The organism is Pseudomonas sp. HD57-3, from assembly GCF_056113135.1.
Genome location: NZ_CM148568.1, coordinates 1,569,098 through 1,623,094, shown reverse-complemented (window position 1 = coordinate 1,623,094; position 53,997 = coordinate 1,569,098). Strand labels below are relative to the sequence as shown.

60 protein-coding genes and 2 tRNA genes (1 of these 62 running past the window's edge) are annotated in these 53,997 nt (G+C 61.1%); 17 read left to right on the top strand and 45 right to left on the bottom strand.

Translation table 11 applies throughout. The features are described from left to right. Positions 1-85: 85 nt before the first annotated feature. The 4 genes from AC0R79_RS07270 (at position 86) to AC0R79_RS07255 (ending at position 4,832) form a co-directional block, all read left to right on the top strand. A complete protein-coding gene (locus AC0R79_RS07270; protein WP_011332761.1) occupies positions 86-427 on the top strand; it encodes an MGMT family protein in 342 nt (113 codons plus the stop codon). A gap of 43 nt (positions 428-470) precedes the next feature. Continuing rightward, positions 471-2,030 (top strand): AmpG family muropeptide MFS transporter, encoded by a 1,560-nt coding sequence (locus AC0R79_RS07265; RefSeq protein WP_085605327.1) that lies wholly within the window; start codon positions 471-473, stop codon positions 2,028-2,030. 115 nt (positions 2,031-2,145) lie between these two features. Then, complete coding sequence (locus tag AC0R79_RS07260; protein ID WP_474733878.1) at positions 2,146-3,861, top strand: proline--tRNA ligase; 1,716 nt, start codon at positions 2,146-2,148, stop codon at positions 3,859-3,861. A gap of 17 nt (positions 3,862-3,878) precedes the next feature. Beyond that, positions 3,879-4,832: a hypothetical protein gene (locus tag AC0R79_RS07255; RefSeq protein WP_007954977.1), complete on the top strand. Its 954-nt coding sequence runs from the start codon at positions 3,879-3,881 to the stop codon at positions 4,830-4,832. Positions 4,833-4,880: 48 nt separating this feature from the next. Here AC0R79_RS07255 and dinB read toward each other — a convergent pair whose 3' ends face one another. Beyond that, on the bottom strand, positions 4,881-5,942 hold the full coding sequence (gene dinB / locus AC0R79_RS07250; protein WP_474733876.1) for a DNA polymerase IV: 1,062 nt from the start codon (positions 5,940-5,942) through the stop codon (positions 4,881-4,883). A 280-nt stretch (positions 5,943-6,222) separates the two neighbouring features. Between dinB and AC0R79_RS07245 the strand changes: the two genes are divergently transcribed. The 4 genes from AC0R79_RS07245 to AC0R79_RS07230 all read left to right on the top strand — a co-directional run bounded on the left by AC0R79_RS07245 (position 6,223) and on the right by AC0R79_RS07230 (position 10,795). Continuing rightward, positions 6,223-6,299: transfer RNA gene (locus AC0R79_RS07245), tRNA-Met, on the top strand. Between the two features lie 204 nt (positions 6,300-6,503). After that, positions 6,504-6,580 (top strand) — tRNA-Met (locus tag AC0R79_RS07240). Between the two features lie 280 nt (positions 6,581-6,860). Beyond that, on the top strand, positions 6,861-9,500 hold the full coding sequence (mprF, locus tag AC0R79_RS07235) for a bifunctional lysylphosphatidylglycerol flippase/synthetase MprF (RefSeq protein WP_007954970.1): 2,640 nt from the start codon (positions 6,861-6,863) through the stop codon (positions 9,498-9,500). Beyond that, positions 9,500-10,795 carry a virulence factor family protein gene (locus AC0R79_RS07230; RefSeq protein WP_064593891.1) on the top strand — a complete coding sequence of 432 codons (1,296 nt, stop codon included), beginning with the start codon at positions 9,500-9,502 and terminating at the stop codon, positions 10,793-10,795. Before mprF ends, AC0R79_RS07230 begins: the two co-directional genes overlap by 1 nt. Before the next feature lie 394 nt (positions 10,796-11,189). Here the strand turns inward: AC0R79_RS07230 and AC0R79_RS07225 are convergent, their stop codons facing one another. After that, on the bottom strand, positions 11,190-13,031 hold the full coding sequence (locus AC0R79_RS07225) for a potassium transporter Kup (protein ID WP_371915879.1): 1,842 nt from the start codon (positions 13,029-13,031) through the stop codon (positions 11,190-11,192). Positions 13,032-13,379: 348 nt separating this feature from the next. Here AC0R79_RS07225 and rimO point away from each other — a divergent pair, with 348 nt between their 5' ends. The 6 genes from rimO to tsaA all read left to right on the top strand — a co-directional run bounded on the left by rimO (position 13,380) and on the right by tsaA (position 18,293). Continuing rightward, positions 13,380-14,717 (top strand): 30S ribosomal protein S12 methylthiotransferase RimO, encoded by a 1,338-nt coding sequence (gene rimO, locus AC0R79_RS07220; RefSeq protein ID WP_007954955.1) that lies wholly within the window; start codon positions 13,380-13,382, stop codon positions 14,715-14,717. A 111-nt stretch (positions 14,718-14,828) separates the two neighbouring features. Next, positions 14,829-15,302: a GNAT family N-acetyltransferase gene (locus AC0R79_RS07215; protein WP_474735073.1), complete on the top strand. Its 474-nt coding sequence runs from the start codon at positions 14,829-14,831 to the stop codon at positions 15,300-15,302. Positions 15,303-15,385: 83 nt separating this feature from the next. Then, on the top strand, positions 15,386-16,096 hold the full coding sequence (locus AC0R79_RS07210) for an rRNA pseudouridine synthase (protein ID WP_085605313.1): 711 nt from the start codon (positions 15,386-15,388) through the stop codon (positions 16,094-16,096). A 73-nt stretch (positions 16,097-16,169) separates the two neighbouring features. Further along, a complete protein-coding gene (locus tag AC0R79_RS07205; RefSeq protein ID WP_007954948.1) occupies positions 16,170-16,637 on the top strand; it encodes a YehS family protein in 468 nt (155 codons plus the stop codon). A gap of 127 nt (positions 16,638-16,764) precedes the next feature. Continuing rightward, a complete protein-coding gene (locus tag AC0R79_RS07200) occupies positions 16,765-17,535 on the top strand; it encodes an SDR family oxidoreductase (RefSeq protein WP_474733872.1) in 771 nt (256 codons plus the stop codon). Between the two features lie 59 nt (positions 17,536-17,594). Further along, positions 17,595-18,293, top strand: a complete 699-nt coding sequence (tsaA, locus tag AC0R79_RS07195; RefSeq protein ID WP_273902422.1) for a tRNA (N6-threonylcarbamoyladenosine(37)-N6)-methyltransferase TrmO — start codon at positions 17,595-17,597, stop codon at positions 18,291-18,293. 125 nt (positions 18,294-18,418) lie between these two features. Here the strand turns inward: tsaA and fpr are convergent, their stop codons facing one another. Further along, complete coding sequence (gene fpr, locus AC0R79_RS07190) at positions 18,419-19,198, bottom strand: ferredoxin-NADP reductase (RefSeq protein ID WP_007908723.1); 780 nt, start codon at positions 19,196-19,198, stop codon at positions 18,419-18,421. Positions 19,199-19,342: 144 nt separating this feature from the next. Here fpr and AC0R79_RS07185 point away from each other — a divergent pair, with 144 nt between their 5' ends. After that, complete coding sequence (locus tag AC0R79_RS07185; RefSeq protein WP_007954941.1) at positions 19,343-20,269, top strand: LysR family transcriptional regulator; 927 nt, start codon at positions 19,343-19,345, stop codon at positions 20,267-20,269. On the opposite strand, the gene AC0R79_RS07180 is transcribed toward AC0R79_RS07185, so the two are convergent. From AC0R79_RS07180 to AC0R79_RS07170, 3 genes are all read right to left on the bottom strand, one after another. Continuing rightward, on the bottom strand, positions 20,266-20,628 hold the full coding sequence (locus tag AC0R79_RS07180; RefSeq protein WP_003222276.1) for a diacylglycerol kinase: 363 nt from the start codon (positions 20,626-20,628) through the stop codon (positions 20,266-20,268). The genes AC0R79_RS07185 and AC0R79_RS07180 overlap by 4 nt on opposite strands. Before the next feature lie 75 nt (positions 20,629-20,703). Further along, entirely contained in the window at positions 20,704-21,354 is a 651-nt protein-coding gene (gene erdR / locus AC0R79_RS07175) for a response regulator transcription factor ErdR (RefSeq protein WP_474733869.1), read from the bottom strand. Between the two features lie 224 nt (positions 21,355-21,578). After that, positions 21,579-22,322, bottom strand: a complete 744-nt coding sequence (locus AC0R79_RS07170) for a tRNA-uridine aminocarboxypropyltransferase (protein ID WP_474733867.1) — start codon at positions 22,320-22,322, stop codon at positions 21,579-21,581. A 189-nt stretch (positions 22,323-22,511) separates the two neighbouring features. Here AC0R79_RS07170 and AC0R79_RS07165 point away from each other — a divergent pair, with 189 nt between their 5' ends. Next, positions 22,512-22,937, top strand: a complete 426-nt coding sequence (locus AC0R79_RS07165; RefSeq protein WP_064593873.1) for a PA3611 family quorum-sensing-regulated virulence factor — start codon at positions 22,512-22,514, stop codon at positions 22,935-22,937. Here the strand turns inward: AC0R79_RS07165 and AC0R79_RS07160 are convergent, their stop codons facing one another. After that, positions 22,938-23,132 carry a hypothetical protein gene (locus tag AC0R79_RS07160; protein WP_007954932.1) on the bottom strand — a complete coding sequence of 65 codons (195 nt, stop codon included), beginning with the start codon at positions 23,130-23,132 and terminating at the stop codon, positions 22,938-22,940. 353 nt (positions 23,133-23,485) lie between these two features. Here AC0R79_RS07160 and AC0R79_RS07155 point away from each other — a divergent pair, with 353 nt between their 5' ends. After that, entirely contained in the window at positions 23,486-24,604 is a 1,119-nt protein-coding gene (locus AC0R79_RS07155; RefSeq protein WP_007954931.1) for an LOG family protein, read from the top strand. A 79-nt stretch (positions 24,605-24,683) separates the two neighbouring features. Here the strand turns inward: AC0R79_RS07155 and recX are convergent, their stop codons facing one another. The 38 genes from recX to AC0R79_RS06965 all read right to left on the bottom strand — a co-directional run. Then, positions 24,684-25,154 carry a recombination regulator RecX gene (gene recX / locus AC0R79_RS07150; RefSeq protein ID WP_039771298.1) on the bottom strand — a complete coding sequence of 157 codons (471 nt, stop codon included), beginning with the start codon at positions 25,152-25,154 and terminating at the stop codon, positions 24,684-24,686. An 8-nt stretch (positions 25,155-25,162) separates the two neighbouring features. After that, on the bottom strand, positions 25,163-26,221 hold the full coding sequence (recA, locus tag AC0R79_RS07145; RefSeq protein ID WP_003222269.1) for a recombinase RecA: 1,059 nt from the start codon (positions 26,219-26,221) through the stop codon (positions 25,163-25,165). Positions 26,222-26,304: 83 nt separating this feature from the next. Further along, on the bottom strand, positions 26,305-26,805 hold the full coding sequence (locus AC0R79_RS07140; protein ID WP_375745725.1) for a CinA family protein: 501 nt from the start codon (positions 26,803-26,805) through the stop codon (positions 26,305-26,307). Between the two features lie 68 nt (positions 26,806-26,873). Then, positions 26,874-27,404, bottom strand: coding sequence for a lysis system i-spanin subunit Rz (locus tag AC0R79_RS07135; protein ID WP_474733862.1), 531 nt, complete (start codon positions 27,402-27,404; stop codon positions 26,874-26,876). Further along, a complete protein-coding gene (locus tag AC0R79_RS07130; protein ID WP_115076767.1) occupies positions 27,386-27,949 on the bottom strand; it encodes a glycoside hydrolase family 19 protein in 564 nt (187 codons plus the stop codon). The genes AC0R79_RS07135 and AC0R79_RS07130 overlap by 19 nt, the downstream gene beginning before the upstream one ends. Before the next feature lie 33 nt (positions 27,950-27,982). Next, positions 27,983-28,237 (bottom strand): hypothetical protein, encoded by a 255-nt coding sequence (locus AC0R79_RS07125; protein WP_474733860.1) that lies wholly within the window; start codon positions 28,235-28,237, stop codon positions 27,983-27,985. Continuing rightward, complete coding sequence (locus tag AC0R79_RS07120) at positions 28,237-29,397, bottom strand: glycine-rich domain-containing protein (protein ID WP_474733859.1); 1,161 nt, start codon at positions 29,395-29,397, stop codon at positions 28,237-28,239. The genes AC0R79_RS07125 and AC0R79_RS07120 overlap by 1 nt, the downstream gene beginning before the upstream one ends. 29 nt (positions 29,398-29,426) lie before the next feature. Then, positions 29,427-29,858, bottom strand: coding sequence for a phage tail assembly chaperone (locus tag AC0R79_RS07115; protein WP_474733857.1), 432 nt, complete (start codon positions 29,856-29,858; stop codon positions 29,427-29,429). Between the two features lie 2 nt (positions 29,859-29,860). Beyond that, a complete protein-coding gene (locus AC0R79_RS07110; RefSeq protein ID WP_474733856.1) occupies positions 29,861-30,601 on the bottom strand; it encodes a gp53-like domain-containing protein in 741 nt (246 codons plus the stop codon). Between the two features lie 41 nt (positions 30,602-30,642). Further along, positions 30,643-31,110 (bottom strand): tail fiber assembly protein, encoded by a 468-nt coding sequence (locus AC0R79_RS07105; RefSeq protein WP_375745714.1) that lies wholly within the window; start codon positions 31,108-31,110, stop codon positions 30,643-30,645. Beyond that, entirely contained in the window at positions 31,110-32,036 is a 927-nt protein-coding gene (locus AC0R79_RS07100; protein ID WP_375745712.1) for a glycine-rich domain-containing protein, read from the bottom strand. The genes AC0R79_RS07105 and AC0R79_RS07100 overlap by 1 nt, the downstream gene beginning before the upstream one ends. Positions 32,037-32,058: 22 nt before the next feature. Continuing rightward, positions 32,059-32,625 carry a tail fiber assembly protein gene (locus AC0R79_RS07095; protein WP_474733854.1) on the bottom strand — a complete coding sequence of 189 codons (567 nt, stop codon included), beginning with the start codon at positions 32,623-32,625 and terminating at the stop codon, positions 32,059-32,061. A gap of 7 nt (positions 32,626-32,632) precedes the next feature. Further along, positions 32,633-33,727 (bottom strand): phage tail protein, encoded by a 1,095-nt coding sequence (locus AC0R79_RS07090; protein WP_375745708.1) that lies wholly within the window; start codon positions 33,725-33,727, stop codon positions 32,633-32,635. Positions 33,728-33,855: 128 nt separating this feature from the next. Beyond that, positions 33,856-34,371: a phage tail protein gene (locus AC0R79_RS07085; RefSeq protein ID WP_375745706.1), complete on the bottom strand. Its 516-nt coding sequence runs from the start codon at positions 34,369-34,371 to the stop codon at positions 33,856-33,858. Next, on the bottom strand, positions 34,368-35,519 hold the full coding sequence (locus AC0R79_RS07080; RefSeq protein WP_474733852.1) for a phage tail protein: 1,152 nt from the start codon (positions 35,517-35,519) through the stop codon (positions 34,368-34,370). The genes AC0R79_RS07085 and AC0R79_RS07080 overlap by 4 nt, the downstream gene beginning before the upstream one ends. Before the next feature lie 11 nt (positions 35,520-35,530). Then, a complete protein-coding gene (locus AC0R79_RS07075) occupies positions 35,531-36,130 on the bottom strand; it encodes a YmfQ family protein (RefSeq protein ID WP_011332730.1) in 600 nt (199 codons plus the stop codon). Beyond that, entirely contained in the window at positions 36,118-37,161 is a 1,044-nt protein-coding gene (locus AC0R79_RS07070) for a baseplate J/gp47 family protein (protein ID WP_474733850.1), read from the bottom strand. The genes AC0R79_RS07075 and AC0R79_RS07070 overlap by 13 nt, the downstream gene beginning before the upstream one ends. Next, on the bottom strand, positions 37,151-37,549 hold the full coding sequence (locus AC0R79_RS07065; RefSeq protein ID WP_007954906.1) for a phage GP46 family protein: 399 nt from the start codon (positions 37,547-37,549) through the stop codon (positions 37,151-37,153). The genes AC0R79_RS07070 and AC0R79_RS07065 overlap by 11 nt, the downstream gene beginning before the upstream one ends. Then, positions 37,549-38,058 (bottom strand): phage baseplate assembly protein V, encoded by a 510-nt coding sequence (locus AC0R79_RS07060; protein ID WP_011332728.1) that lies wholly within the window; start codon positions 38,056-38,058, stop codon positions 37,549-37,551. Before AC0R79_RS07060 ends, AC0R79_RS07065 begins: the two co-directional genes overlap by 1 nt. 27 nt (positions 38,059-38,085) lie before the next feature. After that, entirely contained in the window at positions 38,086-39,129 is a 1,044-nt protein-coding gene (locus AC0R79_RS07055) for a phage baseplate assembly protein (protein ID WP_127797090.1), read from the bottom strand. Positions 39,130-39,132: 3 nt separating this feature from the next. Continuing rightward, complete coding sequence (locus AC0R79_RS07050; protein WP_474733848.1) at positions 39,133-40,368, bottom strand: DNA circularization protein; 1,236 nt, start codon at positions 40,366-40,368, stop codon at positions 39,133-39,135. After that, complete coding sequence (locus tag AC0R79_RS07045) at positions 40,355-41,926, bottom strand: phage tail tape measure protein (RefSeq protein ID WP_474733846.1); 1,572 nt, start codon at positions 41,924-41,926, stop codon at positions 40,355-40,357. The genes AC0R79_RS07050 and AC0R79_RS07045 overlap by 14 nt, the downstream gene beginning before the upstream one ends. Positions 41,927-42,056: 130 nt before the next feature. Beyond that, the gene (locus tag AC0R79_RS07040) at positions 42,057-42,353 is read right to left on the bottom strand and encodes a phage tail assembly protein (RefSeq protein WP_474733844.1); all 297 of its coding nucleotides are present in this window, start codon (positions 42,351-42,353) and stop codon (positions 42,057-42,059) included. After that, positions 42,350-42,697 (bottom strand): phage tail tube protein, encoded by a 348-nt coding sequence (locus AC0R79_RS07035; RefSeq protein WP_007908779.1) that lies wholly within the window; start codon positions 42,695-42,697, stop codon positions 42,350-42,352. Before AC0R79_RS07035 ends, AC0R79_RS07040 begins: the two co-directional genes overlap by 4 nt. Before the next feature lie 67 nt (positions 42,698-42,764). Further along, on the bottom strand, positions 42,765-44,261 hold the full coding sequence (locus AC0R79_RS07030) for a phage tail sheath subtilisin-like domain-containing protein (protein WP_007954896.1): 1,497 nt from the start codon (positions 44,259-44,261) through the stop codon (positions 42,765-42,767). Continuing rightward, entirely contained in the window at positions 44,261-44,440 is a 180-nt protein-coding gene (locus AC0R79_RS07025; RefSeq protein WP_007954893.1) for a DUF2635 domain-containing protein, read from the bottom strand. Before AC0R79_RS07025 ends, AC0R79_RS07030 begins: the two co-directional genes overlap by 1 nt. Continuing rightward, complete coding sequence (locus tag AC0R79_RS07020; protein WP_474733841.1) at positions 44,437-45,021, bottom strand: phage tail terminator protein; 585 nt, start codon at positions 45,019-45,021, stop codon at positions 44,437-44,439. The genes AC0R79_RS07025 and AC0R79_RS07020 overlap by 4 nt, the downstream gene beginning before the upstream one ends. 62 nt (positions 45,022-45,083) lie before the next feature. After that, positions 45,084-46,112, bottom strand: coding sequence for a phage late control D family protein (locus tag AC0R79_RS07015; protein WP_474733840.1), 1,029 nt, complete (start codon positions 46,110-46,112; stop codon positions 45,084-45,086). 9 nt (positions 46,113-46,121) lie between these two features. After that, positions 46,122-46,334, bottom strand: coding sequence for a tail protein X (locus AC0R79_RS07010; protein WP_127797083.1), 213 nt, complete (start codon positions 46,332-46,334; stop codon positions 46,122-46,124). After that, entirely contained in the window at positions 46,327-46,710 is a 384-nt protein-coding gene (locus tag AC0R79_RS07005; protein WP_114881662.1) for a phage tail protein, read from the bottom strand. The genes AC0R79_RS07010 and AC0R79_RS07005 overlap by 8 nt, the downstream gene beginning before the upstream one ends. Beyond that, complete coding sequence (locus tag AC0R79_RS07000; protein ID WP_474733836.1) at positions 46,707-49,190, bottom strand: phage tail tape measure protein; 2,484 nt, start codon at positions 49,188-49,190, stop codon at positions 46,707-46,709. Before AC0R79_RS07000 ends, AC0R79_RS07005 begins: the two co-directional genes overlap by 4 nt. 128 nt (positions 49,191-49,318) lie before the next feature. Continuing rightward, positions 49,319-49,900, bottom strand: a complete 582-nt coding sequence (locus AC0R79_RS06995) for a phage tail assembly protein (RefSeq protein ID WP_375745688.1) — start codon at positions 49,898-49,900, stop codon at positions 49,319-49,321. Between the two features lie 98 nt (positions 49,901-49,998). After that, positions 49,999-50,505, bottom strand: a complete 507-nt coding sequence (locus AC0R79_RS06990) for a phage major tail tube protein (protein WP_127797079.1) — start codon at positions 50,503-50,505, stop codon at positions 49,999-50,001. After that, complete coding sequence (locus AC0R79_RS06985; protein WP_115076745.1) at positions 50,505-51,671, bottom strand: phage tail sheath protein; 1,167 nt, start codon at positions 51,669-51,671, stop codon at positions 50,505-50,507. Before AC0R79_RS06985 ends, AC0R79_RS06990 begins: the two co-directional genes overlap by 1 nt. A gap of 2 nt (positions 51,672-51,673) precedes the next feature. Beyond that, complete coding sequence (locus AC0R79_RS06980; protein WP_474733833.1) at positions 51,674-51,859, bottom strand: hypothetical protein; 186 nt, start codon at positions 51,857-51,859, stop codon at positions 51,674-51,676. 93 nt (positions 51,860-51,952) lie between these two features. After that, positions 51,953-52,375 (bottom strand): phage tail protein, encoded by a 423-nt coding sequence (locus AC0R79_RS06975; protein WP_474733831.1) that lies wholly within the window; start codon positions 52,373-52,375, stop codon positions 51,953-51,955. Between the two features lie 85 nt (positions 52,376-52,460). Next, positions 52,461-52,994 carry a DUF4376 domain-containing protein gene (locus tag AC0R79_RS06970; RefSeq protein WP_474733830.1) on the bottom strand — a complete coding sequence of 178 codons (534 nt, stop codon included), beginning with the start codon at positions 52,992-52,994 and terminating at the stop codon, positions 52,461-52,463. 12 nt (positions 52,995-53,006) lie between these two features. After that, positions 53,007-53,997, bottom strand: partial view of a phage tail-collar fiber domain-containing protein gene (locus AC0R79_RS06965; protein WP_474733827.1) — the end only. The gene runs 1,820 nt beyond the window's last position; 991 of the gene's 2,811 nt are visible here — the last part of the coding sequence; its start codon lies beyond the right edge, outside the window — the gene reads right to left on this strand; the stop codon is at positions 53,007-53,009.

The following is a 53,997-nucleotide window of genomic DNA, read 5'->3' as shown; positions in this document are numbered from 1 at the left end:
AGTTCATTTCTCAATTGCCCCTCCACCGATTACGCTTAAGGACATAACGCGATCAAGCTCAGGAACCGCGCACGTGACAGACCCGATGCATGCCTGCGAAAACGATCCGCAAATCCGACGCACGGCACTCTATTCCACCCTCGCCCAAGTGCCTGAGGGCAAAGTCGTCAGCTATGGTCAGTTGGCCGAACTGGCGGGGTTGGGGCGCGCCGCCCGCTGGGTCGGCCGGACCCTGAGCCAATTGCCCGGCGACACCAAGCTGCCTTGGCACCGCGTACTCGGTGCCGGCGGTCGGATCAGCCTGCCGGCGGGCAGCCCGTCCGGGGACGAACAGCGGGCACGATTGCGCATGGAAGGCATCACCGTCCTGAACAATCGTGTGGATATTCGGCGCCATGGCTGGCGTCCGGTAGAGCACAGCGGTTAGAGTGCGCGCTTTGTTTTCGCAATCTTGAGGCAGACTTCAGCCCATGCCCCGTAAAACCTGGCGCGCCGCGCTCGCCGCCTATGCCAGTCCTTCGACGCTCGTGCTGTTGTTGCTGGGTTTCGCCGCCGGCCTGCCGTACATGCTGGTGTTCTCGACACTTTCGGTCTGGCTGCGTGAAGCCGGTGTGGCCCGTGAGACGATCGGCTACGCCAGCCTGATCGGTCTGGCTTATGCCTTCAAATGGGTCTGGTCGCCCCTGCTCGACCAATGGCGCCTGCCGTTGTTGGGCAAGCTGGGGCGCCGCCGTTCGTGGCTGGTACTTTCACAGACGCTGGTGATCCTCGGTCTGATCGGCATGGGCTTTTGCGACCCGCAGAAACACCTGTCCTGGCTGATCGCTATCGCGGTGGTCGTGGCATTCGCCTCTGCCACCCAGGATATCGCCGTCGACGCCTATCGACTGGAAATCGCCGAAGACAACCGCCAGGCCGCACTGGCCGCCAGTTACATGTCCGGTTATCGGGTTGCTGCGCTGCTCGCGACGGCCGGTGCACTGTTCTTCGCCGAGGGCTTCGGCTCCACGGGCTTCAACTACCAGCACTCCGCCTGGACCGGCACCTACGTGCTGTTCGGCGCCCTGATGGTCCCTGCCCTGCTCACCACCCTGCTGATGCGCGAGCCGCCGGTGCCGCTACGCACCCAGTTGCAAGCCGGGCGCTACACCTTCATGCATCAGTTGATGTCGGTGTTCGTGCTGATCATTTTGCTGGTGTCTGTGCCTGCGATGTTCACCCAGCTCTACAACACCGATTTCGCCAGCGTACTGTTCGGCGACATGAGTCCGCTGGATCTGCTGCTGGAAGACCGGGCGTTCCTGCGCGCGATTCTCTACACCACCCTGACCTGCCTGTGCCTCTCGGCCATGGGCCGTCGCGGTCTGGCACCGGTGCTGACGCCGGTCAACGATTTCATCCTGCGCTACCGCTGGCAGGCGCTGCTGTTGCTCGGTCTGATCGCCACCTATCGGATGTCCGACACGGTAATGGGCGTGATGGCCAACGTGTTCTACATCGACCAGGGCTTCACCAAGGATCAGATCGCCAGCGTCAGCAAGATCTTCGGCCTGATCATGACCCTCGTCGGCGCCGGCATGGGCGGCCTGCTGATCGTGCGCTTCGGCATCCTGCCGATCCTGCTCATCGGCGGCGCCGCGTCGGCGGCCACCAACCTGCTGTTCCTGATGCTGGCCGACATGGGTCCGAACCTGCAGATGCTGGTGGTGACGATCTCCCTCGACAACTTCAGCTCGGGCCTGGCCACGTCGGCGTTCGTCGCCTACCTGTCGAGCCTGACCAACCTGAAGTTCTCCGCCACCCAGTACGCCCTGCTCAGCTCGATCATGCTCCTGCTGCCACGCCTGATCGGCGGCTACTCCGGGGTCATGGTGGAGAAATTCGGCTATCACAACTTCTTCCTGATCACCGCGCTGCTCGGTGTTCCGACCCTGGTGCTGATCGCCCTGCACTGGTTCCAGGAAAGCCGCCGCGAAGGCCCGACACCGACGCCGGAACCTGCACCGACCTCCGTCGCGGAAGAATCGTAAGACATCTCGCACCCGGCGAGAGGGTTCGCGCCGGGGTTGCACTTCTGTACGTCGGCGGATCTCGCCGTTACACTGCTCCGTCATTTCCAGTCATAGCAACCGACAACGGCCAACCATGCGCACCAGTCAATTTTTGCTCGCCACACAGAAAGAAACGCCTTCCGACGCGGTCGTGATCAGCCACCAGCTGATGCTGCGCGCCGGCATGATCCGCAAACTCGCCTCGGGCCTGTACACCTGGCTGCCGATGGGCTTGCGAGTGATGCGCAAGGTGGAAGCCATCGTTCGCGAAGAAATGAACGCCGCCGGCTCTCTGGAAGTGTTGATGCCGAGCACCCAACCGGCCGAGCTGTGGCAGGAATCGGGGCGCTGGGAAGAATACGGCCCTGAGCTGCTGCGCATCAAAGACCGCCACGGTCGTGATTTCTGCGCAGGCCCGACCCACGAAGAAGTGATCACCGATCTGATGCGCAACGAGTTGAGCAGCTACAAGCAGCTGCCGATCAACCTGTACCAGATCCAGACCAAATTCCGTGACGAAATCCGTCCACGCTTCGGCCTGATGCGCGGTCGCGAATTCATCATGAAAGACTCGTACTCCTTCCATGCGGATCAGGCGTCGCTGCAGATCACCTACGACCGCATGCACGAAGCGTACTGCAACATCTTCACCCGTCTGGGCCTGAAGTTCCGTCCGGTGGAAGCCGACAACGGTTCGATCGGTGGCGCTGGCTCCCACGAGTTCCACGTGCTGGCCGAGTCCGGCGAAGACGATATCGTCTTCAGCAACGGTTCCGATTACGCGGCGAACATCGAAAAAGCCGAAGCCGTGCCGCGTGAAACCTCGCGCGCCGCGCCAAGCGAAGAGCTGCGTCTGGTCGACACACCAGACACCAAGAACATCGCGGCCCTGGTGGAGAAATTCAATCTGCCGATTGAAAAGACCATCAAGACTCTGATCGTGCACGCCGAAGAAGAAGGCAAGCTGATTGCACTGATCATCCGTGGCGACCATGAGCTGAACGAAATCAAGGCTGCCAACCAGCCAGGCGTTGCCAGCCCGCTGGTCATGGCCTCCGATGCCGAACTGCGTGAAGCCATCGGCGCCGGCGCCGGTTCCCTCGGCCCGCTGAACCTGCCGCTGCCGATCATCATCGACCGCTCGGTCGAGCTGATGAGCGACTTCGGCATCGGTGCCAACATCGACGACAAGCACTACTTCGGTGTGAACTGGGAGCGTGATCTGCCGGTTCCGACCGTGGCCGACCTGCGTAACGTCGTGGCTGGTGACCCAAGCCCGGACGGCAAGGGCACCCTGGAAATCAAGCGCGGCATCGAAGTCGGGCACATCTTCCAGCTGGGCAACAAGTACAGCAAGGCGATGAAGTGCGAAGTTCTGGGCGAGAACGGCAAGCCGGTGACCCTGGAAATGGGTTGCTACGGCATCGGCGTTTCCCGCGTGGTGGCTGCCGCCATCGAGCAGAACAACGACGAGAACGGCATCATCTGGAGCGACACCTTGGCGCCATTCCAGATCGCCCTGGTGCCGCTGCGCTATGAAACCGAGCAGGTGCGCGAAGCCACCGACAAGCTGTACGCGGAACTGACCGCGGCCGGCTTCGAAGTGCTGCTGGACGACCGCGACAAGAAAACCAGCCCGGGCATCAAGTTCGCGGACATGGAGCTGATCGGCATTCCGCACCGGATCGTGGTCAGCGACCGCGGCCTCGCCGAAGGCAACCTGGAATACAAGAGCCGTACCGAAGGCCAGGCGCAAGCGCTGCCGGTTGCCGACGTGCTGTCCTTCCTTCAGGCCCGTATCCGCCGCTGAAACCAGATAGAGACGTCATGTTCAAGCGAAACACCTTAGGCCTCGGTGGTGCCGCCCTGTGCGGCACCCTGCTGGTCAGCGGCTGTGCCAATCACATGTCACAACGCAGCGAGCACGAGGAACGTGTCGAGCGCAAACTGCTCGATCACAGCCTGCAGATCGATGTCGGCGAGCCCAAGGTGCTTGAGCTGCCGCAACGGCGCGTGAAGATCAACGAACAGAAGACCTTCGAAGTCACCGAGTTCGAGGTCACGCGCCATTACGACCGTTACACGCCTTACCAGCCATGGCGTGAGATCTACGAGATTCCGCTGGGCGCGGTGGCGGTGGTCGGCGGTGTCGGCGCGAACGTGGTCAACGTGTTTGCCCTCGGCAATCTGCCCGACAGCGTGACACGGGACTGGCTCAGCTACGGTTTCGCCGGGCTCAACCCGTTCATGAACGTGCAATCCAACGGTCGCGCGCAACAAAACCTGGCCGGCATCGATGAAGTCCAGCGCGACAAGCGTACGGAATATTCGAGCCTGCCGTGGAGCGAGCGCCCGGTTCAGGTCAAGGCCGGCAAACAGACCTTCGACATGACTACCGATCGCAACGGCGTGCTGCGTCTGAACCTGCTCGACAGCCCGTTCGCCGAAAACGACCTCAATCATGTAGGCAAACTGCAGATCAGCGTCGAAGACAGCAAGGATGACGTGCATTCCGATTCGTCTCTGGCGATCAGCACTCACCTGCGCGGCAAGCTGCTGGAGGCTCACGGGCTGATCTACGACGATCTGGAAGACGACGAAGTGAGCCAGTGGGTGCACAGGGTCAAGCGTCTGTCGGAACTGGGTCTCGAAGAAGAAGCCAGTGAACTGGAACAAAGCCTGATCGAACTGACCCGCAACGATCCGGAGTTGCAGGCCGAATTCCTCAAGTCCCTGACCCGGGATGCGGGGCGTCTGGTGGCGGATCCGGGGCCGAACTGAACCCCCTGAAAAAATGCCCGAACCTGGTTCGGGCATTTTTTTGTCCGTCTATCGCTCGAACAACTCCATTTGTTCGAACCCGCCGCGTAAATCCTCCAGCCGCACGCCCACACCTAATAGCCGCACCGGTTTGCCACCGCGATTGAACGCCTGCGTCAGCATCAACTGGTAACTGCCCAGATCCCGCCCTGCCCCGGCCTGTTCCAACGTGGTCTGGGTGAAATCGTGAAACTTCACTTTGACGAACGGCTTGCCCGGCCGGTAGCTGCTGTCGATCCGCGCCATACGGGTTTTCAGGGTTTCCAGCAATTCCGGGAGCTTGTCGAGGCAACTGCGCAGATCCGGCAGATCGGCGTCGTAGGTGTTTTCGACACTGATCGACTGACGGCGACTGTCGTTGTGCACCAACCGCTCATCGATCCCACGGGCCAGACTCCACAAGCGCTCGCCGAAACTGCCGAATTCCCGCACCAGCGCCAGCTTGTCCCACTCGCGCAATTGCAGGCAGTCACTGATACCGAGCCTGCTCAACTTGTCGGCCGTGACCTTGCCCACCCCGTGCAATTTGCTCACCGGCAAGCCACTGACGAAGTCTTCAACCTGATCCGGGGTGATCACGAACAAGCCGTTGGGCTTTTTCCAGTCGCTGGCGATCTTGGCCAGAAACTTGTTCGGCGCCACGCCGGCGGAGACGGTGATGTGCAACTGATTGGAAACCCGGCGGCGAATATCCTGGGCGATCCGCGTGGCGCTACCGCCGAAATGCGCGCTGTCCGAGACGTCGAGGTACGCCTCGTCCAGCGAAAGCGGCTCGATGAGGTCGGTGTAATCGCTGAAGATCGTGTGAATTTCTTTCGACGCCTCGCGATAGGCGTCCATCCGCGGCTTGACGATGGTCAGGTCCGGGCACAGTTTCAGGGCGTGCCCGGAGGACATCGCCGAGCGAACGCCGTAAGCCCGCGCCTCATAGTTGCAGGTGGCGATCACCCCGCGCCTGTCCGCCGAGCCACCCACCGCCAACGGCTTGCCGGCGAGGCTCGGGTCATCCCGCATCTCGATGGCGGCGTAGAAACAGTCACAGTCGACGTGGATGATTTTTCGCTGAGTCATGACAGAAAAGGAAACATGGCGAGCCGGACCGGCAGTATCTCACTGACACCTGTATATAGCACCAGTGGTATGAATGTTCTTTTCAGTTTGTAGGAAACGGCCTTTGAATTTATTTTTTCAATCGAGAACCAACCTCCAATAGAGCTGAAACCCTTGCCCTGCCTGACCTGTAGCCCCTGAAAAAACCGTCCGTCAGCGCTAACCGATTGAAGCTGAAGAGGTTTTATCCAAATTGGAGGTTGACACCCCGGCGTTCCTCTGTAGAATGCCGCCACACAGACGCGGGATGGAGCAGTCTGGTAGCTCGTCGGGCTCATAACCCGAAGGTCGTCGGTTCAAATCCGGCTCCCGCAACCAAACATCAGAAAAGGCCAATCGAAAGATTGGCCTTTTTTGTGCGTGTCTGTTTTTCGGATCCAGTCGCGCCAAGCGGAAATCGTTCCGATTCCGAAACTTAGCGCCTCCCCTGCGACCGTTTGCCGCGATTGCACACTTATTTGACCCTTCTCGGGATTATCGGTTGACACCCCGCCGTTCGCCTGTAGAATGCCGCCACACAGACGCGGGATGGAGCAGTCTGGTAGCTCGTCGGGCTCATAACCCGAAGGTCGTCGGTTCAAATCCGGCTCCCGCAACCAAACATCAAAAAAGGCTACTCGAAAGAGTGGCCTTTTTTGTATCTGTGGAAAAAGTCCTTTCGCAACAATGATCTGTCACTGTGCAGTGAACCGTTCAGGATCTTCAGACCCGCCCAGTTGCGACTATGCTTGAAGTCGCAGGCAGGGCGTCTGCAATCCAGGAGCTGCCCTCGCCGATACTCGGTGAGAGGCGTAGTATTTTGTGATTATTTTTTTCTACAGGGATTGGTTACTTGGCTGGATACCTCCATCCTGTCGCGCACAATCCAAGAGGTGATTGATGCGCGCCAACTCGTCTGATTCACAAGACACCGTCACAGCGAACCCACCGATCAAGCCTGAGCGTCTGCGCCTGCTGGATCGGATCAGCAAATACCGGCAACCGATCGGTCTGGCGGTCACTTTGCTGCTGTTCGCCATCGCGCTGATTGCCTGTCGCCATCTGCTCAGCGAACTCGATCTCGACGCCCTGCACGACTCGATTCTTGACGTGCCGAAGCCGGCCCTGCTCGGCGCCCTCGGTGCGACAGTCGTCGGCTTCATCATTCTGCTCGGCTACGAATGGTCGGCCAGTCGGTATGCCCGCGTGACGCTGGCACCGAAAACCCTGGCTCTGGGCGGTTTCACCGCATTTGCCATTGGCAATGCCATCGGCCTGTCGATGCTGTCCGGTGGCTCGGTGCGTTACCGTTTATATGCACGGCATGGGCTGGGCGCTTCCGAAGTTGCGCACATGACCCTGTTCGCCAGCCTGTCGCTGGGCTGCGCCCTGCCGCCGCTGGCCGCGCTTGCGACCCTGAGCAACCTGCCCGCGGCCTCACAGGCACTGGGGCTGTCCGAGACTTTATTGGGGACGATTGCCGGCGTAGTGCTGTTGCTCGGCGCGATCCTGGCCATCGGCATCTATCGCCGTCGCCTGCCGGAACAACCTTATCCGGACAACCTGCTGGTCCGAGCCGGTCGTCGCACCCTGCGCCTGCCGGGTCGCCGCCTGACGTTCCTGCAACTGGTCATCACCGCCCTCGACGTCGCCGCCGCTGCAACCGTCCTTTATCTGCTGCTGCCGGAAGCGCCGCCCTTCGGTGCCTTCCTGCTGGTTTATCTGCTGGCGCTGGCGGCAGGTGTACTCAGTCACGTTCCGGGTGGTGTGGGTGTCTTCGAAGCGATTCTGCTCGCGGCGTTCGCCGACAAGCTCGGCGCCGCTCCACTGGCTGCCGCCCTGCTTCTTTATCGCCTGATCTATGTGGTGCTGCCGTTGCTGGTGGCCTGCGTGCTGTTGCTGCTCAACGAAGGCCAGCGCCTGTTCCAGTCGCAGACCATGCGTGCGGCTTCCGGTCTGGCAGCACCGATTCTCGCGGTGCTGGTGTTCCTGTCCGGTGTGGTTTTGCTATTTTCCGGCGCGACGCCAGAGATCGACACCCGTCTGGAACACATCGGTTTTCTGATTCCTCACCGTCTGGTCGACGCTTCGCACTTTGGCGCCAGCCTGATCGGCGTGCTGTGCCTGATGCTCGCCCAGGGCCTGCGTCGCCGGTTGTCGGCGGCGTGGATGCTGACCACCATTCTGTTGCTGGTGGGCGCCCTGCTCTCGCTGCTCAAGGGTTTCGACTGGGAAGAAGCGACCCTGATGACCCTTACCGCCGCGCTGCTGGGGGTGTTCCGCCGTTCGTTCTACCGCCCGAGCCGTCTGACCGAACTGCCGTTCTCGCCGCTGTATCTGGTGGCCAGCCTGTGCGTACTCGGTGCTTCGACCTGGCTGCTGCTGTTCGCTTATCAGGACGTTCCGTACAGCCATCAACTGTGGTGGCAGTTCACCCTCGACGCCGATGCCCCGCGCGGCCTGCGCTCGCTGCTCGGCGCCGCCGTGTTGCTGCTGGTGATCGCCCTGACCTGGCTGCTGCGCACCGCCCGCCCGGTGATCCACCTGCCGACCCCCGATGAGCTGGAACGCGCCTCGAAAATTCTGATGGCCTCGTCACAACCGGACGGTGGCCTGGCCCTGACCGGCGACAAGGCGCTGCTGTTTCATCCCAACGACGAAGCCTTCCTGATGTACGCCCGCCGTGGCCGCAGTCTGGTCGCCCTGTACGACCCGATCGGCCCCGGCCAGCAACGGGCCGAGATGATCTGGCAGTTCCGCGACCTTTGCGACATCCATCACGCTCGCCCGGTGTTCTATCAGGTGCGCGCCGAGAACCTGCCGTACTACATGGACATCGGCCTGACCGCGATCAAGCTGGGCGAGGAAGCCCGGGTCGATCTGCATCGCTTTGACCTGGAAGCCAAGGGCAAGGAGATGAAGGACCTGCGCTACACCTGGAACCGTGGCACCCGTGACGGCCTGTCGCTGGAGATCCATGAGCCGGGCCAGGCGCCGATGGATGAGCTCAAGGTGATTTCCGATGCCTGGCTGACCGGCAAGAACGTGCGCGAGAAAGGCTTCTCCCTCGGCCGTTTCAGCGATGATTACCTGAAGCATTTCCGCATCGCGGTGATTCGCTTCGAAGGCCGCCCGGTGGCGTTCGCCAACCTGCTCGAGACCTACAGCCATGACCTGGCCAGTCTCGACCTGATGCGCGCGCACCCGGACGCCCCCAAGCTGACCATGGAATTCATGATGGTCGGTCTGATTCAACACTATAAGAGTCACGGATACGCGCGCTTCAGCCTGGGCATGGTGCCGCTGTCGGGGTTGCAACCCCGGCGCGGGGCACCGCTGACCCAGCGTCTGGGCTCGATGGTTTTCCGCCGTGGTGAGCAGCTGTACAACTTCCAAGGCTTGCGCCGCTTCAAAGACAAGTTCCAGCCCGACTGGGAACCCCGTTATATGGCCGTGCCCGCTGGACTCGATCCGCTGGTGGCGCTGGCCGACACTGCTGCCCTGATCGCGGGCGGCTTGACTGGATTGGTGAAACGCTGATGATTCAACGCTCCCTGAAGTACATCCTGGTCGCACTGCTGGTGCTGGCCGCGATTGCCGGTGGCGGTTTCTGGTACCTCAAACGCCCGGCACCGGAACCGACCCTCGAACAGCTCACCCCGGCCGATGGCGCCGCCATGACCCGGGTCATCCCCGGCACCAAGCCCAAGGCTCAGGTGCTGGTGGCGGTCAACGACGACCAGAAACTCAGCGACAAGCAATTGAGCACCCTGAGCCGCAGCGCTTCGGCGCAGATTGTTCAGGTGATCCTGCCCAAGGATTGCCTGCTGCAAAGCCGCGCCCTGCAAGCCGGCCTGCGCGAACTGAACGGCCCGGCAACGCTGGTCAGCGGCATCGGCCCCGGCGCAGTCCTGGCGTGGCGTTGGTTGTCCGAGCAAAAAGACGACAAGGCCCAGGCCGTTTCCGTCGACCTGGCCCTGGAAAAACCCGGCTGCACCCACCTGCTGCCAAAAGCCGCCGCCCACGGCCACTGGCTGGTGGCGTGGAACGACAACCCGGACGACACCAGCGCCGGTTTCGTGCGCGATCAACCGAACGCCGAAACCAGCATCAGCGACTACGACATCAACCTGCCGCAAGTGCTGAACAACGAACTGCGCAAGATTCTCGTCGGTGGTGACAAAGCCAACGGCGGTCTGCAGATTCCAGTCGTGGAAGTCCCGGCCGGCCAGGCCAAGGACACCGTGACCCTGTTCCTGTCCGGTGACGGCGGCTGGCGCGATCTGGACCGCGACGTGGCCGGTGAAATGGCCAAGATCGGCTACCCGGTGGTCGGCATCGACACCCTGCGCTACTACTGGCAGCACAAGAGCCCGGAACAGAGCGCACTGGACCTGACCGAACTGATGCAGCACTACCGCCAGAAATGGGGCACCAAACGCTTCATCCTGACCGGCTACTCGTTCGGCGCCGACGTCCTCCCGGCCATCTACAACCGACTACCGGAAACCGAGCAGCAACGCGTCGACGCAATCATCCTGCTGGCCTTCGCCCGCACCGGCAGCTTCGAAATCGAAGTCGAAGGCTGGCTCGGCAACGCCGGCAAAGAAGCCGCCACCGGCCCGGAAATGGCCAAGCTGCCACCGGCCAAGGTCGTGTGCATCTACGGTGAAGAAGAAACCGACGAAAGCGGCTGCACCGACAAGACCGCGGTGGGCGAAGCAGTGAAACTGCCTGGTGGCCACCACTTCGACGAGAACTACCCGGCGCTGGCCAAGCGTCTTGTGGACTTGATCGAGAAACGCCAGAACACGGCGCAGGTGGCGGAAGAGTGATCTGAAGCGCACCAACGAAAAGCCCCCGCAACCTTAGGGTTGCGGGGGCTTTTTCATTCCGAGGACTCCCACGGTAAGCGCAGGACTCAGTTAGATGTCAGCGCTTCCTGGCCATACCTCGCCCGCATCTCGTCGTGACTGATCGCTTGAGCCGGATCGAAATTGCTCAATCGCGCCTCAACTGCCGCTTGAACCCGAAGACTCTCGAGTTCATCCAGCCTTTCTTGCTCCGGTAACTCCGTCATGCAAATCGTCCTCGTGCACCGTAATGACTCCATGAGAACCAGCCTACCAGCTACCAGAGAGGATGGGCGCCAGGAACATGTTTGGACACGGATACAAAAAAGCCCCCGCCAGCCACAAAGCTGACGGGGGCTTTTCAGTTGAGACGGGGTTACATCTCCACCTGCGTCCCCAACTCAATCACCCGGTTCAGCGGCAGATTGAAGAACCGCAGGTTCCCGTTGGCATTCTTCAACATGAACGCAAACAGCGCTTCACGCCAACGGGCCATGCCTTCGAGTTTCGAGGCGATGACCGTTTCGCGGCTGAGGAAGTAGGTGGTGCGCATCGGGCTGAAGTCGAGGTCGTCCAGATGGCACAGCTTCAGCGCCTGCGGCACGTCCGGTTCGTCGGTGAAGCCGAAGTGCAGGATCACCCGGAAGAAGCCTTCGCCGTGGGCTTCGACTTCGAAGCGTCGGGATGGCGGGACGCGCGGGATGTCTTCGTAGACCACCGTCAGCAACACCACTTGCTCATGCAGAACCTGGTTGTGCAGCAGGTTGTGCAACAGCGCGTGCGGCACCGCGTCGGAACGGGCGGTGAGGAACACGGCGGTGCCCTGCACGCGGTGCGGTGGCTGGACGCGGATGCTGCTGATGAAGATCGGCAGCGGCAGTGCGCCTTCGTCGAGGCGCTCGACCAGCAACTGCTTGCCGCGTTTCCAGGTAGTCATCAGCACGAACAGCGCGATACCGGCGATCACCGGGAAGGCACCGCCCTGGACGATTTTCGGCACGTTGGCGGCGAAGTACAGGCCGTCCACCAGCAGGAAACCGAGCAGCACCGGCACCGCCAGAATCGGTGGCCATTTCCACAGCAGCAGCATCACAGCCGACACCAGAATCGTGGTCATCAGCATGGTGCCAGTCACGGCCACACCGTAGGCCGAGGCCAGGGCGCCGGAGGATTCGAAGCCGATCACCAGCAACACCACGCCAACCATCAGCGACCAGTTCACGGCGCCGATGTAGATCTGGCCCTGCTCGTCGCTGGAGGTGTGCTGGATGTACATGCGCGGGATGTAACCGAGCTGGATCGCCTGACGGGTCAGGGAGAAGGCGCCGGAAATCACCGCCTGGGACGCGATCACCGTGGCCAGGGTCGACAGACCGACCAGCGGAATCAGCGCCCAGCTCGGCGCCAGCAGGTAGAACGGGTTGCGCGCCGCTTCCGGGTTGTCCAGCAGCAAGGCGCCCTGACCGAAGTAGTTGAGCACCAGCGCCGGCAGCACCAGCAGGAACCACGCGCGGGCAATCGGCTTGCGGCCGAAGTGGCCCATGTCGGCGTACAGCGCTTCGGCACCGGTCAGCGCCAGCACCACGGCGCCGAGGATCGCCACGCCCATGCCCGGATGAACGGTAAAGAACCGCACTGCCCACACAGGATTCATCGCGTGCAGCACTTCTGGGGTGTGGCTGATGCCGTAGACGCCGAGGGCGCCAAGGACCAGGAACCAAGTGACCATGATCGGCCCGAACAGAATGCCGATCCGCGCCGTGCCGTGTTTCTGGATCAGAAACAGCGCCACCAGCACCACCAGCGAAAGCGGCACCACCCAGTGGTCGATGCCGTCGAAAGCCAGGCCCAGACCTTCAATGGCCGAGAGCACGGAAATCGCCGGGGTGATCATGCTGTCGCCATAGAACAGCGCCGCGCCGATCAGCCCGCAGACCACCAATAGCGTGCGCAACCGCTTGCGCCCCGCCGCTGCCCGACGGGCCAGCGCGGTAAGCGCCATGATCCCGCCTTCGCCCTGGTTGTCGGCGCGCAGGACGAACATCATGTACTTGATTGAAACGACCCAGATCAGCGACCAGAAAATCAGCGACAGAATGCCGAGCACTCCGTCGTGATTGACAGGCACGCCATAAGCGCCGGAAAACACTTCTTTGAGGGTGTACAACGGGCTCGTGCCGATGTCGCCGTAAACTACCCCGACCGCCGCGACCAGCATGCTCAGCGGCTTGGTGGCCGAACCTTCGGCGCCTGCCGCGTGACTACTTGCCTGACCCATCCAACACTCCTGATTCCCAGACCGGCTTCTTATATGAAGCACTATGCTTTGTGTGCAGCATGCGCGTTTTTACGCCCTGTAACAGACGTTTTCTTGACTGTAAAAATTCAGTAAAGCGCAACGGCGCGAAGCATAGCGCAGCACTCGTCGTATTTCCCTGCATAAAGCTGGTCAAGTGCGCTGCTCGTCGCTAGAATTGCGCACTTTTTGATCAGAGGCGCACTTCAAGCGCCCGTCCGTCGGCTTCTGCCATCAGGCAAGCGGCGTCACAAAACACCGAGGTTAGACATGTCCACCACTCCTGCGCCGGCCAATCCAAAGGTTGGCTTCGTTTCTCTGGGTTGCCCGAAAGCACTGGTCGACTCCGAGCGCATCCTGACCCAGCTGCGCATGGAAGGCTATGACGTGGTGTCCACCTATCAGGACGCCGACGTGGTCGTGGTCAACACCTGCGGCTTCATCGACTCGGCCAAGGCCGAATCGCTGGAAGTCATCGGCGAAGCGATCAAGGAAAACGGCAAGGTCATCGTGACCGGCTGCATGGGCGTGGAAGAAGGCAACATCCGTGACGTGCACCCAAGCGTGCTGGCCGTCACCGGTCCGCAGCAGTACGAGCAAGTGGTCAACGCCGTGCACGAAGTCGTGCCGCCGAAGCAGGATCACAACCCGCTGATCGACCTGGTGCCGCCGCAAGGCATCAAGCTGACCCCGCGTCACTACGCGTACCTGAAGATTTCCGAAGGCTGCAACCACAGCTGCAGCTTCTGCATCATCCCGTCGATGCGCGGCAAACTGGTCAGCCGCCCGGTCGGCGACGTGCTCGACGAAGCCCAGCGTCTGGTCAAATCCGGCGTGAAGGAACTGCTGGTGATTTCCCAGGACACCAGCGCCTACGGCGTTGACGTCAAATACCGCACCGGTTTCTGGAACGGCGCGCCGGTAAAAACCCGCATGACCGAACTGTGCGAAGCACTGAGCACCCTCGGCGTCTGGGTCCGTCTGCACTACGTTTACCCGTACCCGCACGTCGACGAACTGATCCCGCTGATGGCCGCCGGCAAGATCCTGCCGTACTTGGACATCCCGTTCCAGCACGCCAGCCCGAAAGTCCTGAAGTCGATGAAACGTCCGGCGTTCGAAGACAAGACCCTGGCGCGGATCAAGAACTGGCGCGAGATCTGCCCGGACCTGATCATCCGTTCGACCTTCATCGTCGGCTTCCCCGGCGAAACCGAAGAAGACTTCCAGTACCTGCTGGACTGGCTGACCGAAGCCCAGCTCGACCGCGTCGGCTGCTTCCAGTACTCGCCGGTCGAAGGTGCACCGGCCAATGACCTGAACCTCGACATCGTTCCGGACGACGTCAAGCAGGATCGTTGGGAGCGCTTCATGGCGCACCAGCAGGCCATCAGCTCGGCGCGCCTGCAAATGCGCATCGGCCGTGAAATCGAAGTGCTGGTGGACGAAGTCGACGAGCAAGGCGCGGTCGGCCGTTGCTTCTTCGATGCCCCGGAAATCGACGGCAACGTGTTCATCGACAACGGCAGCAACCTCAAGCCGGGCGACAAGGTCTGGTGCAAGGTGACCGACGCCGACGAATACGACCTCTGGGCCGAACAGATCTAAGCGCGAAAAATACAGAAAGCCCCGCTCTCTTTTACGAGATGCGGGGCTTTTTTACGGCTAGAGTTTGGGGTGGGAAGGACTCCCTCATCCATGACAAAGAGGCTATCGGGCATGCGTCACCACTCGGTCATCCACACGCCGAAACTCAGCGATTATCAGGAACTGACCCGGGTCTGGGAGGCCTCGGTCCGCGCGACTCATGATTTCCTGCCGGAATCCTACATCGAACTGTTGAAGAATCTGGTGCTGACCCGCTACCTCGATGCGGTGATGCTGATCTGCACCCGGGACAGCCATCAGCGCATCACCGGGTTCGCCGGGGTCGCGGGGGGCAAGATCGAAATGCTGTTCATCGACCCGGCCCATCGCGGCCAGGGCCTTGGCAAGAAACTACTGAAGTACGCCATGGAACACCTGAACGCCGACGAACTGGACGTCAACGAACAGAACCCGCAGGCCCTGGGGTTTTACTTCAAGCAAGGGTTCGAGGTGATCGGCCGCTCGGAAGTCGATGGCATGGGCCAGCCGTATCCGCTGTTGCACATGCGTCTGAAACAACCGGAGCAGCGCGCGGTACGCGGCTAAAAGCCACACGGCGCAAATGCAATCGGGCTTAACCGGCCCCAGGCAGGTACAATGCCCACCCCTTTTTTGTTACGGCCCCTGTCATGACTGACCCGATTCGCCTCTCCAAACGCCTCATCGAGCTGGTCGGTTGCTCCCGCCGGGAGGCCGAGCTGTTCATCGAGGGCGGCTGGGTCACCGTGGACGGCGAAGTCATCGACGAGCCGCAGTTCAAGGTCGGCGACCAGAAAGTCGAGCTCGACAAGGACGCCAAGGCCACCGCGCCGGAGCCGGTGACCATCCTGCTCAACGTGCCGGCCGGCATGGATGTCGACAGCGCCATGCAGTCGCTGAACGCCGACACCCTCAGCGAAGAACACCGCTACGGCAAGCGTCCGCTGCGTGGGCACTTCCTGCGCCTGACCGCCAGCGCCGACCTGCAACCCAAGGCCAGCGGCCTGCTGGTGTTCACCCAGGACTGGAAGGTGTTGCGCAAGCTCACCGCCGACGCGGCCAAGATCGAGCAGGAATACGTGGTCGAAGTCGAAGGCGACATGGTTGCCCACGGCCTCAACCGCCTGCAGCACGGCCTCACCCACAAGGGCAAGGAGCTGCCGCCGGTCAAGGCCAGTTGGCAGAACGAAAACCGCCTGCGCTTCGCCATGAAAAACCCGCAGCCGGGGATCATCGCCCAGTTCTGCGAAGCGGTCGGCCTGAAAGTTATCGGCATCCGCCGCATCCGCATCGGCGGCGTGTCCATCGGCAAGGTGCCGGTCGGCCAATGGCGCTACCTGTCCGGCAAAGAGAAATTCTAAGGCTCGCGAGCCACCCTACATTTCCGGCATCGCGCCCGCGCGATGCCCACAGCGAACAATCAGGATTGCACACATGGTTCACAACGACGTACTGCGCAGCGTGCGCTACATGCTCGATATCAGCGACAAGAAAGTGGTCGAGATCATCAAACTCGGCGGCCTGGACGTCACGCTTGCCGATGTCGTGACGTACCTCGACAAGAAAGAAGAAGACGAAGAAGGTTTCGTGCGCTGCCCGGACGAAGTCATCGCGCACTTCCTCGACGGTCTGGTGATCTTCAAGCGCGGCAAGGACGAAAGCCGTCCGCCGCTGCCGATCGAACTGCCGGTGACCAACAACATCATCCTGAAAAAGCTGCGCGTGGCCTTCGAACTGAAAGAAGACGACATGCACGCGATCCTCAAGGCTGCCGAGTTCCCGGTGTCCAAGCCTGAGCTGAGCGCGCTGTTCCGCAAGGTCGGCCACACCAATTACCGCCCGTGCGGCGATCAGTTGCTGCGCAACTTCCTCAAGGGCCTGACCCTGCGCGTTCGCGGTTGACCCATTCGATCACGGCGACTTCGGTCGCCGTTTTCATGCATAGCCCTCCATTCCCTCAAAAAATAGTGGCTCCGCTTTTCGCGGCCGGCGACTAGGGTGTACTGAACCCTAGCCCTCAGGATTCGCCATGCACCCGTATTTCTCCCTGCAAGGCCGCACCGCCCTGGTGACCGGCGGCACCCGTGGTATCGGCAAAATGATCGCCAAGGCGTTTGTCGAAGCCGGCGCCCGTGTGTACGTCTGCTCCCGTGACGCGGAAGCCTGTCATCAAACCGCTGAAGAACTCAGTGCTCTGGGCACGTGTCATGGCGTGGCGGCGAATCTGGCGACGGAAGAAGGCGTGAAAGAGCTGGCCGAGCGACTGGGCGAGCAAATCACCCACCTGGACATTCTGGTGAACAACGCCGGCACCACCTGGGGCGCGCCGCTGGAAAGCTACCCGGTCAAGGGCTGGGAGAAAGTCATGCAGCTCAACGTGACCTCGGTGTTCAGTTGCATCCAGCAGTTTCTGCCGTTTTTGCGCCAATCCGGGTCGGCGGCCAATCCGGCGCGGATCATCAACATCGGTTCGGTGGCGGGGATTTCTTCCTTCGGCGAACAGGCCTACGCCTACGGGCCGAGCAAGGCCGCCCTGCATCAACTGTCGCGGATTCTGGCCCGGGAACTGGTGAGCCAGCATATCAACGTCAATGTCATCGCGCCGGGGCGTTTCCCGAGCAAGATGACCCAGCATATCGGCAGTGATCAACAGGCGCTGGCCGAAGATACCGCGCTGATCCCGATGAAACGCTGGGGCCGCGAGGAAGAAATGGCGGCGCTGGCGATCAGCCTGGCGAGTACTGCCGGGGCCTACATGACAGGGAATATCATTCCGCTGGATGGCGGGTTCAGTCTTTAGGTCGGCGACGCGGCCGGACGGGTTATCATGCCCGCCCTGCTCCGCTTCGAATGCAAACCATGACTTACAGCGTTTCCCCCATCGGCTTCGTCCGCTCCTGCTTCAAGGAGAAGTTCGCCATCCCGCGCCAGCCGCAACTGGCTCCCGCCGCCCGTGGCGTGCTGGAACTGGTGGCGCCGTTCGATCAGGGCGATGCGGTGCAGGGGCTGGAGCAGGTCAGCCATGTCTGGCTGCTGTTCCTGTTCCATCAGGCGCTGGAAGACAAACCGCGCCTCAAAGTCCGACCTCCGCGCCTCGGTGGCAACAAGTCCATGGGCGTATTCGCCACCCGCGCCACGCACCGGCCGAACGGCATCGGCCAGTCGGTGGTGAAGCTGGACAAGGTCGAGGCCAACCGCCTGTTCATTTCCGGCATCGACTTGCTGGATGGCACGCCGATTCTCGACATCAAACCCTACGTGCCGTACGCCGACATCATTGCTGACGCCTCCAACAGCATCGCCAGTGCCGCGCCGCAACTGATCGACGTGCAGTGGACGGACGCGGCGCTGCAACAGGCGCACACGCACGCTCAGCGCCTGGCCGAGCCGCTGGTCGAATTGATCGAGCAGTGCCTGGCCCAGGATCCGCGTCCGGCGTATCAGACGCCCGCGCCAGAGCGCGAATACGGCGCGCAGTTCTGGGATCTGGACGTGCGCTGGCATTACCCTGTGCCTGAGCAGATCCGCGTCCTGGAAGTCATCCCCGCCGCTGACTGAATCGCGAAAACGAAAAAGCCCGCGCTGCCTTCTCAGGCAATGCGGGCTGATCGCTCCCACGTCGAGACGTCGAACCGTCTGCGTGGGAATGCATCCAGTGACGCTCTGCGTCACCTATAAACAGCTTACTTCTCGACGAATGCGCGCTCGATCAGGTAGTCACCCGGCTCGCGCATACGCGCCGAGATCTTCAGGCCGAAGCTGTCGAGCACTTCGCTGGTCTCGTCGAGCATGCTCGGGCTGCCGCAGATCATCGCGCGGTCGTCCTGCGGGTTGATCGGTGGCAGGCCGATGTCGCTGAACAGCTTGCCGCTGCGCATCAGGTCGGTCAGACGGCCCTGATTCTCGAACGGTTCGCGGGTCACGGTCGGGTAGTAGATCAGCTTGTCACGCAGCGCCTCACCGAAGAACTCGTTCTGCGGCAGGTGCTCGGTGATGAATTCGCGATAGGCGACTTCGTTGACGTAACGAACACCGTGAACCAGGATCACTTTTTCGAAGCGCTCGTAGGTTTCCGGGTCCTGGATCACGCTCATGAACGGCGCCAGACCGGTGCCGGTGCTCAGCAGGTACAGGTGCTTGCCCGGGTTCAGGTCGTCCAGCACCAGGGTGCCGGTCGGTTTTTTCGAGATGATGATCTCGTCGCCTTCCTTCAGGTGCTGCAGCTGGGAGGTCAGCGGACCGTCCTGCACCTTGATGCTGAAGAACTCGAGATGCTCTTCCCAGTTCGGGCTGGCGATCGAGTAAGCGCGCATAAGCGGGCGGCCGTTTGGCTGTTGCAGGCCGATCATCACGAACTGACCGTTCTCGAAGCGCAGGCCCGGATCGCGGGTGCACTTGAAGCTGAACAGAGTGTCGTTCCAGTGATGAACACTGAGGACACGCTCGTGGTTCATGTTGCTCATGTACGTGGGACTCCTGGAGATTGATCTGCGCCTGCCCGGCTCGTGTTGAAGAATGCCGACGGTGCGCAATTGCATCGCATTCTAATAGCGCCGACAATATCTGTTAACTGGATTATTAAGATAAGGGTTATCGGTTATATCGATATGCGATTTACTCTTCGTCAACTGCAAGTCTTCGTCGCCGTCGCCCAGCAGGAAAGCGTGTCCCGTGCTGCGGGTCTGCTCAACCTGTCGCAATCGGCCGCCAGCACTTCCATCACCGAACTGGAGCGCCAGTCCAGCTGCCAGCTGTTCGACCGTGCCGGCAAACGCCTGAGCCTCAACGCCCTCGGCAAACAGTTGCTGCCGCAAGCGGTGGCCATGCTCGATCAGGCCAAGGAAATCGAAGATCTGCTCAACGGCAAATCCGGTTTCGGCTCGCTGTCGGTGGGCGCGACCCTGACCATCGGCAATTACCTGGCGACCCTGCTGATCGGCGGTTTCATGCAGCGCCACCCCGAAAGCCAGGTGAAGCTGCATGTGCAGAACACTGCCAATATCGTGCAACAAGTGGCTCATTACGAAATTGATCTGGGTCTAATCGAAGGCGATTGCAGCCATCCGGATATCGAAGTGCAGAGCTGGGTCGAGGATGAACTGGTGGTGTTCTGCGCCCCGCAGCATCCGTTGGCCAAGCGCGGCAGCGCGACCATGGAAGAATTGACGCACGAAGCGTGGATTTTGCGGGAACAGGGTTCGGGGACGCGCCTGACCTTCGATCAGGCGATGCGGCATCACCGCAGTGCGCTGAACATCCGGCTGGAGCTGGAACACACCGAAGCGATCAAACGCGCGGTGGAATCAGGTCTGGGGATTGGCTGCATTTCACGTCTGGCGCTGCGTGACGCCTTCCGCCGCGGCAGCCTGGTGCCGGTGGAGACGCCGGATCTGGATCTGGCGCGGCAGTTCTACTTCATCTGGCACAAACAGAAGTACCAGACCTCCGCCATGCGCGAATTCCTCGACCTGTGCCGCGCCTTCACCGCCGGGGTGCAGCGCAGCGACGAGATCGTTCTGCCGAGCATCGCTTAAAGCAGAATCACCGCCCACACCAGGGCGATCATGCTCAGTGCCACGAATTGCGCGGCACTGCCCATGTCCTTGGCGTTCTTGGACAGCGGGTGCAACTCCAGCGAGATGCGGTCAATCGCCGCCTCCACCGCCGAATTCAACAGCTCGACGATCAAAGCCAGCAGGCACACCGCGATCAGCAGCGCCTGCTCGACCCGGCTGACATTGAGGAAAAACGTCAGCGGAATCAGCACCACGTTGAGCAGCACCAGTTGGCGGAAAGCCGCTTCGCCGGTGAAGGCGGCGCGCAAGCCGTCCAGCGAGTAACCGGAAGCGTTGAGGATGCGTTTCAGGCCCGTCTGGCCCTTGAAAGGTGACATAAAGTAGATAACCGACCGAAAGGAAGTGGGGAAGCTAGATCAACGAAAGTCAAAAAAGCGTGAAGACGCCAGTGCTTACTGGCTCGGAATTGACTCAAGTTGTTGCAGCAGTAAAGCTGCCTGGGTCCGGGTCCGCACGTTCAACTTGCGAAAAATCGCCGTCACGTGGGCCTTGATGGTCGCTTCGGACACGCTCAGCTCGTAGGCAATCTGCTTGTTCAGCAAACCTTCGCAGACCATGGTCAACACCCGGAACTGCTGCGGCGTCAGGCTGGCAAGGCCATCGCTGGCCGCTTTCGCTTCATCCGAAACGCTGACCGCTTCGAACGCCTGAGGCGGCCAGGACACGTCGCCATCCAGCACTTTGCGCACCGCTTCCTGAATCACGCTCAGGTCGCTGGACTTGGGAATGAAGCCACTGGCGCCGAATTCCCGGGACTTGACCATCACCGAGGCTTCTTCCTGGGCCGAAACCATCACCACCGGAATCTGCGGGTACTGACCGCGCAGCATCACCAGCCCGGAAAAACCGAAAGCGCCCGGCATGTTCAGGTCCAGCAGCACCAGATCCCAGTCAGCCTTTTCGGTCAGGCGGGCTTCCAGCTCGGCGATGCTCGCCACCTCCACCATGCGTACGTCCGGGCCAAGGCCCATCGTCACCGCTTGGTGCAGTGCGCTACGAAAAAGAGGGTGATCATCGGCAATCAGGATGTCGTATGTGGCCATTTTTCAAATGATCCTGTTTTTGATGGCGGGCCCGCGCATTCGGGCTTCACCAAAGCAAATCCAGACACCGCCCGGCAGCGGCATCCACAGGGGCACGTTCAACGCCAATCACGAACAAAAACGGCGTTTCAAACCTTGGCCGCACCCCAATCGGCGCCAAGCATGACCAGCGAAGCCTAGGTGGTCAAGCCGCACGGCCACTGCTTTAGCAGTATGGGCCAGGATCAGGCCGGTACCGGCGCCGCGTTTCGGATATAGGGCAGCAATTCGGCGTGGGCCGGCGTCGACACATTGACGTCCAGTTGCTGCTTGGCCCCCAGGTAATGCTGGCTGAACACATCGAAATAGGCATCCAGCGCCGACGCCGCGTCCGAATCGCCGGCCAGTTCCAGGCACAAAGCCGCCACTTCGGCGGTGCACAGGTGCTCGCTGCGGGTCGAGCGGCGCAGGCGATAGCGCGAGAGTTTGTCGGGCAACAGACTCAGAATCGGCAAGCGGTCGAAATACGGGCTCTTGCGGAATATCTTCCGGGCTTCGGTCCAGGTCGCGTCCAGCAGAATGAACAGCGGACGCTTGCGGCTATCGAGATCCACGGTGTTGGTGACCCGCGAAGGCTCGACGTACTCACCGGGGAACACCAGATACGGCTGCCATTGCGGGTCGTTCAGCAGCGCCAGCAGTTGTTCGTCGGGCTCGGTCCGCGACCAGATGAAGGCATGGTTATCGCGCACGATGTCAGCGATCAACCAACCGGTGTTGCTGGGTTTGAACACTTCCTTGCCGGTCATGATCAGGCAAACACCCGAACGCGTATCGACGGTTGGCCGCCAGGCGCACAGGCAATGGCTGATGATCACCCGGCAATCGCGGCAACGCGGGGAGCGAAAACCACGGGCCTGAATCGGCTTGATGCCTTCGTCCTCGCGCTGATCGCGCAGGCGGGCCACGGCGTTGGGGGCATGATTCATCGCAGGCGGCACCGGCAGACAGGGAAACTCGACACGAACGACACTCGGCAGGGCAATAAAGGCCGGCAGTTTACCAGAGCGACGGGCACAAGCCTGTACCCTCCCGACCGGCTCCCCTATAATTCGCCGCCACTGAACGCACAGTCACGTGGCTGGTCGAACCACCAGTCACTGAACCAGGAGAGTTTCATGCTGCGCCTTATCGTTCCCACCGCTGCCATTCTGCTGGCCTCGTCCTTCAGCGCTCAGGCTGCATCCCTGAGTGAGCAGAATCTGAACCGAGAGCTGCGCAATGTCGCCGCACAAAGCAGCGTCGGCACGCCACGGGCGATCAACGAAGACATTCTTGATCAGGGCTACACCGTCGAAGGCACCACGCTGGTCAACCACCTGAGCGTGCAAAAGAGCCACGCCGACAAAATGCGCGCCGATCCCAAAGCCGTGTATTTCCAGCTGGGCGCCTCGGTCTGCAACAACCCGTCGTACCGCAAGCTGATGGCCAAGGGCGCAATCATGCGTTACGACTTCACCGAAGTGAAAAGCAACAAGGCGATCGGCTCCGCCAGCTACCAGGAATCGGATTGCCCGAAAGCGGCTCCAGCGAAGAAGAAGTAATCATCGCGACGTAGCGCGCCGCTGTTCATCCTCGGCGCGCAGTTCGGCCAGCAAGGCCTGCAAGTAACGCGAGCGGCGATCCCCTCCCGCCAGGCGTCGGCAGCACTCCTCTTCGAGACTCACATGGTTGGTCTCGGCCGATGCTTTCAACAACCGATACAGCTGCGTATCGATCTCCAGAATGACTCTGGTCATGTGTCCTGCCTCCTTGCCACCCGCAAATCCTTGAATAGCGTGCACCTTGCGTACGGTCGTTGACGCAAAGTTGTCGTACGGCGCCTTTAACTTAGTAAATCAGAGCATTCAGCCCTCGACGCGACATCGGACGAGCGGTGAAAACACTTCGCAAAGCGGCAATAAGCAGTTGCCAGGAAAGACTTTGCGGCGCAATGCTCAATGAGCAAGAAATGCTTTGAGGGTCTAAATTCAACGTATTCCCGATCATTTCATTAACGGCAGGAAAGGAGCTGCCGGCTGTTTGTTTTCTTGCAGCGCGGCACTGACGCCGCACGTCAGGGCCGGAAGCTCTGTGCAGAAGGAGAAGTTGCATGCCTTACCAACCGAATGACCTGCTCAGCCGTCATTTTCAGGAAAGCGGCCACGACCTCATCAGCAAGGTCGAAGAACAACTCAACCTAGTGTCACCCAACAGCCCGAATTCCCCCATCTACCGCGACATGATCCTGACCGTGCTGCGCATGGCCCAGGAAGATCACAACCGCTGGAACGCCAAGATCACCCTGCAAGCCCTGCGCGAACTGGAGCAGGCCTTTCGCACGCTTGAACAGTTCAAGGGGCGACGCAAGGTCACGGTGTTCGGCTCGGCCCGCACCCCGGTCGAACATCCCCTTTACGCGATGGCTCGGGAACTCGGGGCCTCGCTGGCCCGCTCGAACATGATGGTCATCACCGGTGCCGGCGGCGGAATCATGGCCGCCGCCCATGAAGGTGCCGGCCGCGATCACAGCCTGGGGTTCAACATCACCCTGCCCTTCGAACAACATGCCAACCCCACCGTGGACGGCACCAACAACCTGCTGCCGTTCCATTTCTTCTTCACCCGCAAGCTGTTCTTCGTCAAGGAAGCCGATGCGCTGGTGCTGTGCCCCGGCGGGTTCGGCACCCTGGACGAAGCACTGGAAGTGCTCACGCTGATCCAGACCGGCAAAAGCCCCTTGGTGCCGGTGGTGCTGCTGGACGCACCGGGCGGGACGTTCTGGCAAGGTGCGTTGGACTTCATCCGCCAGCAACTGGAGGAAAATCGCTACATCCTGCCGACCGACCTGAAGCTGATCCGCTTGGTCTACAACGTTGAAGAGGCGGTGGAGCAGATCAACCAGTTCTACGGCAACTTCCACTCCAGCCGCTGGCTCAAGCGCCAGTTTGTCATCCGCATGAACCACAAGCTGAGCGATCAGGCCCTGGACCATATGCAGGAAGCCTTTGCCGATCTGTGCCTGAGCGACCAGTTCCATCAACACGCCTACGCCGGCGAAGAGCACGACGAGGCCCAATTTAGCCACCTGACGCGTCTGGCATTCGCCTTCAACGCCCGGGATCACGGACGTCTGCGGGAGCTGGTGGACTACATCAACCTGCCGGAAAACTGGGCCCAGTCCAAACCCCAAACCGCGCAACGCACCCGCGAACCGTCGAAGGTAACGTGAAGGCAAAAAAAACGGCCCGCTATCGAAATAGCGGGCCGTTTTTATTTTTTAGATGAAGCTGAGCTGAAGCTGGAGCGATTTAATCGTCCATTCCTCTGCCGCTGAACAAGCGGTTGATCATCTCCATCGAGAATCCCCGGTACGCCAGGAATCGACCTTGTCTGGCGCGTTCCTTGGCATCGCCGGGAAGCTGTCCGGAGAACTTCCGTTGCCACGTGTCCGTTAGTTGCTCCTGCCAGTTGATACCGCTCTCACGCAAGGCGAGTTCGATATCGGCGCGTTGCAACCCGCGCTGGCTCAGCTCTTCGCGAATCCTCAGCGGGCCGTAACCGGAACGGGCGCGATAGGAAACAAAGCTTTCAAGATAACGGGCTTCGGAAAGCAGCCCTTCTTCCGTCAAACGGTCGAGGGCTGTTTCGATCATCTCGGGGGGAGCGCCACGCTGACGCAGTTTGCGCGTCAGCTCGACTCGACCGTGCTCGCGACGTGCGAGCAGATCCATGGCGGTTCGCCGCACCGCGACGAGGGTATCGAGTACGGCGGTTGTCATCGGTGCAATCAGATGTCAGCGTCAGCCAGGTCGTCTTCGGTCTCTTTGACCGCAGAAGCCTTGGAGTCGGCGATCACGGCTGGCGACAGCAGCTTGTCACGCAGTTGCTTCTCGAGCTTGGCCGCGACTTCCGGGTTGTCCGCCAGGAACTTGGCCGAGTTGGCCTTGCCCTGACCGATCTTGGTGCCTTCGTAGGCATACCAGGCGCCGGACTTCTCGACGAAACCGTGCAGTACGCCCAGGTCGATCATCTCGCCGTTCAGGTAGATACCCTTGCCGTAGAGAATCTGGAACTCGGCCTGACGGAATGGCGAAGCGACCTTGTTCTTCACAACCTTGACGCGGGTTTCGCTGCCAACCACTTCGTCGCCTTCCTTCACCGCGCCGGTACGGCGGATGTCGAGACGAACCGAGGCGTAGAACTTCAGCGCGTTACCACCGGTGGTGGTTTCCGGGCTGCCGAACATTACGCCGATCTTCATGCGGATCTGGTTGATGAAGATCACCAGGCAGTTGGCATTCTTGATGTTACCGGTGATTTTACGCAGCGCCTGGGACATCAGACGGGCTTGCAGGCCCACGTGCATGTCACCCATTTCGCCTTCGATTTCAGCCTTCGGTACCAGAGCGGCCACGGAGTCGACGATGATCACGTCAACGGCGTTGGAGCGCACCAGCATGTCGGTGATTTCCAGGGCCTGTTCGCCGGTGTCCGGCTGGGAAACCAGCAGGTCGTCGACGTTGACGCCCAGTTTGCCGGCGTACTCAGGATCGAGGGCGTGTTCGGCGTCGACGAAGGCGCAGGTCGCACCGGCTTTTTGAGCCTGGGCGATCACGGACAGCGTCAGTGTGGTTTTACCGGAAGATTCAGGACCGTAGATTTCAACGATACGGCCTTTTGGCAGGCCGCCGATGCCGAGTGCGATGTCCAGACCCAGAGAGCCGGTGGAAATGGCCGGGATCGCCTGACGGTCCTGATCGCCCATACGCATTACGGCACCCTTGCCGAATTGACGTTCGATCTGACCCAGGGCCGCAGCCAAGGCTTTCTTCTTGTTGTCGTCCATTAAAGTCCTCACGTAATCAATAAGGCCTGACGGCCAACACCTGTATAAGTAGCCAGTATTATTCCACAGCGTTCACGGATCGCCTACCCCTGATTTTCGATTTCTCGTGCCGCTAGTCGCAGCAAGCCCTCTAGCGCGGCCTTCACCGTTTGTCGGCGGACTTCGTCGCGGTTGCCGGGGAAGTGTTGAACCTCACTGGAAATCTGGTCGCCCACGCCCCACGCCAGCCAGACGGTGCCCACCGGTTTGTTCGGCGAACCGCCGTCCGGCCCGGCCACGCCGCTGACCGCCACGGCAAACCGCGCCAGGCTTTTTTCCTGAGCGCCGCGCACCATGGCCTCGACCACTTCGCGACTGACCGCGCCCACGGTGCCGAACAGCTCCGTCGGTACATTCAACTGCTGGGTTTTCTGGCGGTTGGAGTAGGTCACGTAACCCGCTTCGAACCACGCCGAACTTCCCGGAATGCGGGTGATGGCTTCGGCAATCCCGCCACCGGTACACGACTCGGCCGTCGTGACGTGGGCATTGAGCAATTGCAGACGTCGGCCAAGTTCGGCCGCCAGTTGGGTGATTTCTTTCACGGCGCGCTCCGGATCGGATGGAATGGGTACCACCGTACACGAGCCGGTTGCGCTTTCAATACACAAGCTTATTCAAAATGTGCAGGCGCCAGCGCTCTGATATAGGCCTGACAGGCCTGCAAGGCGATCAGTCCGCGGTCGCCTTCGCCGGTGATGGCGACAATTCGTCGAGCATGCGCCGGGTCAAGTCGGGCGCGTACGGTTGCATAATCCACGCCGCCGGCGCCGGCGGTGGCTGGCACACCGCAGCCTTGGGCAGCGTCGCCTGCGTCGATGAGGACTGACAGGCGCAGATCAGCAGTGGCAAGGCGATCGCGCAGGCGATCCTGATCACGTTGGGCATCGTTCAGTGCTCGGTAATGGGTTTGTTCACTGGCCGTGAGCCGTTGCTCCAGGGCCAGACGCTTGTCCTGCTCGGCCTGCTGTGCGGTGGCGGCAGCCGAAGTCAGTTGATTGAGGGCTTCGGCGTGCAACCGCGCCTGTTCGGCCAGTTGGCGGCCGTAGCGCCAGTCCTGAAACTGCCAGGCCAGCGCCGCCGAACCTGCGGCCAGCAGCATCAGGCCGATCAGCCGCCAGACGCTCAGACCGAAGGCAGACATAGCACCGCCCTCGCCCGCCCCCAGAGTTCCAGGCGATCCTGCAAGCCGTTCAACCCGCCGTTTATCCGCCGGGTAATGCTGTTGAACTGATCCTGATCCGCCAGCGCGTTCAGGCCGTTCTGCGCCCAGAACCACGCGGCGGACTCGGCCGCCCATTGCGGCTGCTCCAGCAACTCCGGCAGCGCCAGCAAGCGCTCGTCACCGAACAGCCCGAGGCTGCACTGGCGATAGTTGGCGCGGCCGGTGATCTGGATCAGCCCGCGCCCGCGATACTTCTGCCCGTCGCCATCGGCCTCCGGCGTGTTGCCCAATCGCAAGGCCAGCGTACCGGTGTCGTATTTGCTCAGATATTGGTTGTTACCCAGTTCACGCACGTACTGCAATTGCCCCGACTCGTGTCCGATCTGGGCGAGAAACGCGGCAATACGCTTGGGCGTGTCGATGCGATGGCGCGCCATGGCATCGTTGAGTGCAGAAACAAAAACGCCCGCTTGGCGGCGGGCGTTGGGCATGATGTTGAGTAGGTTGTCTTCAGTGATTTGCATAATGCTCGGTCCCCCCTGGATGCTCCGATTGAATCACGGCTGGCGGCCGAGACCAGTCAGCCATTTCTTTGCCAGGGTTTTCAGGGTTCCTTGCGCGGCACTTTCTTCCGGCGACGAAAACACCCAGCCAAGGGTGCCGAAGTTGGCCGACCAGTCGAGTTGTGGCGCGGGCGTGACGTCGGTGATGTCGACCCAGAGCAGATCCGGGTGAAACATCTCGACCATGTTTCCATCAGTCGAGAACAATTCGACCAACTTGTTTTCAACAACGCGTGCGTAGGTTTTCATCAGGCGTACTCGTAAATGATCACGACGCCGGGGGCGCCAGAACCGCCGGGCCTGCCCGGTTGGTTGAGGGCGTTGGCAATGCCGCCGGCGCCGGACCCGTAGCCGGTTCCTGGTGCTGCAAGACTCAGGGCCACGCTGCTACCAGAACCACCGCCACCCAACGGAGAGTTCCCGCCATGTCCGGCCAGAATTGAGCCAGTGACGTTGATCCCCGGACTGCCGGCCGCACCCGAACTGCTAACGATATTGCCGCCGGTAGCGCTCGTGCTCGGAAAGCCACCGACGAACAAGCCAAAATCAGTGACATTGATGACTCCGAGAGAGGGAGATCCGCCGCCGCCCGGTGCAGACACCAAGGAGCCGAAGGAGCTGGTCCCACCTGGGCCGGCACTTGCTGCAACAGCTCCGGCAGCACCTTTTGCACCCACGGTAATGACTTGGTTCGCACCTATGACGGCTGAAGAAATCCATGCTTCGGCATAGCTTCCGGAAGCACCGCCACCGGCAAGTGAAACCTGGCTGCCGTTGGTCGCGGCTATTCCACCACTGCCACCGCCGCCGCCCAGCACCTTGACCAGCACATTTTTCATCCCCGTCGTCGGTACATAAATTCCCGACGAGGTAAACGTCTTGATCCCCAGTAATCGACCGCTGTTGGCGTTGCCGCCACTGGCGTAAACCAGCAGCCAACTGTCCAGCAAAGCGCTGTAAACCACAGAGCAGAGCCCGCCTGCGACAATCTCCGCTGGTCGCAATGCGCTAAGCGTCAGACTCAAGAGCGGCTTGGGCAGCAAGCCATTCGGCGCAAAGGTACTCGCTCCGGTATTGGCATTGCCTGCGGTAAAACGCAGCGCCAGCCCGTCCTTCAACGCGCTGATAGCCGGCACATAATTCGCCATGTAAAGATTGGCAGCACCAATATCCGCCGCATGCTTGTCTTCACCGGCCTGGCTGATTTTCCTGATTGCCTGCAGCAACTGCGTCGCATCGCTTTCGCTCGGTTCAAGGCCCGCAGACTTGACCACATTCAACAGCTCATCGGTGACGCCATTGCCCCAGGTGGCGGGAATCAACGATCCCGGTAATCCACCGACGACGTCTTCATTGACGAACTTGCCGTTCACCAGCCCGATGCCGGGAACGCTTTTCGGATAATCCACGTTTATTCCTCTTTGATCGGGTCAACGGTTCAGCCATTCGACCGCAGCAAGCCATCGAGCCAGTCGGGTTCTACAGGGCGAGCCTGGGCATCCGGAAATTCCGGATCATTGGGCCAGTCGCGCAGTGCCTGCCGATAAGCAAGAAGCTGTTTGAATTCTTCGGCACGCAGCGTCGTACCCTCGCCGACTTCCAGTTCTTCGGCATCGCGAAGAACCAGCCATTGGGTGCGATCCAGTACCTTGTCTCGCCAGGCCCGCTCTGTGTCATCGGGGGTTTGCTCAGCCAGTACCACCCGTTCCGGGCGTCCGTTGGCAGTCAGGGAAAGAACGGTTCCTTTTGGAGCGTTCGAGACAAGCGCGCAGTACTCGCCCTCGCTTAATTCAAACGCGTCCGCGGGGATGTTGGCGCCGTGCAGATCGGAGTGATAAAAGCCGGAAGTTGCCGGAGAAAAGTAATACATACTCAATATCCTATTCCGATGACACGAGCGGCGATGGAGCCTGACGGCCATTCAGGACAGCGAACATTGATGCCTGTCTGCCGACTCACGGTCGCGTTGTTGTTCCAGGTCAGCTGCGTTCCGGATGCCGTGCCTTCATGGGTAGCGACGGCAAGAAACAGCGCATTGGGAAAGACCAGCGGCCATAGATTCAGATCGCCATAACCATTGTTACCCGCCTGGCTGGCGGCCCCGGTGATCCACTGGATAATCACTCCCCCCATCCACGAGGGGAAAACGATATAACCGGATGCCCCCAGTCTCACCATGAACCCGAGCCTGAGTTTTTTAGGGGTCACGATAGAGGTATCACTGACACCGGCGTTGACCTCCGCCTGAGAGGCGATTTTTGCAATCCCGATCAGCGACTCTGTCGCCTGTTGCATCTTTTTCGCTATGGATTGAAACACTCGCAACGGCGTCATCAACCGGGTGGTGCTGGTTCCCGACTCAGCTTCGTCCTGACTGGCCAGGCTGTCGCTTTGCTTCTTCGAGATCAGCGTATCGATTGCCACGCTGAGCTGAGTGTTGTCACTCTCATCGGCAGCCGAACCTGCGCTTTTGATGACTTCAAGAATTTCTTGCGTAACGCCATTTCCCCAACTTGCCGGAATCAACGAACCTGGTGTTCCGGTCAGAGGGTTTTCGTCAACAAACCTGCCATTCACCAAACCTGCGCTGGGAATGTTTTTTGGATAATCCATTACCTGTCTCCTGAATTTGAATACACCTGCATTCGGTTGCGTCAGGCAGTAACTGCCGTTAACCAGGCAGGCTGCGCCGGCCGCTCAGCGAAGGTCTGAGATGAGCTCACAGCAGGCCAGTCGCGCAAGGCCTGGCGATACTCGAGCAGCTCCAGATACTGCTGAGCCTTGAGCGTTGTCCCGCGTCCCAGTTCCTGCTCATCGCGGTGGCGGGTGACCTGCCATTCAGTGGCCGCCAGCGCAGACAGGCGCCAGGCGCGCTCTGCTGCCAGAGGCTCCTTGTCCTCGACCATTGGGGGTTGAGCGATGACAGGACTTTGCGGTTCGCGCGAAGGCTCGATAGCGCGAGCCGCATCGGCCATTGGCGCGCCGATTTCGACGCTCACGCCATCGGGGACTTGCACCATCGCCGCGACGAAAGCAGGCGCAAACAGTTGCTCGATCGCGTAGTCACCGGTGTCGATCACTTCAACCGCGACACCGTTTTCAATACGTGCATAACGGGCCATTACTCGTACTCCCAGATTTCACAGAAGGCATTGCCGCCGGCACCGCTCAGAAACGACACAGACGTGTTGTTGGAGCAGGTACCTCCACCTCCGGAACCTCGAACCCCCGCATAGCCATTGCCGTTGACACCGGTGGACGACGCACCGCCATCAAACGGGCTGGCTCCTCCGGTGCCGGAAAGCACGCCCCAATTGTTGTTGAACATCGCGAACCCACCGCTCATGCCGCGGGCGTTGGTCAGATTGCCACCCGTGACCACCTGACCACCGGGGCCGCCCTGGACGAAGCCGTTCGCCGTGGGTCCCACGGCGACAGCCAGAATCTGTCCGCCAGCGCCACCGGCAGCACTCATCAAAGAGCCGAAAGAAGCGCCGCCCCCCGCCAAGCCAGCCACATTGCGGGACGCGCCACCGGCGCCCAGCGTGACAGGCACGCCGGCAAGCATGTCCGTCGTCACGTCGTACAGACCTTCCGCATAAGCACCGGCGCCACCGCCTCCGCCAATTCGCAGAGTGCTCACCTCGACAGGCGCACATCCCCCCCCGGAACCTCCCGCGCCGACCAGCCGGACGCGAATCCTTTTCGCATTGGGGTTGGGGCGGTAAACCGTGATGCCGACCGTCTCGATCTGCCTGACCGCCAACAACCGTCCCACCGCATCGGTGATGCCGTAGCCCGCCAGCGTGGTCGGGGTGTTTTTCAATTTGGTGAAGTCGACGAGAGCGCCAATGGCCGTTGCCAACTGATTGGTTTTGCTCTCGTCCGGCGTCAGTCCGGCCGCCTTGATGGCGTTGAGAATTTCTTGCGTGACACTGTTGCCCCAGGCGGCGGGGATCAATGAACCCGGTGTGCCGGCAACCGGGTTTTCATCGACAAAACCGCCATTGACCAGGCCGACGCCCGGGATGCTGTTTGGATAATCCATTGCACGGTTCCCTGGGCTGCGGTCAGTTGGTTACGCTTGCGCCGGGCACCGCCGGCCAAGTGACTTCGCCGGGGAAGCCGGCCTGTTTTTCGATGCGGTTCAGCTCCACGCTGTAGAGCTTCCATTCGAGCAATTGCAGTTGCTCTTCATGGCTGGCATCGCCGATGTCTTCGGCGTACTGCAGGGGGGCGATGCGCAGGACGGCATCGCGAAGCAACGTGTCGCGTTTTTCCAAAGCCTGCTGGCTGATGCTGAGCAAACGGGCCTGCTCATCCAGTTGCCAGGCGTCGTCGCGCCATACATGGAATTCCCCGGGCCATGGCTGCGCTGTGAAAGTTTCGGGCAACTCCCCCAGCTCACTCCAGATCTGTTGCCCGCCGCCATCCTTGCGGAAAACCGGACCGCGCCGGTCAATCACCTCTCGCGGTACACCGTTGATCAAGGCCCAGGTGCGACCGGTTTCCGGCGCAGGTAATTCGAACGACAACTCCACCGCGTTGCTGGGTAGTTGAATGCCGATGCCAGGCGTAACGAAAAACTCGACAGGCCCGGACAAGGCACCCGCGCCGTCAAACAGATAATTGAACATAGGCACCTCAGATGAGTTTGATACGGCCGGGATAGGCGATGTTGCGAGGGCGGGACTTGAAGGCCAGCAACAGGGTGTTGGCAGCATCTCGTTGGTAGGTCGTATTGGCAGGGAAGACAGGGCCGCCGTTGACCAGTCCGGACACGTATTGCGGCTCTTCACGAGACTCTGCACCGAAGCCGGTCAGGCTGTCCGACCACCACGCGCCCACCGCACCGGCACCATTGGCGCCCATGGCATACGAGTGAATCGATCCGGCCTGAAAGGCCCCCATGACACGACCTGTATCCACCCCCCTGCCCTCGTCCAGAACCCGCAGAAACTCGCCTCGCCCTTCAGGGCCACGGAAGGTTGACGCGCCGTCACCCGACGTCCATTTACCTTCGTTGCCCGCACGCGCGGCTTCAGTGCCCAACATTCCGGAAAGCTGGGCGTGGTCCCACAGCCAGGGCCACTCGGCACGCTTCATGACTGTGCCGTTGAGCGCACCGTAACCACCGGGACTGAGCAAGGTGGTCGTCTCGAAAAACGGCCGGCCAAGGGGGGTGTTATCAAACCGACCGACCGGCCACCAGCTACCCGCAGCATCGCTGCGCAACTGCCACCAGTCCCCGCCGCCCATCAACACCAGAAACGGATAACCGCTGGGTGACAGGTGCGTGTGAAAACGAATGCGGTCGGAACCTGACGCCTGAACGATCAGACGGTTGCCGCTGTTATCCATGCGCCGAACAATCACATCACGCACGCCCAGCGCCGCGTTGGCTGGCGGCAACGTCACCGTCACGGCACTGGAACCGGCATCGATCAGCACCAGGCCCAGCTCCGGGTCGGTCAGCGCCTTGGATGCAGTCAGTCTTGTCACCACCGAGCGCATCGGACTGGCATTGCCGACAATCGATCGAATGGCTTTGAGCAACTGACCGGTATCGGCCTCGGCGGCTGCCAGCCCGGCGCCGGTAATCACGTTGAGAATTTCTTGTGTAACGCTGTTGCCCCACACTGCCGGAATCAACGAACCGGGCGTTCCCGCCACCGGGTTCTCATCGACGAAGCGGCCATCGACCAGGCCGACGCTGGGGACACTTTTTGGGTAATCCATGGGTGCTCGTTCCTCTGTAATGACAAATGAAACGTGGCCTGGCGCTAGGTTTCGCCACGACGCCGACGTTTCTATTCCTGAAAATAAAAAGCCCACAACGAAGTGGGCTTGGGTGACGCGGGTTGCGGTTACGAGGCCGGGTTGGCGGTCAAGTCACGAATGGCCTGCAGCGCCTCATCGGCGGCGGCTCGAGCCTGATCCATCTGGCCTTTGCCTGCACAAGCGCGAATCTGGGTCTTGGCCTTCAGGCGCAAGGTGCGCAGGGTCAGCAGGCTGTCGCTGAGCTGGGCGGCCTTGTCGAGAATCTGCTCGGCGGACTGCTTCGCCGAACGGCCCTTGGCGACCCAAGCAGCGACGGACAGCGGCACTTCCTTTTTTGGATAACCGGCGTCTTGAAAGGCTTGAGCGTCGACAGCCGCCTGGGCGTATTCCAGCGCTTTGAGCGGGTCGCCGGCCAAAGTCGTGCGCGCGCTGTCGGCGGCGGCATCGACATTGGCGCAAAGACGTTCGGTTTCCTGCTGGTCCAGCAACGCGACCTTCTCGGCATTGACGATCCACTGCTCACCGTCCCAATCATGAGCAGCGGAAGGCTGTGCGACACGCAAACCGTCCTCGAACTGATGCAGTTCTTGAATGATGATCATCGGATCAGCTCCCAGGCTAAATTGACATTCACAGCAGCGGTAAAATTGATCGCAATACCGTTGGAATAGTCGGTCTGAGCGAAACTCTTGAGCCCCATGCTGAACAGCAATTCGTCACTGGCCGCGGTACCCGCTCCCAGTGTGTGTTCGGCCTGATAGACCTGCCACAGCGAACGCAATTCGGCGTGGTCAAAACTGGCGGTCAATGTCGAAACAGTGGTATCGCTGACGACGTTACTGGAGAAGATCAGCGCCGCCGCACCTGCCGTAGACCAACCGTCCCAGTTGTTGGAGGTGGCGACCGTCGGATTCAGGAAGCAGTAGTTGCCCCCCAACCAGCCTCCCGGTGCAAACGACACGCTGGTGATGCCTGTCGGGTGCGGAGTCGGGTTGCCCACCACGAGACGCGCCGCCCGCGCGTGAGGATCGAGCGGCAGATAGACCACACCATTGCCATTGACGACTTGCGTCCAGCTCAATCGGTTGCGGTTGTAGATCGGCCTGACAATCGGCACCGATCCAGGTCCTGCGGTCACCACCCACGCCAGACAGATGTCCAGCGGCGTGGACTGAAAACCACCACCTGCCGCACCGTTCACGGCTCCCTTCAAGCCCTCCGGAGCAGCGTCGTAGATCGTCCCGCGCTGCATGTAGAACGTCAGCGCACCACCCACCACCTGCGCCCGCAGAAAGTAACCCGAGCTCGGCAGCAGATCGGCGCTGCTCCAGGCCTGAGTGGTGAACGTACGCGAACGCCCCAACTGCCCCGCCACCACTTCCTGACCGATGCTGACGTAAACACCCGCCGGCACCGACACCCGCCCGCCACTGGTCGATGCGGCCGCCGGCGTAATCGGCATCCGCGCATCCGTCGTGGCAACCGTTGGCAACGGCAACGCTGCCAAAGGCAACGCCAGATCCTGATTCCAGCCCTTGGCTGTCACCGTCTGAATCGCCTGCAACAACTGATCGTATTTCTTCTCGTCCGGGGTCAGATCCCCGGCCTTGATCACGCTGAGAATTTCCTGCGTGACACTGTTGCCCCAGTCCGCCGGGATCAACGACCCCGGCGTCCCGGTCAGCGGGTTCTCATCGATAAACTTCCCGTTCACCAGACCGGCGCTGGGCACACTCTTCGGATAATCCATTGCGTTACTCCCTAGTCATAGTTGATGTGCACCTTGGTATGCGCCGGTGCCGCCCGGTGGATCAGGCACTCCAGCGCCGAGCCCGGATTCACGCCGAAGCGCTCGCCCCAGTAACTCGCGCCATAACGCCGGCCGAGCAACAGCCGGCCGCCGGTGTTGAGCGTCCACATGAACTGCGCTTCCCAGGTGCCCCAATGCGCCGCACCGAAACGCGAACGGCCCATGCGCGGGGCTTCGAGTTCGGTGATGGTGGCGTTGGGGTAACCCTGGCTTTTGGCGATTTCCAGGTAGTAGCCGACGGCCTGGCTGCCGACCGCCAGCAAGCGGCGGCGCACGGCGAGGCGACGGTCGTCGAACAGCGGCGTGGCGCCGAGGCACGGGTCGGGCAGGTTCATCACCTGTTCCCAGTCCGGCACCAGTTCGCTGACGCCGGCCGGGTCCATCTCGTTGAGCAGGTCGGCGGCGCGGGCGTCGAGGCGCGCCAGCTCGACGGCGACGCCTTGCAGCACTTCCTCGAGCTCCGGCACGCGCTCCGGATCCCATGCCGGACCGCTCGGCAGCAAGGCGCGCAGTTGCGCCTGGTATTGCGCGGCGGTTCTTATGGCAGCCATACGCAACCCCCGAAGGTGAGCAGTTCGCTGTCACCCGCGGCCACGTTCGCCACCGGAGCCGAGAGCACGTGATCGGTTTCACCCGCCGCGCTGCTGATTGCCTCGCGGATATGGCTGATCAACAGATCCTCGCCCAGGTCGGCTTCGCGGTTGTGCAGATCGCGCAGTTGGGTTTCGACGGCGGCACGCACAGCAGTGGTGTCGGGGGTCAGCTTCAGTTGATAGGTCACCGGCTTCTGCACCGGCGGACGCACATGGACTTCGGCGGTCACCGGGCGCAACGGCTCGATATAGGCCTGCACTTCGGCCAGTTGATCGGCATTCGGCACCGGTTGCGGATCGTCGTCGCGCATGATGTACACGCCGACGGTGCCCGGCCCGAGGAAGCCGCCACGGCACCAGGCCCGCGTCACGCCCGGCACTTCCAGTGCCCAGGTTTCATAGTCGCTGGCGGAACCGCCGTGGGGGATCACGCGATAGGAACGGATCACCCGCGAGCGCAACGACTCCAGGCTTTCCCGCGCCACGCCGCCATTGAGCCCCGGCGCCAGCACCACAAAACTGTTGCCGACCACGCCGGTGATCGGCTGCACCGGCGTCAACGCCAGCCCGGCCTCGGCGTTGCCCAGACTGCCGGCATCCAGCGCGGCGATGCTGGTGCTGTTGACGCCATTGACGGTGGTGCGCGCGGCAGTGACTTTGAACGTGCGGCCATCACTCGCCTGCAGCAACGTATCGGCGTCCAGCACCGCGCCCGCCGTCGCGTTGAAGCTGACGTTGCCGGTGGCGACCTGCGCCGGTTTGCGCGGCTGGTTCAGACGCAGTGCGGCGATGCGTTCCAGGGTCGATTCATCGGCGGTGTCGGGCAGGATCTGCTCGGCAATCCAGTCGAGATAGCCGTACAGACCATAAGCGGCGCCGCCGAGTGTGCGGGCCAGGACTTGCGCATCGGACTGGCGCAGCGAATCGCCGGCCAGGTCGCTTTGGGTGCGCTTGATCAGCACCGGCAGCGAAGGGGTTTCAAACGGCATAGATCACCTGCCAACTGTTATCGGGGTTGATGTCCAGGCGTTCGCCGTCGGCCAGGGTCAGGACCGTGCGCAGGTTCAGGCGCTGGGCGTCGAGGCGTTCGCTGATGATGTCGATGGCGCTGCAATGGCCGTCGTCAATCAGCCATTGCAAGGCTTCGCGGGCATAGAACTCGGCGTCCATCTGGGTCTGGCGGGTCAGCTTGACCCGGCGCAGCAGCCACAGCCGCGAGCCGATACGATCGTCGGCCACGGTGGGAAAGGTGTCGCCCCACCAGCCGAAACGCTCCTCGTCGTCGAGGGCATCGTCGTCGGCGGCGCGGCGCCAGGTGAACAGGCTGATCAGCACCGCACGGGTCAGCGCGGCGTGGAGGTTCTGACTGAAAAGCATCACTGACCTCCCGCCGGCGCGCCGGTCTGGCCACTGCCCGCCTGCACGCCAACGTGCACGTGCTTGATCTGGCTGATGCCACCGGCAACCTGATCGCCTTTGGAAACGATCTTGCCGGTCTGGTTGATCACCGGCGTCTCGAAGTTCACGGCGGTGCTGGCGCGGATGTTGAGCGTGGCGGTTTCGATGTCGATGATCCGCCCCCGCTTGAAGTGAATTTTGTCGCCCTCGTCGGTGTAGATCGCCACCTCGCCGGCTGCCAGCGATTGCAGGCGGTAACGGCGGTCGGCGACCACCAGAGCGATGGCGTGAGAACGGTCGCCGCCGAGAAACGTGACGACGCCTTCGGCACCGGCCAGCGGATGGCTGGTGAAACCGTAGGGTTCGAAGTGCTCCATGTCGTCGTTCACTTCACCGGCGGTGAGGCGCATTTGCAGCGATTGCAGCTTGGATGCCGAATTGGCGAGCACGACAGTGCCGCGCGCCAGCAGGCGTGTCAGTAGGCTCATAGGGTTTCCTTGGAGGGAGGTGCCGGCTCAGGCTTTTTTCGGAGGGGTCGGATTGGCGTCGAAGGTATGCGGCGGCGCCACTTGCAGCGTGGTCACCGAGCCTTGCGCCGACAGCGAATACGTCACTTTGGAGATCAGCATGTCGCCATCGAAACCGAGCACCGGATCCTTGACCTTCACCAGCGTGTTGTGGCGCCACAGATCGCCGTTGGACTGGCGCCAGCCCTGCACCTGATAAGTGGTGGTCAGCGCCCGCCCCATGCGCGTGGCGCTTTCCCACTGGGCCCGTTGCTGGGCCAGTTCGAACGTCAGTTGCGAGCCTTCGTTGATGATCGTCGTGCGACGACGCTTGAAGCTCAGGTCGGTCGCGCTGGATTCAACCTCGCTGACCGCTGCCCCGCTCTTCTTGTCGTTGCCCTTTTGCTGGCCGATCACCCGGTATTCGGAGAACACCTGGCTGTGATCCATCGGTGCGTTGGCCGAGAGAATGTTCTTGCCCAGCTCCAGCGCATCGCTGGCACGGCCGCCGCTGCCCGGTTTGGCCAGCACCAGCCGACCCTCGGCGTCATCGGTGGAAAACACCCGGTACAGCGAGAGCAAACGGTCGATCGACTGAAACACCGTTTCACCCGGAACGATGGTGTGTTTGCTCAGGCGTGCGGTCTCGGGAATCTCGTTGACCACAAACTGCGTGTATTCCCCGGCCAGGGCCTGGACGATGTTCAACAGCGGCTGTTCCTGCCATTGGCCAGGGATGTTTCGCGCCGCACAATCGACCAGATCCTGGGTCTTGGAACTGCCTTCGATGCTCAGGCTGATCTGCCGCCCGTCATAGCTGATCGGCGCCTTGAACACATAACCGGTGAGCACCAGATCCTTGCCGATCCGTACTTCGCACGGGTCGCCGGCCTTGATCCGCTGATCCACGGTCTGCCCCGGCCATTGCCAGGTGATGTCGAGTTTGAAGGTGCGGAACTGGCGCTCCAGGTCCGCGGTGATCTGCACGCTTTTCCAGCCGCCGTATTCCATGTTGTCGACGGTCAGCGTTACGCGGTTGTCAGTCTCGTTCATGACTCACTCCCTGGAAACCTTGACTTCGTTGGGTGAGTACCCCGGATGAGACAGACCGTTGCGCTGAATGACCTCGGTCACACGGGTGGCGTCGCCAAACTGCTGGTAGGCCACGACCACTGCCGGAAAGGTTTCCTGGAAAGTTTTGCTGACCAGTCGCACACCGGACGAAGCCACTGCCTTGAGGTGCGCGATCAGCGCCTCCTTCACATCGGCGATGGCTTGATAGTGCGCGGGGTCGGCCTTGTCCTGGGCCTTTTGCAGCGCTTCGTTCAACTCTTTTTGCAGCGTTTGCAGATCATCGGTGACCGGCACTTCCTGACGCGTGACCGGCTGCTTCGATTGCTGGTCCAGCGAAGGCGTCGAGTTGAGTTTCACCGGCGTCGACGCCACCGGCATCGAGGCCACCCATTGCGCCGCTTTGACGATCAGGGTGTCCTGCACCAGATTGGCCATCGCTTGCGCGGCGGCGTTGGTGTCCTTGCCGGTGGTGATTTTCGGCGCATCGGCCTTGCGGATGGCTTCGATCTGTTGGGACACGTCGGCAATCACGCCACGGTAGCCCTCCTTCGCGAACTCCTTGAGCTCCTTGATATCGCCGAGCAACCCCTTGAACTCCGCCGCCACTTCCTTGGGCAGTTCCTTCACGGCCCTGACCAGCTCGGTGATCTGCTTGTACTGCGCGATCAGCGGCTTGAGTTGCTCCTTGATCACGTCGTACACGCCGGTGAGGCTGTTGCGCAGATTGGCGATGCCGATCCGCGCCGCCTTGATCAGGGTCATCGCCTGTTCGAAGCGCGCCACCGCCGAACCGAGCAGACCTTCGGCCTTGATCAGCAGGACTTTCTGCGTGCTGACCGTCGCCGTCGGAAACGGCAGCGGTCGGTCGGGGTAGAACTTCAGGCTGAACGTCACCATCCCGCCGTCTTGGCGGGTGTGCGTCATGTCGCACTCGCCGACCTTGACCTGCAAGCGCCCCAGCCACGGATGCACCAGTTCGCCGCTGCCCTGTTCCAGCGCCTGGAGCAGCTTGTCGCGCTTCTCCAGGCAATCGGCACCGATGATGAACGCCGTCAGGTCGTGGGTCTTGGCCTGCTGGCCGAGGTCCTCGAAAAACGGCAGGTCGCGTTGCGGGTATTCGTGCAACTGCCCCTTGCGACCGACCGGGGTTTTCGCCTGGTCGATCCAGAAGCCGACACCGCGAAAGGATGCCGGCAACAAACGATCACGCCAGTTCATTGGAACCTCCCATGGAGAGCGAGCGATAGCCGATGCGCGAACTGAGCGCCAGGCCCGGTTGATTGGTTTGCGGTTGATCGGTGCGCAGCCCCGCCGGCGCGTTTTCGAAGCGGACCGTCAGGCCGCCTTCGAGTTGCGTACGGTTGTTGGCGGCGCTTTGCTGGATCAGGTTGCTGGAGGATTGCGTCAGCGAGCTGGAGTTCTGCGTCAACGAGCTGGAGTTCTGTGTCAATGCGCCGTCCGGCACCGAGCCGTCGGACGTGGAATCGGCGTCGGAGCCAAAAAAACCCGGCGCCCATTCCCCCTTGCCTTCGGCATTGGTTTTCAGTTGAGCACGGGTCAGGACATCGACCTTGGCTGACGCCTCGGCCGCGAGCTTGCCAAGACCACCATTGAAAAATTCCCGGATTGGCGCCAGCGCGTCGTAAAACTTGTCACTCCACTTTTGAATCCACTCCGTCACCGAGCCCCAGGCCTGGATGATCATTTCCAGCGGTGACCAGCCAAACTGTTCGCGAATCACCGCATACAGCGCCAGCACCGGCAGCTTGATGTAATCCACCAGATCCTGAAAAAAAGCTGCGACCGGCACCGACACTGCTCGCAGCAAATCCCAAAGCGAAGCAAACAGGCCAACCAATGGCATCCAGTTTTTCAGGATCAGTGCCTGCGGTGAGTAGGCGAACAGCGTTGCATAGAAGTCGATGACCGGCGCAGCCAGTGCCTTGAGCACGTTCCACAAAGCTGCGAAGAACGTACTGACCGGTCCCCAGTTGTTGATCAGCATGCCCAGCGGGGTGAAGTCGAACAGCGTTCTGAAAAAACCCGCCATCGGTAGCACCACCGGGGCGATCTGTTGCCACAGACGGGAGAAGAAAGCCGAAAGCGGTTTCCAGTTGGCGACAATCAGGCCGGCCGCCAGCGCGACCCCGGCGGCAAACAAACCGATCGGCGAGGCCAGCAGTGTCAGCACCGCACTGAGTCCGGCAGCGGCCGTGGTCACTACGGTGAACGCCACTGCTGCCGCTGCCAGTCCTTCAACCAGTTGCGGATGCTCGGCAACAAACTCACCGACCGTGGTCATGACCGGCACCAGCGCCGTCACCAGACTGTTGACCGCCGGCAACAGCGCCTGGCCGATCTTCAGCGAGATGTTGTCGAGCGAAACGTTGAATTTCGCCAGGTTGGTCGAGGTCTCGCCCTTCACCGGCGCAGGCAACTGCGCGGTCGCGGGTTTGGCCAGCGGCGCGGGTATCCCCGCGTCCTTGGCCAGCGCCGGAGCCTTGAGCGTCTTGCTCTTGTTCGCCAGTTCGTCCTCGGCCTTGATCGCCTTTTTCAAACCGTCCTGAAACGGCTTGAGCAAGCCACCACCGGAAACAAAACCGGACAGATCCAGCGGTTTGAGTCCACTGCTTTCCAGGCTTTTCTTGAAACCCGCGACCTTGGCGCGAACGCCTTTCATCTCGGTTTCCATTTTCTGCAAACCCTGCATCACCACGAGCATGTTGACCGTGGTCTGAATGTTTTGCTGGATCGCGTTTATTTGTGTATTGGCCATCACTGCACCTGCTGCATCGCATTGATCCGTTGCGCGTGCTCCAGCGATTCGCGAAGCACATCCAGTGGCCTGGCCATCATCTGTTCGGGGTCAACCTTCCAGAACCAGGCCAGGTCATAGGCGACCGAAATCAGGTCGGTGATGGCTCCGACGCCGCACTCATGAAAAAACTCGCAACGGCCCAGCTCAGCGCGTTGAGGTCAGCCAGATCCAGCTGGTTGACCGACGACGGCGGAATGCCGGCGCACACGGCGATGTATTTGGCCGCCACGTCCATGTCGAGGCTGACATCTTCGCTCTTGTCGATCTTGTACGGCAGCGCCTTGATCGCTCGCACCTCCTGCACCGTCGGACGGCGCAGGACGAGTTCGGTCAGGGGCTCGCCGTGAGCTTCGATCGCAACCTGAAGCTTCACGGCGCCGCTCATTGCCAAGTCCCCTTGATGCCTTCGAATTTCAGTTCGATAGTGGCGTCATCGCCTTTGGAGACGGGCTCTTCGACCAGGTAGGCACCGGCCAGTACGTAGACTTTGCCGTTGCTGAATTCGCAGGTGACGGTGATGTCGGTGCCTTCGATCAGCTTCTTCAGCGGGAAGTCGGCGGTGTGCAGCGCGGTCACCTTGAACGATGGCGCGATGTCGGTTTCCTTGTAGAAACCCGGCACGACGGTTTCGCGTTTGACGGCCATCAGCGGGGCTTCGCAGCCGCCGTTGATAGTCAGTTGTGCACCGTCGACCTTGACGTAGCAGGTGCCTGCAATCAGTTGACCCATGGTGTTACTCCCTTCAAATAAAAAGCCCACGCAAGGTGGGCTGAAATCACAGTGTCAAACGAGTCGATCAGGCGACGTCGTCGTACTGCAGACGGAACTGGTTGAGCAGTGCGAACACGCGCAGACCGTTGATGTAATCCGGCGGGAACAGCACGTTCACGCGGCTCGGATCCTGCACGTCACGCTCGACGATCAGGTGCTCGGCGAACAGCTCGGCGTTTTCCACGTGGCCTTCGAGTTCGAGCTTGGCGTACTGGGCGATCAGCTCGCCGCGAATGGTCGCCGGGGTGACGATCGGCTGGCCGGCGCCGAAACGGGTGCCGTCGGATGCCAGCTTGTGGCGACCGTATTTGCTGGTGATCACGCTTTGCAGACGACGCACAATGAACGCCGACTGGTGCATGGTTTCGCTGTCCAGGTACGAGTTGTCAGCCTGGCCGTAAGCGTTCTTCTGGTAGGTGGTGATCGAGCGCTGGATGCGCACGTAGCCGCCTTCGTAGTACGCGGTGGCGATGCCGTAGTTGAGCAGCGACTGACGCTCGGTCAGGGTGAAGCGCTCGCTCGCCGGAGCCGGATCGACGCCTGGCAGACTGCCGCTCTGGGTCGGACGGCTGGCGTCGGCGGAGATGAACACCGAAGTGCGCGCAGCCAGTGCGGCAGCTTGTACCCACACCGGTTGCGGAACGCCCGGTTCCAGCGCCTGAATGGTCATGTGCTGGTCGTTGCGTGCCTGACCGGCTGCCACCAGAGTGCCGACGGTGCCGCGCTTGGCGCTGTAGACGTGACCGAACAGTTGCTTGGCCCACGACCAGCGACCGGTGCTGTCGTCCATCACCGCTTGCCAGGTGTTGAGGGTGGCCAGGTCGGACCATGGCAGCGCGATGAATTCGAATGGCTCGTCGCCCAGTGCGGCAACCGCTTCAACCTGGTCAGGCACACCGACGCCGCCGGTCATGGCGGTGATCGCGGTGGTCAGGCCGGCCGGGGTTTCTTCGCCGTTGCTCTTGCCCAGGCGATTGAATTGCAGGCTGATGTCGTTGCCGCTCTCGCCGGTCCATTTGGCGTTCAGCGTGACGACGCCTTCGGCAGCTGCTGCGCTCACCGGCAGGTCGGCGGTGGCGTTGATTTTCTGTGCCAGGGCGGTGGCCGCCTGGGCAGCAGTGGCACCGTTGACCACGGTGGCCTGTACGCGGACGCCGCCGACATACAGGTTGAGCACGCCCGCCTGAGTCGCGGTGCCGGTCAGGGTCAGCACACCTTTGGCGATGGCGCCGGTGGCGTTGTGCAGCGGCAGGCACCAGATCTCACCGATCGGGTCTGCCTTGCGGAAGGTCTCGTACATCGAGGCGAGCATCGAGCCCTGACCGCCAATGCTCTTGGCCAGCGCCACGCTGGAGACCAGCACCAGTTTGCCGACTTCAGTCGGAGCGATGTTGTCGTTGACCTGTGCCACGATCAGGCGGCGCATGGACGAGGACGCGCTATTGGCGGCCGAATTGTCCATTTCGGCATAGAACAGCGGTACACGAATGTCCGCAGGGATGTTGCTGAATCCGATCGCCATTATTTGGCTCCCTTTTGTTTAGCTGTTGCGGTTTTGAGGGTGATATCGCCGTCGGCCAGACGCCGGCGCCACCAGGCGCTGTCCAGCACTTCACGGCCTTCCAGTGGCAGCAGGTCGCCGGCTTCCGGGTCCGGCACGGCACGGCCGGCGGCCGGCACTACGGTGATGCGGTTGCTCATGGGGTTACGTCTCCAGAGAAAGTCATTTCCACGCGCCCGTCAGGGCCCGGGCGTTTCAGGTTGGGGTCGGCCGGGTCGATCGCATCGACCCGCACGGTGGCCCCGGTAAAGGACGACAAACCGTCCAGTTCGCGTTCGTGCCAACTCTCCGCAGGCTGACTTGGCAGATTGCGGCCCAGCTGGAACTCGGCAAAAAAGCGCAGCCGGTAGAACACGCGGCTGCTGTTGATCGAGACCGTTTCGCCGCCGTCGTAAACGATGGCGCTGTAGTTGGAATCGGGTTTGAAACCCACCAGCGCACGCCACAGTTCGGCGCGCAGGTCGTGCAACAGATCCAGCGCTTTTGTAGCGTCCGTGGCATCCAGTGCCAGGATGATTTCGAAGCGGTCGCGGATCGGTTGGCTGGGGGAGTTCTGTGCAGTGCTGACGCTGGCCACGTCGGCCAGTGGTAAAACATGGGCCGAGGGCATAGGCAGATTCGGGTCGCCTTGCAACAACGCCAGGTCGACACCTGTCGCGATATGGCCGGCAAGGCTTGGGCATTGCGCACGCAGCTGCGTGAGGATCGGGGAGATCTTCATGGGGAGCGTTCCAGGATGTGGGAGTGGCCACAGTGAGGTGTGTGGCGGTGAGACCGGGGGGATCAGTCCCTGGCTTTTGCCTCGGGATCCCGGCCGGTCGCTTCGATCAGGCAGCGATAGCTTTCTTCGCGCTTGCCACTGGCGGTGACTTTTTCAATCGACCAGCGACCGCGCATGAAGTCCGGCCAGGTGTCATCAAGCACCAACAAGCCTTCGGCAACCAGCAACGGATCGCCCGGGCAGGTGACCTTCAGCTTGTATTTCTCGCGCAGCATCTTGCGCACTTCGGCTTCGCCGATGGCTTTGGCTTCTTCCACACTGGCCTGTTTCTGACGAATGATCTTGTAGGGCGCCGAGCCGGTTTTCACTTCCACTTGCTTGCCGGCATTGGCGTCCCAACAACAGACCTTGCAACCCTGATTCTGGGTACGGGCGGTCTCTTCCAGCGTGGCGCTGATGAAGGCGTGATCGCCCGGCCGGTTGTTGTGGGTCACCGACAGCCTGACGTCCGGTATCACCTGGCCCGACAGGTTTTTGAGCTGCGCCGGTTTCGCCAGTACGTAGAGGTCGTTGAACGGTTTGGCCACCGCGTCGTACTTTTTCGCCAGGCGTGTGATGAAGCTCATGTCGGTTTCGTTCGACTGGTCGACATGAGCAATCCTGATCAGCGCCAGCTCGGGATCGACCCGCGGCGAGAAACCGTGCGACTCAACCAGTTTGCGAAACAGCCCGCCAAGCGTCGTGGGGCCATGACTGGCCGTGCGCCGTTCCTTGAATCCGGTTTCGTCCTTGCCGCTGAAAGGGGCTGCGGTTGCGACCAGTGTCAGACGTAACGGGAACAGCGTGGGTGTCAATCGAGTGATCTTGAACTGACCCTTGTCGACCAGACTGGACTCCAGATAACCGACCCGCAAACCAATTTTCCCGCCCAGGGTCGGCAAGCCTTCCAGGCCTTCCAGGTCGATCACCAGCGTCAGTTGATCGGACTCCATCCCGGCGGCATCGATGTGTTCCCAACTGATCAGACGCTGGTTCAGCAGGTCCTTGTGGGCGCCGTAGATTTCGATCGTCGGCGTAAATCCCTGTGCCATGCAGCCTCCTTAATCCCAGGCCAGAACCGGTTTGATTGCGGCCGGTCTGCTGTCGAGCTCCGGCAACGTCACCCAGACACCTGCCGGCAGGATCGGACCGTGCTCGGCCAGAGTCGGGTTGAGTTTCCAGAGGGCTTCTTCGGCGCTGTCATCGCTGCGCTCGGTTTCGCGGTACAGCAAAAGATTCACCGAATCACCGGCCACGCTTCGTACCTTACGCATTGTTGAACTCCGCCAATTCGAGGGTCCAGTCGACCACCATCGCCGTACCATCATCGATGATGCAGGTCTGGGTTTCCTGAACCGTGGTGATTCGCCACAGGCCCCAGTTTCGGCCGATACCATCAATCAGCGGCAGCGGCACACGAAGGGCTTGCAGCGCCCGCAGCTCATCCAGCCGATCCATGGCCACCGCGTACATTGATTTGCCGGTGATGGTCAGGGTTTCGGGCTTCTGCCCCGTCTGGTGGGACTTGGGTTTGCTGGTGAGAATCTGCAGTTCCGTCCAGCCACCGTCGGACTTGCGCAGAAAACTGCTGTAGGCAAAACCGCGTGACAGGCCAAAGATGAAACTGCCCAGTGCCATTTGTTGTTTCATGTGGCGACTCCATCGGTCAGGGCTGCATCACGTCGTGTGGCGAGCGGATTGGTCGGCATGAGCTGGCCCAACTGACTCATCGTTGTCTGCACCACCAGATTGGCCAGTGCCTGGGCGCTGCCCTGATCCTGACCGTTGATGTGGATGGTGGAGTTGAACGTGACAGGCTGGCTGGCAGTTGCAGTGGCTGTGGTGGCAAGTGCCGCGGGGATCGCGGAGGTCGCCGAGGTCGCCGAGGTCGCGATCAGGTCTTTACTGACCTGTGCAGGAGAGCCGAGACGATCGACTTGTTTCCCCAGCTTGTCGCCCAGGGAATCACCGATGGCCCCGCCCGCCATGCTCCCCAGCCAGCCGCCGACCATGGTGCCCACACCCGGCAGAATCAACGTACCCAGTGCAGCACCGACAGCGGCACCGGCAGACGACCCGGCCAACGATGCACCCGACGACACTACGGCGCGCTTATCGCCCTTCATGACGCCGGTAACCATTTCATATCCGGCGCTGAGCAACCGCAGCGGCGGTGCCCGTCTGGCAAGCAGTCTGCCTGCCCTGGCGTAAGAACCGGACAGTGGAGCGGCGGGTGCAGAACTGACGGCTGATGAGCCTGCAAATGCCGTCATGGTTCCCGGGATGGGCGTGCCGGACATGAGGGGAAAAACGGGGCGAGTCGGCGGCGCGAGCGGTGCCGACGGTGCACGGATCCGTGGTGCCCGAGGGGTCACCCGACCGATTTTTTCACGTCCGACTCGAGCCCTGATGCTTGACTGGCGAGGCTTGAGCTTGCCGCCTGTCCCTCCGCCCAGCGGTTTGCAGCAGCAACAGTCATGGCCCGCGCTATCTCCGGCAGACGTTTTCTTCGCTTTCGGGTCTTCAATATCGGCAATCAGACCGCCAAGACCGAACGGCAATTTTGAAGCGACGCCCTTGAGCAGTTTGTCGGTGAAATTGCCGAATGCCTTGGCCATCACCGCGACTACGATGGCCGACAGCCCAGCGCCCGCAAGGGCCAATGCCGTCGAGGTCTTGGGATGGGCTTCAGCAATATCGGCCACGCCATTGGTCATATTCGTCAGCGAGTCCAGCGTGCCGGTCGCATCCGGCGCCAACGCCGTGATCAGACGATTGAGACTGGCATCGAACGCGTTCCAGCTTCGCTGCGGGTCTTTGCCCGCAGGCTCGGCGCTGCGTTCAATCGCGCCGCTGTAAGCCGGTATCAGTGGATCATTGGGCTTGAGCAATGAAAGCGGCGTCTGTGCCTCGCCGGGTTTGCCCATCCACTGACGCACGCCTCCTTCACCCTTGAATGGCGATGCCAGGCTGCTCTGGGCCGCTTGCGAGGACACAAGCGTCGACGTTCCTTCCAGTTTGGCCGGAGCGACCAGCGAAAACGCTTTTTGCAGGTCTTCGGGTTTCGCCAGCAGTTTGCGTACACCATCATCGCCACTGAAAAGTGTCTTGATCAGCGCCGCTTGCTGCTCTGCCGGTTGTTGCTTCAATGCTGCCAACGCTTTGACAAGGTTGTCCGGTACGTTTTCGGTCAACTTGCCGGGATCAAGCCCCAACGCCTTCCACGCCGACTGCTCGGCCGCCGAGCCTTGGGTGCCTTTGCCCAAGGCTGCGCTGATGCTTTTCACCGCCGCCCCGGCCCCGGCCTTGTCGACGTCAGCGTTGAGCAACGCGGCTGACAGCGCCGCCAACTGCTCGGGCAGAATCCCCGCTGCAACGGCCGACTCGCCGGATTGCTGCACGACCGAGCCGATATCGGCAGCCGTCGCATTCAGTCCGCTGTTGCCCAGATGCTGAGTCGCATCGGCCAGCAGTTGACCTTGAGTGCGATCCAGTTTCATCGAGACTTGCCAGGCCGACAGCATTTCACCTGCCGACTTCAGGCTGATGCCGAACGCCGACGCATTGACCGCTGCATCCTGGGCAAAGTCCAGCAGCACTTGTTCCTTGTCGGCGCCCTTGAGACCGGCGCCAATCCCGGATCTGCCAGCCGCGACTTCGACCTGCACCAGATCAACGACCGTCGCCCCACTGCCGGCAACCCGTTTGTCGGTGGCCAGTTTGAGGTTGGCTTTCGACAGCCTGTCGAGGTCGCCGCTCAGGCCTTGAACCTGCTTGAGCTGGGCCATGGCGGTTGCCAGGGCCATGTCCGATTGCAGGTACGCCGGAGGCGAGCGTTGTTCAATCTCAGCCTTGAGCTTTGATTTGCTCTCGCCACCTGCCGCCGGCGCGGCAGTTACAACGGGTACCTTGAACGATGCCAGGGCCGTATTCAGCCCCAGGACAACGGCGCCGAGTTTGATCTGTTCACGCACCAGACTGCGGATGTCCAGGCTGGCCGTGAGCAGCGCCTCTTTCAGTTCGGACAGTGGTTTGATCAGGCTGTCTGTGGCCGATCCCCCTGCCGACAAACCGGAACCCGCGCCTGCGGTTTGCGCGGCGTACATCAGCGAAAACGATGTGTCTGCCATGCCGCTCTACTCCTGTTTCACGCCAAGGCGAGTGATCGCTATGTCGTAGCGGCGCAACGCCTTTTCGGCGTCCCACTCCAGAATCTCCGCCTCACTTACCGGGTAAATGAGCGGCACGATATCGAGGATTACTTCGATGTCGCGTTCTGAAAGAAGGCCGCCGGCTGGTTTAAAAAATCGTCGATGCGCACCTGCAATTGCGTCCAGTCCGGCACGCTCAACAGGGCCAGATCGGGGATCATCAGGCCGGTGCAATGGGCGGTGATGAACTCGGCGCGTTCCTTGGCCGTTTTCAATTTCTTCATCACTTTGGTGGCCCGCAGCGCCGGCATTTCCAGGCTCAGCGAAGTCACGGTGCGGCCGGTGACGGCGAGCGGTTGCAGCAGTTGCACCTGATCGGGATCGTCGGATTTTTCCGCGTCTTCGACCTGGTCAAGAAAGAACGACGCCGGACGGGTCGAGACTTCGTGCACGTACTGCGCGATGGTCACGTAGTCCGGGCGCTTGAGCTGGTCGAGTTCCTTGACCGAAAAGCCGGTGGCCAGCAGCGCCAGTTCGAAGAACTGGTCGTCTTCATCGTCGCCTGCGCGTTCCAGCGCTTCTTTCTGGGCGGCGTAGAACAGTGGCTTGAGCTGGATCGATTCGATCTGCGAGCCGTCGTCGCCGGTAATCGGCGACAACAGTTCATGCTTGGGTGGCATCCACGACATGTATGAATTCCTTGGTGATTCTTGAGGGGTGTTGCAATCCCTTGTGGGAGCGGGGTTTGCCACTCCCACAGGGTTTTGTGATTGCCTTTGGCCGAGGCTTACGGCATCAGCACCGCACGACGGGCATCACCGAGGATGTCGACGCCGTTGAGCACGAACTTCTGGGTGCGCACGTCGATGTCGATCACCGGCACGCCGTTTTCCAGGCGGTTGTAGGTACGGCAGGAGAACTCAAGAGTCGTCAGGGCTTTGCCACCCATCTTGATTGCGTCTTCACTCATGGTTTTGAGCTTGCCGCCAATGGTGTGATAGGTGAACCAGGTGTTGCCGTCCTGATCCTGACCGGCTTCACGCACGTTCAGCAGAATGTCGTCGCCCAGTTTCACGCCCATCGCCAGCAGCACTTCAGCGCCGGTGCCTTGCAACTTGAGCGTGGCATTCAGCGCCTTGGCGCTCTTGGCCATCTCCTCAACGATGAAGCGCCCGCCCGTCATGCTTTCCATGTCGAAGTCGATCTTCGGCGGAGTGAACTCTTCCACGGTCGCCGACAACGGCAGGCCTTGCAGGGTGGCCGCGATGGCCTGTCTTACGCGGTTGGTAAACATTAGAGAACGTCCTCCAGGAACTGCTCGATGATTTCATCGCGGGCGTTGAGTTGATAAACCATGTGTTCGTTCGGCGCGTAGCGGCCGTAGTCGATGACCACGTACCAGGTACCGTTCTTGTACTTCTCGACGCTGTTGAGTTCCGGGTGCAGATACACGCTGCCGCCGGGAATGGTTTCGTCGGCGACCAGGGTTTGCAGCCAGTCGTTGATACGTTTGACTTCCTGATCCATGAACGACTTGGTCAGGTTCTTGGCCATGGCTTTCTGGCCGGCCTTCACCAGCTTGCGGCTGATGGCGTCTTCCAGACCGACGTAGCTGATGAACTTGCCGGTGATCGAGCGGTTGCCCAGCAGCGAGAAGCCGCCAAGGATGGTGCGGGCGTAATAGCTGACGCCGTAGCGGTTCAGCAGATCGCCTTCGGTGGAGGTGTCGAGGATGTTGTACTCGACGACCCGCGACACGTCTTCGGCGTAGGTCACCTGGTTGCCCGGGCTTTCCCATTGCTTGACCTTGGCCAGCGCGGCAATTGCCAGACTCGATGGCGCGAGGAATACGTTCTTCTTCGCGGCTTTCGAGTACACGGCCGGCATGTTGTGCACCACCAGGCAACGGTCGAAACCCAGATCCGCACCGCCCAGTTCCTGGCTGTACAGCACCTGATCGGCGACCGAGACGTCCTTGCCGTCCAGCACCACACGGGCCTTGATGCGCTTGCCGAACGAGGCGAACTCGCTGGCCACAGCCTTGGTGCCGGTGAAGCCTGGCGCGCCGATGATGGTCAGGTCTTCCGGGACGCTGCCCAGTGCCGCCAGACCGAGCTTGCGACCGGTCACTGGCTCGACGCCGCCGATCACTGCGTTGACGGTGTCGGTCGGGGTTGCGCCCGCTTCGACGATCACCACATACACCGGCACCTTGACCACTTTGAGGATCTGGTAGACGGCGTGGTACAGGGTGCCCTCTTCGGAACCTGTCGGATCGAGCAGTGCGTGGGTGGTGAAGCTGTTGATGCGAAACGGCGCGTTACGCGGAATCAGCGGATCGGCTTTCGGCGCGGTGCCGACCAGACCGATGACGTTGTCACCCAGGCCACCCATGGCCTCGGGGGATTCGGTGGCATTGACGGTAATGCCGTTGTGCTCGAAGTTCAGAACCTCAGCCATAGTCAGTCAGCCTTCTTGGCAGCGGCCTTCACGGCCTTGGTGGTAGGTGTTTTCAGCTCCAGTCGACCGGCGCTGTACAGTGCACTGGCCTCGACATCGAGCAGATCGAGTTCCTGGCCGACGCTCGACCAGTGCCCACCGCCGGTGGGGAATGGAACGAGCACGGTGTAGGTTTGGCGGGTTGCCATTTTTCGTTTCTCCATAAACGGGAAAGCCCCTTCAGGAAGGGGCTTTAATGCTGTTCGGCGGACAAGAAAACGCCCCGACGGTGCGGGGCGTTTTTATTGAGGCAGGCTGGCGAGCCACGCCGGCGCTGCCGGCCGGTGTTCGCTCAGGGGCAACTCACCGCCCACTGGCCAGATACGAAGCGTGCGGCGATAGGTTTGCAGTTCGATATATTGCGCCGGGGTCAGCAGGGTGGGCCAGCGCTCTACCTCGTCACGGTACTGGTCAACCACGCTGTCGGTGGCTTTCAGTTGCTGGTTGCGCCACGAACGCTCATAGCTCTGAAGTTCCTCAGGTGTCGGACCCGGCCGATCAGCCAGCACAGGATAGCCTTGATCGTTCATGACAATAATCTTGCCCGTGGACAGACCGTTCAATAACTCCATCCAATACTCACGCGAGATCTCAACGGCATCGCCGGGGATTTCCGTATTGATGGAAGGATCGTAAAAACCGCCAGTGGAGGGTGAATAAAACATAAGGTTCTTCCTTGTTTGATGGACAACGACGTTCAACCCACCCTCTTGGATGGGTTGACATGAAAACGCCCCGTTGTAAGGGGCGTTATTGAAGGGTTGGTTCTGATGTGCCTGGCGAGGAATCCGGCCAGCCATCCTTGAGCATTTCATCGGTGTAGGTGCCGACCTCAAGTGCTTTCAGCAAGGTCAGTTCACGGTCGAAGCAAGCTTGAACATGAGCCCGGACAGCCTTGGCAATGGCGAGAATCTGCCCGGCGCCAATTTCGACAAAACCATTGAGGGTCTTGAAGTTGCAGCGGTACTCGGGGTCGAGGATGGCAGAGAGCACCGTGCTGGCGATCAGCGCCTGGCTGTCGCGAGTCGTTTCGATCGCCATTGATCCGACAACAACACCGCCCCCCTCTCGACGGTATCTCTCGGATGCAATTCTCTGCGAAGGACCCTGTTGTGGATCGGCAGCGTTCGACTCCGTCAGGTAAATCAAATAGCGTTGATCGTGCGGTTCTACCATTCCCAGATTTGCGTAATTTCTTTCATCTTGAGGACAGGAAAAAACCGCGATGATCTTCGTTCGTGCCTCATCCGAGAACATGACATTGATGCGTGTTTGAACTTCCACTCGGTTCACCCTTTAGAATCTGTAACTATTCGTCGTGAGTACAAAAGTACTGAAGGTGCCGGCGCTGGTCAGCCGATAAAACAGCGTCTGCGGCGATAGCAGGGGAATATTCAGAAATGAACCACCGCCTGTTCCGGAGAAGTTCACAATAAACGTCTGAAGACCAATGGCAGCAGGTGATGCAGCAAGCGCCATGCTGTATCCATTGGCCGACACTGTGCCTTGAAAGTTTCCGGAAACCGACTTGGCATTCAACGGGACGGCGGTAGAAATCGATAACCCTGTAAGGGTCAGCGCCGGGGCTGTTGTCGACAACACTTGCGCGCCAGAGAAAACTTGACGATCAAACTGTTCTGCCACCTCGAATTGACCACTGGCGTTCGTCGGCAAAATGCTGATGAGCGCGGAAAACGCATACCCGTCAGGAGCAACGCCTGCGAGCATATTGGGAGCCATCGTGCTGGTAGCGTTGACCGCGATAATGCCCGAGGACCTGGAAACCGGATTGTAGAGCGCGTACACCGCGACAAATCCATTGACCGGTGCGGCTCCGACATTCATCGCCCCGAGTCCCTTCACCGAAGACGGCAGATTGATGGTCTGGCTGAAACTGGAGATAACGACCCTTTTGCCGTTCGCATCGCCCAGAACAATCTCGGAAGCGGTAAACGTCGCGGTGGGAGAAGCAAGCGGAATGGAGACCCGTACATCTCGAGCATTTCCTGCAATGGGTCCACTCAGGGAAAGCTGTCGCAGATCATCGGAGAGCGCAGCCATATCGATGCTTCCCTGATTCACCGGAGCGTTCCAGGCCTTGATGCACCACATGACGGCGACGTTGCGCGGGCGGGTTTCTGTACCGCCAGAGTTGACGGTGTTCTGGGCATTCACCATTTGCATGGCGATACCAGAATCTACACCGGACAGAAATGCTCCAGCGGAAATTGATGCCGCCGCGCCGTTGATCGTGCCAGCCTGCCATCCTCCGGCTGGATCCACCGTC

Excerpts from the sequence above, each read along its gene's own strand:
- erdR (WP_474733869.1), bottom strand. The coding sequence starts at position 21,354 with ATGGCCACATACGACATCCTGATTGCCGATGATCACCCTCTTTTTCGT.
- AC0R79_RS07165 (WP_064593873.1), top strand. The coding sequence starts at position 22,512 with ATGCTGCGCCTTATCGTTCCCACCGCTGCCATTCTGCTGGCCTCGTCC.
- AC0R79_RS07230 (WP_064593891.1), top strand. The coding sequence starts at position 9,500 with ATGATTCAACGCTCCCTGAAGTACATCCTGGTCGCACTGCTGGTGCTG.
- AC0R79_RS07095 (WP_474733854.1), bottom strand. The coding sequence starts at position 32,625 with ATGTTCAATTATCTGTTTGACGGCGCGGGTGCCTTGTCCGGGCCTGTC.
- AC0R79_RS06995 (WP_375745688.1), bottom strand. The coding sequence starts at position 49,900 with ATGTCGTGGATGCCACCCAAGCATGAACTGTTGTCGCCGATTACCGGC.
- dinB (WP_474733876.1), bottom strand. The coding sequence starts at position 5,942 with ATGACTCAGCGAAAAATCATCCACGTCGACTGTGACTGTTTCTACGCC.
- AC0R79_RS07160 (WP_007954932.1), bottom strand. The coding sequence starts at position 23,132 with ATGACCAGAGTCATTCTGGAGATCGATACGCAGCTGTATCGGTTGTTG.
- AC0R79_RS07135 (WP_474733862.1), bottom strand. The coding sequence starts at position 27,404 with ATGTCTGCCTTCGGTCTGAGCGTCTGGCGGCTGATCGGCCTGATGCTG.
- fpr (WP_007908723.1), bottom strand. The coding sequence starts at position 19,198 with ATGAGCAACATGAACCACGAGCGTGTCCTCAGTGTTCATCACTGGAAC.
- AC0R79_RS07030 (WP_007954896.1), bottom strand. The coding sequence starts at position 44,261 with ATGGCGATCGGATTCAGCAACATCCCTGCGGACATTCGTGTACCGCTG.
- AC0R79_RS07180 (WP_003222276.1), bottom strand. The coding sequence starts at position 20,628 with ATGTCACCTTTCAAGGGCCAGACGGGCCTGAAACGCATCCTCAACGCT.
- rimO (WP_007954955.1), top strand. The coding sequence starts at position 13,380 with ATGTCCACCACTCCTGCGCCGGCCAATCCAAAGGTTGGCTTCGTTTCT.
- AC0R79_RS07085 (WP_375745706.1), bottom strand. The coding sequence starts at position 34,371 with ATGATCATCATTCAAGAACTGCATCAGTTCGAGGACGGTTTGCGTGTC.
- AC0R79_RS07065 (WP_007954906.1), bottom strand. The coding sequence starts at position 37,549 with ATGCTTTTCAGTCAGAACCTCCACGCCGCGCTGACCCGTGCGGTGCTG.
- AC0R79_RS07270 (WP_011332761.1), top strand. The coding sequence starts at position 86 with ATGCATGCCTGCGAAAACGATCCGCAAATCCGACGCACGGCACTCTAT.
- AC0R79_RS07010 (WP_127797083.1), bottom strand. The coding sequence starts at position 46,334 with ATGCGTAAGGTACGAAGCGTGGCCGGTGATTCGGTGAATCTTTTGCTG.
- recX (WP_039771298.1), bottom strand. The coding sequence starts at position 25,154 with ATGACAACCGCCGTACTCGATACCCTCGTCGCGGTGCGGCGAACCGCC.
- AC0R79_RS07105 (WP_375745714.1), bottom strand. The coding sequence starts at position 31,110 with ATGGCCCGTTATGCACGTATTGAAAACGGTGTCGCGGTTGAAGTGATC.
- AC0R79_RS07255 (WP_007954977.1), top strand. The coding sequence starts at position 3,879 with ATGTTCAAGCGAAACACCTTAGGCCTCGGTGGTGCCGCCCTGTGCGGC.
- AC0R79_RS07225 (WP_371915879.1), bottom strand. The coding sequence starts at position 13,031 with ATGCTGGTCGCGGCGGTCGGGGTAGTTTACGGCGACATCGGCACGAGC.
- AC0R79_RS07055 (WP_127797090.1), bottom strand. The coding sequence starts at position 39,129 with ATGAACGAGACTGACAACCGCGTAACGCTGACCGTCGACAACATGGAA.
- AC0R79_RS07200 (WP_474733872.1), top strand. The coding sequence starts at position 16,765 with ATGCACCCGTATTTCTCCCTGCAAGGCCGCACCGCCCTGGTGACCGGC.
- AC0R79_RS07080 (WP_474733852.1), bottom strand. The coding sequence starts at position 35,519 with ATGGATTATCCGAAGAGTGTGCCCAGCGCCGGTCTGGTGAACGGGAAG.
- AC0R79_RS07075 (WP_011332730.1), bottom strand. The coding sequence starts at position 36,130 with ATGGCTGCCATAAGAACCGCCGCGCAATACCAGGCGCAACTGCGCGCC.
- AC0R79_RS07020 (WP_474733841.1), bottom strand. The coding sequence starts at position 45,021 with ATGAAGATCTCCCCGATCCTCACGCAGCTGCGTGCGCAATGCCCAAGC.
- AC0R79_RS07265 (WP_085605327.1), top strand. The coding sequence starts at position 471 with ATGCCCCGTAAAACCTGGCGCGCCGCGCTCGCCGCCTATGCCAGTCCT.
- tsaA (WP_273902422.1), top strand. The coding sequence starts at position 17,595 with ATGACTTACAGCGTTTCCCCCATCGGCTTCGTCCGCTCCTGCTTCAAG.
- AC0R79_RS07005 (WP_114881662.1), bottom strand. The coding sequence starts at position 46,710 with ATGAAACAACAAATGGCACTGGGCAGTTTCATCTTTGGCCTGTCACGC.
- AC0R79_RS07210 (WP_085605313.1), top strand. The coding sequence starts at position 15,386 with ATGACTGACCCGATTCGCCTCTCCAAACGCCTCATCGAGCTGGTCGGT.
- AC0R79_RS07060 (WP_011332728.1), bottom strand. The coding sequence starts at position 38,058 with ATGAGCCTACTGACACGCCTGCTGGCGCGCGGCACTGTCGTGCTCGCC.
- AC0R79_RS07155 (WP_007954931.1), top strand. The coding sequence starts at position 23,486 with ATGCCTTACCAACCGAATGACCTGCTCAGCCGTCATTTTCAGGAAAGC.
- AC0R79_RS07015 (WP_474733840.1), bottom strand. The coding sequence starts at position 46,112 with ATGGCACAGGGATTTACGCCGACGATCGAAATCTACGGCGCCCACAAG.
- AC0R79_RS07215 (WP_474735073.1), top strand. The coding sequence starts at position 14,829 with ATGCGTCACCACTCGGTCATCCACACGCCGAAACTCAGCGATTATCAG.
- AC0R79_RS07040 (WP_474733844.1), bottom strand. The coding sequence starts at position 42,353 with ATGAGCGGCGCCGTGAAGCTTCAGGTTGCGATCGAAGCTCACGGCGAG.
- AC0R79_RS07045 (WP_474733846.1), bottom strand. The coding sequence starts at position 41,926 with ATGGCCAATACACAAATAAACGCGATCCAGCAAAACATTCAGACCACG.
- AC0R79_RS07110 (WP_474733856.1), bottom strand. The coding sequence starts at position 30,601 with ATGGATTATCCAAAAAACATTCCCAGCGCAGGTTTGGTGAATGGCAGG.
- AC0R79_RS07090 (WP_375745708.1), bottom strand. The coding sequence starts at position 33,727 with ATGGATTACCCAAAAAGTGTCCCCAGCGTCGGCCTGGTCGATGGCCGC.
- AC0R79_RS06985 (WP_115076745.1), bottom strand. The coding sequence starts at position 51,671 with ATGGCTGAGGTTCTGAACTTCGAGCACAACGGCATTACCGTCAATGCC.
- AC0R79_RS07000 (WP_474733836.1), bottom strand. The coding sequence starts at position 49,190 with ATGGCAGACACATCGTTTTCGCTGATGTACGCCGCGCAAACCGCAGGC.
- AC0R79_RS07100 (WP_375745712.1), bottom strand. The coding sequence starts at position 32,036 with ATGGATTATCCAAACAGCATCCCGGGCGTCGGCCTGGTCAATGGCGGT.
- AC0R79_RS07050 (WP_474733848.1), bottom strand. The coding sequence starts at position 40,368 with ATGAACTGGCGTGATCGTTTGTTGCCGGCATCCTTTCGCGGTGTCGGC.
- AC0R79_RS07025 (WP_007954893.1), bottom strand. The coding sequence starts at position 44,440 with ATGAGCAACCGCATCACCGTAGTGCCGGCCGCCGGCCGTGCCGTGCCG.
- AC0R79_RS06990 (WP_127797079.1), bottom strand. The coding sequence starts at position 50,505 with ATGTTTACCAACCGCGTAAGACAGGCCATCGCGGCCACCCTGCAAGGC.
- recA (WP_003222269.1), bottom strand. The coding sequence starts at position 26,221 with ATGGACGACAACAAGAAGAAAGCCTTGGCTGCGGCCCTGGGTCAGATC.
- AC0R79_RS07185 (WP_007954941.1), top strand. The coding sequence starts at position 19,343 with ATGCGATTTACTCTTCGTCAACTGCAAGTCTTCGTCGCCGTCGCCCAG.
- mprF (WP_007954970.1), top strand. The coding sequence starts at position 6,861 with ATGCGCGCCAACTCGTCTGATTCACAAGACACCGTCACAGCGAACCCA.
- AC0R79_RS07130 (WP_115076767.1), bottom strand. The coding sequence starts at position 27,949 with ATGCAAATCACTGAAGACAACCTACTCAACATCATGCCCAACGCCCGC.
- AC0R79_RS07260 (WP_474733878.1), top strand. The coding sequence starts at position 2,146 with ATGCGCACCAGTCAATTTTTGCTCGCCACACAGAAAGAAACGCCTTCC.
- AC0R79_RS06975 (WP_474733831.1), bottom strand. The coding sequence starts at position 52,375 with ATGTTTTATTCACCCTCCACTGGCGGTTTTTACGATCCTTCCATCAAT.
- AC0R79_RS07125 (WP_474733860.1), bottom strand. The coding sequence starts at position 28,237 with ATGAAAACCTACGCACGCGTTGTTGAAAACAAGTTGGTCGAATTGTTC.
- AC0R79_RS07115 (WP_474733857.1), bottom strand. The coding sequence starts at position 29,858 with ATGTATTACTTTTCTCCGGCAACTTCCGGCTTTTATCACTCCGATCTG.
- AC0R79_RS07035 (WP_007908779.1), bottom strand. The coding sequence starts at position 42,697 with ATGGGTCAACTGATTGCAGGCACCTGCTACGTCAAGGTCGACGGTGCA.
- AC0R79_RS07170 (WP_474733867.1), bottom strand. The coding sequence starts at position 22,322 with ATGAATCATGCCCCCAACGCCGTGGCCCGCCTGCGCGATCAGCGCGAG.
- AC0R79_RS06980 (WP_474733833.1), bottom strand. The coding sequence starts at position 51,859 with ATGGCAACCCGCCAAACCTACACCGTGCTCGTTCCATTCCCCACCGGC.
- AC0R79_RS07205 (WP_007954948.1), top strand. The coding sequence starts at position 16,170 with ATGGTTCACAACGACGTACTGCGCAGCGTGCGCTACATGCTCGATATC.
- AC0R79_RS07070 (WP_474733850.1), bottom strand. The coding sequence starts at position 37,161 with ATGCCGTTTGAAACCCCTTCGCTGCCGGTGCTGATCAAGCGCACCCAA.